The organism is Thermostichus sp. MS-CIW-37, from assembly GCF_054060065.1.
In genome coordinates this window covers 1-57,207 of record NZ_JBSSCV010000019.1, presented here as the reverse complement: position 1 = coordinate 57,207, position 57,207 = coordinate 1, and the positions used below count along the sequence as shown (strand labels likewise).

Sequence of the window (57,207 nt, the reverse complement as noted above, 5' to 3'; positions counted from 1 at the left end):
TTTTCATAAACCGTGAGCCAAGGCAACAGGGCATACCCTTGAAACACTACCATGCGCTCCGGGCCAGGAGCTGTAATCGGCTGCCCTTTCAGCTTCACCGAGCCACTGGTGGGCTGGGCAAATCCGGAAACCATATTCAGCAGGGTGGTTTTGCCACAGCCGGAATGCCCAACCAAGCAGACAAACTCTCCCTCGTTCACACTGAGGTTGATATCTCGCAAGACGGGATAATCCCCCTTGGGAGTTGAGTAGGTCTTGCTGACATTCTCAAGGCTTAGGTAGGGTTCTGCGGCTACGTTCGCTGGGGTAGAGGTTGTCAAGAGGGCAGTCATCGTAGGGTGCTCCAACTCATGATTTTCTCACAACGGGGAATGTGCTTTTGCAAGGGCGCCCAAGTGGGTATCTAGAGCAACACAGGACGACGATCTAAGGCAACCTCGGCTACATAAATATCGTGCTTAATCGCCAAACTGTTGAGGTAGGCCAGGGGATCCTCACCATTAAAGGGGATCCCATCGAACAACTGAATGGGCTGCCTTTGGTAGGAGACATCCAGTCCCAGCTCGCGGGCTGCCGTACTGAATACCCCCACCTGACATACCCGCTCCACGATCTCCACCCAGTTGCGGGGGAAGGGCAGATCCCCCCAGCGGGCCATTTGGGTCATCATCCACAGATGCTCGGTGCGGCTGGGACGGTTGCCGGCTCCCAGAAAGAAGCGGTGGTGGGCATATTCCCGCATCGGCCTGTCCAAGTCACAGATCAGACGCTGGGGATCCCCCAGATGAATGTAGGAGGGGTCGGTGCTCAGGTAGGCGCGGCGGCTGAGCAGCTCGCGAATCTCGTCGTGATGGGCCGGGTCTTCACAGTAGCGGCAGGCTTCCAACAGCGCTTTCACCAAGGCAATGTGGGTGTTGGGGTAGGCTCTGGCCCAATCTTCTCGCACCCCCAACACTTTGCCGGGATGGCCCAGCCAAATCTCCAGATCTGTAGCCACCGTAAAGCCACTGCCCTCTAAGGCTGCCCGCAAATTCCAGGGCTCTCCCACACAGTAGCCATCGATGTTGCCGGCTGTTAGGTTGGCCACCATCTGAGCCGGGGGCAGCGTTTTCAGCACCACATCGTGATCCGGGTGGATCCCGCCGGCTGCCAGCCAATAGCGCAACAGCAAATTGTGCATAGAGCTGGGATGCACCACCCCAAAGGTAAGCCGACGGCTGGGACTATCCAGAATGTAAGCCTTCAACTGGCTGAGGGTGTGGATCCCTTGCTCATAGAACCGCTTGTGCAAGGTGATAGCATTGCCGTTGCGGGTCAAGGTGAGGGCCGTAACCACCGGCTGAGGCGGGTTATCCCCTCCACCCAAGGACATCCACACCGGCATACCGGCGGGCATTTGGGCCGCATCCAGATAACCTCCCTGAATGCCGTCTTGGATCCCTCGCCAACTGGTTTCCCGCACCAAATTCACTTCTTCCAAGCCGTGTTTGGCAAAAAACCCTTTTTCTTTAGCTACAGCCAACGGAGCGCAGGCAGTGAGGGGCACAAAGCCGATCTCCAAGTTGATCTTTTCCAAGCCATGCCTGGCCACCACAGTGCTTCGGCGAGCACGCCATTGCTTGATGCGTTTTTGTTGGTTCAAAAAGTAGATGATCTCGCTGCGGTAGCTGTAGTAGCTGGGATGGTTGACCACATCCAGCCGACGGCGGGGCCGAGGAATGTCAATGGTCAAAATGTTCCCAATTCGGGATCCCGGCCCATTGGTGAGCATGACCACACGATCTGACAGAAGAACCGCTTCGTCCACATCGTGGGTGACCATGAGAGTGGTCATCTGATGTTCTTCACAGATGCGCATTAACTGCTCTTGCAAGTTCCCGCGCGTGAGCGCATCCAAAGCGCCAAATGGCTCATCCAACAACAACACTTTGGGCCGCAAAGCCAGGGCACGGGCAATGGCCACCCGCTGCTTCATACCCCCGGACAATTGGGCTGGGAGCTTATCTGCTGCGTGGCGCAAACCCACCAGATCGATGTGCTCTTCCACGATCTGCTGACGCTCGGCTGGAGAATGCTTTTTAAGAACGGCATTCACCGCCAGCGCAATGTTTTGCCGAACCGTTAGCCAAGGCAAAAGCGAGTAATGCTGAAACACCACCATGCGATCGGGGCCGGGAGCGGTGATGGTATGCCCATCCAAAGCCACGATCCCCCCCGTAGGCAAAGACAGCCCCGCCACCATGTTCAATAGGGTGGATTTGCCACAGCCGGAGTGGCCGATTAAGGAGACAAACTCCCCTCGATGGATTTGCAGATCGATCCCTTTCAGAGCAAGGTATTCCTGCCCTCCGGGCAGAGCAAAAGATTTTTCCACCTGCTCCACACTGACCAATACAGACACAGAAAACCTCCCAACCTATCACCCGTCTAGCCTCAAACCAACCACATACTGACAACACATCCAACACATCATTGGTTGGCTATCTTGTTTTGCAAAACAGACATCAGGCGATCCAAAAGCAATCCCACCGCTCCGATGTAGATGACGGCAACGATGATCTCCGTAACGTAGTTCTGCTGGTAGGCATCCCAGATGAAAAAGCCGATCCCCGGCACACCCGACATCACAATCTCTGCGGCAATAATGGCCAGCCAAGACAGGCCGATGCCGATGCGCAGACCTGTGAACATGTAGGGCAGGGCTGAGGGCAGCAACACCTTAAAAAAGAAGTCCACTTTGGAGAGCTTGAGCACTTTGGAGACGTTGATGTAGTCTTCCGGGATCTGTCTCACCCCTACAGCCGTGTTGATGAGAATGGGCCAAATTGAGGTAATAAAAATAACGAACAGGGCAGCCGGCTCATTGCGTTGCAAAGCAGCCAAAGATATGGGCACCCAAGCCAAGGGAGCTACCATGCGCAAAAATTGGAAAATGGGATCCAAAGCTCGGTTGATCCACACACTGCTTCCCACCAAAATGCCCAACGTGATGCCCACCAAAGCGGCACTGCAATAGCCGATGGCCACCCTTTGTAGGCTGGCCAAGGTTTGGCGCAGCAGCCCTTGGTCGAGGTCGCTGTTGCGATACAAAGGATGCAGGATCAGATATCGGCTGCGCTCGTCCATCCACACATCCCAAGGCCCCGGCAGCCGAATTAGGTTGGCACTGGCCAAGATCTGCCAGATGAGCAGAAATCCAACAATGCCCACCACAGGGGGGAGAATCTGATCTCGGTACTTCGCCAAATCGAACTTCGCCGTTGCAGATTTTGCCGGAGAAGAAAGTGTTGTCGTCATAGCTCCTGGAGAGGATAGGGTTTTACAAGGTTCTCTGGTGTTGCGCTTTTGGAACGCCCCGATCGAGGGGTTCTACACCGTGTTGGAGACAGAGCATGAGCTTGGATCGGCCTTGCCTTTTCGTTGGATGGGCAAACACAGGGATTGCAAACTCAACAAAACTCTCACGACAATCAGAAAACTCAGGATTCCTACGGCTATTGAAAGGATGAGCTTGTCCCAGCGGGGCTGGGCCGGCCTCTCAAAAGGAGGATCCCTGAAGAGTTCGCGCGGAACGTGAAGTAGAGCCAACATAGCCGATCCTCAACATAGCATTCAAAGTTATTCAAAAAGTGCGAGGCTCATAGCATCCATCAACTTTCCATCGTTTGGGCAGAAAGCTCGGCACAGCTTTTTTCGACCTCGTGGGATCCCACAGGTAGGCAGGATCCCTGTCGCGCGAGAGATTCGAACAAGGAAACGGTAAGCCATGGACTTCCTGCGAAAGAAGGTGAGGAACTTGGCCCAATCAAGCTATTCAGCTAGACCCTTTTGATTTTCAGGCTGTTCAGGTAAGCCTGCGGATCCTGTGGGTCAAACACCACACCGTCAAAGAAACGCTCTGTTCCCCGCGAGGTGTTGTTGGGGATGTTCTTCACCCCCAGTGCCTGGGCGGCCTCACGCCAGAGATCTTCACGGTTCACTTCATCCACCAGACGACGGGCAGTATCCAGATCGGGAAGGAAGCGAGCGTGGAAGCCCCAACGCAAGGATTCCGTCAGGAACCAAAGGTCATGGCTCTTATAGGGGTAAGAGACGCTGCCTCGGCCATCTTCCCAGTACAAGGGCCCGGCATTGAAATCTTGAACAGCTGGCTTGCCGTCTCCCAATTCGTAGTTGCCTTGAAAGGGAGGGGTGAGAACTTCAACCGGCACATTCAGGTAGGCACGCCCTGAGAGAATGCGTGTCAGTTCTTCTCGGTTGGCCGGATCGTCGCACCATTGCTGCGCTTCCATCACCGCCATCAAAACCGCTTGCGTGGCTCTGGGGTTTTGCTCCACCCAGTCGGCGCGAATGGCCAAGTATTCTTCGGGGTGAAAGGGCCAAATCTGTTGAGTAAGAGCCGCCATAAACCCGATCCCATCGGCCACAATCCGGTAGGGCCAGGGATCCCCGGTGCTAAAAGCATCCATGGTGCCATTGCGCATTCCCTGCACCGTTTCGGCAGAGGGAACCGCCAACAGGTCGATGTCTTGATCCGGATCTACCCCCCCAGCAGCAAACCAGTAACGGATCCAAAAATCTTGATTGACGTTGGGGAAGGTATGAGCGGCCTTGAATTTGCGTTTGTTGCTGGCGCTGAAGTTTTTGATGTAATCCGCGGCTCCCGAGATATCCAGCCCCAAACCCTTGCCAGCATGCATTCCGGCAATGGCAATCCCGTTCCCCTGGGTGATCAACTGACACAGAACTGCCATGCGCACCGGCTGATTGTTGGTGATGGCGCCAATGTGGATCATGTGAGGCATCGGCATCTGCCACTGGCCACCGTCGATTCCCCCACCCGCTGAGCCGATGACCACGTTGTCACGGGCTGCCGGCCAACTGGCCTGCTTTAACACCTCTACACCGGTCATGCCGTGCTTGTCGAAAAAGCCCTTTTCCTTGGCGATGATCAGGGGGGCAGACTCCACAATCGGTATAAAGCCTAACCTGAGATTGGGGGTTTCTGGGCCGCTGGCCTGGGCAACCCAGTAGCCTGTGCTGGCCCGTGCTAAGCTGCCACTCACGAGTCCACCCACGGTGGCCGCACCCGCAGACAGCAAAAAGTTACGACGTGACGTCATGCTCACCTCATCGAAAGGATATGTGAAGGCAAGATGGAAGCTTTCCGGTTCAAGTCGCCTGACCCACGGATTTCCTTCGTGAAATCTCAAGAAATCCTTAAATCTCAGCTTGGTTGATATCCTAAGGGCAAATAAATATAGAAACAATACAATTATTATTTTGGTAAGCATAGACTTCCGTTTATCATTGTTGCGATGGCTTAGGTCTCAATGGCGTTTCCTCCAACGGCGGCTTGCTCTGGGCAAAACAACTCAACAGATTGGGGATCCCTGCCCCATGCCGGCTATCACTGGGATGGCTGCACAGAGCGGTTTTTTGAGGGCTGGTACAGCCGCGTCACCTTGCCCGGGGATCCGCCCATTAGCTTTGCCTTCATGTACGCCATCGATCCCAAGCGCGGGGGCATGGCTCAGGTGTTGGGGCCGGAGGAGGAGCTGCATTGGCGCACCTTCCCCAATCCCCGCCGCTTTTGGGCCAGCTCAACCCATCTGGCCTTGGGGCACTCAGGGATCCCAGACCCTGGCTGTCGCGGCCTTCAGGATCCCTTCACCTTCTTCCAGCGCACCGCCAGTGGCTACCAATACACCGCCCACCTCAATCAGGGGATTTTGCCGGATCCCTTGGGCTCTGAGCCTATTCGCTGGCTCTACCGCATTCAGCCTCGTTTTGCCTATGGGATCCCACCCCGAGCCACCATGGGAGCCTGGTCTTATCTGCCCATCTTTGAGCCGGGCTGGCAGATCCTCATGAGCCATGGCTTGGCCACCGGCTGGGTGGAGTGGAGAGGCAGGCGCTATGCATTTCAGCAGGCTCCCGCCTACGCCGAAAAAAATTGGGGCCAAAACTTTCCGCGCCGCTGGTTTTGGATCCAGTGCAACGCCTTTCCCCAGCATCCCGGTCTCAGCCTCACCTGTGCCGGAGCTGAGCGGCAGGTGCTCACCCGCCCCGAAGAAGTGGCCCTGATCAGCTTGCATGGATGGGGATCCCAGCCCTTTTTGGAATGGCGGCCTGGGCAAGCTCATCTGACTTGGCAAGTGGATCCCTGGGGATCCTGGCGAATCCGGGGAGAGAGCGCCCTCTGGTGTATTCGGCTGGAAGGGCACACGCGGCGGCCTGGCCAAACTGTATTCGCCCCTGGCCCAGAAGGGATGCAGCGCAACTGTCGGGATACCCTGGCAGGGCATCTGCACCTACAGCTTTGGCAGCGCAACGGCCAAGTCTGGACGCCGGTGATCAAGGCCACCAGCTCCCAAGCCGGCCTCGAAGTGGGGGGAGAAGTCCGGCAACCTTGGCAAGGGCAATGTTAACGCTGGCGGATATCTACACCCCCGCTGGACTTTCCAAAGAACGCTCTTGTGCTAAAATGCCTAAGCCACATTGATAGATGTCCATCTCTGTCTCTGGATAGTACTGGATAGTATCTGAGTAACTATGGACAGATAGTATGGGCAGACAGTCAACCGTGGTTGGCCCGCCCCTTTTGCGCCTGTAGCTCAGTGGACTAGAGCACGTGGCTACGGACCACGGTGTCGGGAGTTCAAATCTCTCCAGGCGCGTTTTGGCCCCAGACAGCTTCCGTCTGGGGTATTTACCGTCCCTTGGTTTCGCCAGAACTTGTGCTAGGATTACCCCTATCAAGTCCGCCTTGATGCAGGCGTAGGGAGCCCGAGGATCATGTTTGAACGCTTTACAGAAAAAGCCATCAAGGTGATCATGCTGGCCCAAGAAGAAGCCAGACGGTTAGGTCACAATTTCGTTGGCACCGAGCAAATTTTGTTGGGGTTAATCGGCGAGGGCACTGGGGTCGCCGCCAAAGTTCTCAAGTCCATGGGAGTGAACTTGAAGGACGCCCGCATTGAAGTCGAGAAAATTATCGGTCGGGGATCCGGTTTTGTGGCCGTCGAGATCCCTTTCACTCCCCGCGCCAAGCGAGTGCTGGAACTCTCCCTAGAAGAGGCCCGCCAGCTCGGCCACAACTACATTGGCACTGAGCACCTGCTCCTGGGCCTGATCCGAGAAGGGGAGGGAGTAGCGGCCCGCGTCTTGGAAAACCTGGGGGTGGATCTGTCCAAGGTGCGCACCCAGGTGATCCGCATGTTGGGCGAGACTGCCGAAGTGACGGCAGGGGGGGGATCCTCCAGCCGCACCAAAACGCCCACCCTGGACGAATTCGGCTCCAACCTCACCCAACTGGCCCAGGAGGGCAAGCTGGATCCGGTGGTCGGTCGGACGCGGGAGATCGAGCGGGTGATCCAGATCCTGGGCCGCCGCACCAAGAACAACCCCGTCCTCATTGGCGAGCCAGGGGTGGGCAAAACTGCCATTGCCGAAGGCTTGGCCCAGCGCATTGTGCAGGGGGATGTGCCGGATATTTTGGCCGACAAGCGGGTGATCAGCCTGGATATTGGCTTGCTGGTGGCCGGCACCAAGTACCGCGGCGAGTTTGAAGAGCGCCTCAAGAAAATCATGGATGAGATCCGCAATGCCGGCAACATCATCCTGGTCATCGACGAGGTACATACCCTGATCGGGGCCGGGGCTGCGGAAGGGGCGATTGATGCCGCCAACATCCTCAAGCCTGCTTTGGCCCGCGGCGAGCTGCAGTGCATCGGCGCCACCACCCTGGATGAGTACCGCAAGCACATCGAACGGGATGCCGCCCTGGAGCGTCGCTTCCAGCCCATTATGGTAGGCGAGCCGACAGTCTCCGAGACCATCGAGATCCTGTTTGGCCTGCGGGAGCGCTACGAGCAGCACCACAAGCTGAAGATCTCCGATGCCGCCTTGGATGCAGCCGCCAAGCTGGCCGACCAGTACATCTCCGACCGCTTCTTGCCAGATAAGGCCATCGATTTGATCGACGAGGCTGCTTCGCGGGTGCGCCTGATCAACTCTCAACTGCCCCCGGCGGCCCGGGAGCTGGATCAAGAGTTGCGGCGAGTGCTCAAGGAGAAAGACGCTGCGGTGCGGGCCCAGAACTTCGACAAGGCTGGTGAGCTGCGGGATCGGGAGATGGAGATCAAGCAGCAGATCCGCGCCATTGCCGCTGCTAAGAAGGCGGAAGAAAGCAGCCGCAGCGAGATGCCCGAAGTAACCGAAGAGGACGTGGCCCAAGTGGTCAGCGCCTGGACGGGGGTGCCGGTGGCCAAGCTGACCGAGAGCGAGTCAGTGAAGCTGCTGAACATGGAAGAAACCCTGCACCAGCGCATCATCGGCCAAGACGAAGCGGTGCGGGCCATCTCCCGGGCCATCCGCCGCGCTCGGGTGGGGCTGAAAAATCCCAACCGCCCCATCGCCAGCTTCATCTTCTCCGGCCCAACAGGGGTGGGCAAAACCGAGCTGACCAAGGCTTTGGCAGCTTACTTCTTCGGCTCCGAGTCGGCCATGATCCGCCTCGACATGTCGGAATACATGGAGCGGCACACGGTCAGCAAGCTGATTGGATCCCCGCCGGGCTATGTGGGCTACAACGAGGGGGGTCAGCTCACAGAAGCGGTGCGGCGTCGCCCCTACACGGTGGTGCTTTTCGATGAGATCGAGAAGGCGCACCCGGATGTGTTTAACCTATTGCTGCAAATCCTGGAGGATGGCCGCCTGACCGATGCCAAAGGCCGCACGGTGGACTTCAAGAACACCCTGATCGTGATGACCTCTAACATCGGCTCGAAGGTGATCGAGAAGGGTGGTGGCAGCCTCGGCTTTGAGTTCAACACCAACGACGAGGATGCCAACTACAACCGCATCCGCAACCTGGTGAATGAGGAGCTGAAGCAGTACTTCCGTCCGGAGTTCCTCAACCGCGTGGACGAGATCATCGTCTTCCGGCAACTGACCAAGGATGAGGTGAAGCAGATTGCCGACATCCTGCTCAAGGAAGTGTTTGACCGCATGACGGAGAAGAAAATCCGCCTTACGGTCAGCGACCGCTTCAAAGACTTGGTGGTGGAGGAGGGGTATAACCCCAGCTACGGGGCACGCCCGCTGCGCCGCGCCATCCAACGCCTGCTGGAAGACATCCTGGCGGAAGAGATCCTGACTGGGCATGTCCGGGAGGGATCGGAGGTGCTCATCGATGTGGATGAGGAGCGCAAGCCCAAGGTGCTGGTCACGGAGCCGGAGCGGGTTCTCTTGCCTCAAGGGGCGGAGTAAAGCTGGCTTTGAGAGGTCCTCAGACTGCAAGGGATCCGTTGGGATGCTGCGGATCCCTTGTGGTCCTCAAGTGTTGTTTTTCAGTTGAACAGACCCAGGCGTAGGAGATCTCTGGCATGGTGCAATCGACCTACTACTACTATGGCGGCGCTCCGGTTCGTACCCCACCCCCAGATTTGGCTTCGCTGCTGCTGCAGGAGCGCATTGTCTACCTGGGCTTGCCCCTTGCAGAGGAGTCGAATGCCAACGTCACCAAGCTGATCATCGAGCAACTGCTGTATCTGCAGTACGAGGATCGGGAAAAGCCGATCAAGATGTACATCAACTCGACGGGCACCTATAACTACGACACAGCGGCCTTTGCCATTCTGGACACCATGAACTACATCAAGCCGCCTGTGCATACTATCTGCATCGGCAATGCCATTGGGATGGCGGCCATGTTATTGGCAGCAGGAGCCAAAGGATTTCGGGCCAGTCTGCCCAATGCCACGATCGTGCTCCACCAGCCCTATGGGGGCACCCGTGGACAGGCCAGCGACATCGAAATTCGCACCCGCGAGATTCTGACTTTGCGCAACATGATGCTGGAGCAACTGTCCCGCAGCACGGGCCAGCCTATGGAGCGCATCAAGAAGGACACGGAGCGGCTATTTTTCATGACACCAGAGGAAGCCAAAGCCTACGGCCTCATCGATCAGGTGCTGACCAGTTCCAAAGGCGTGCCGAAGTTGGCAGCAGCCAAAAACTGAAGCAGAGGGATCCGTCGATGGTTCAAGTTCCCGTACAGCCTTTGACGGTGGGGGAGTACCTACGCCTCACGGACGGGCTTTATGAAGGACGGGTTGAACCTGAAGACGGGTCCATTCGGGAAGCCGAGGAGCGTATGAACACCCTCATTGAGCTGTTTCTGGTTGCGGAATTGCCCAAGTTTTTGCCCATCCAACGCCTGAGCTTGGGCCAAGTTGAGGTCGAAGTGCCCGCAGCCAAGGCTCGGTTGCGCAATCCAGAGGTGATGGCTTTGCATCCCGCTATGTGAGCTTGCTGGGAAACGGTTGCGGAATCCTTGCCTGCACATGCCCCTGCCGCTGTTGGTGGTGGAAGTCGTTTCCCCCGGAGTAGACAATGAAAAACACGATTATCAAGACAAGCGCAAAGATTACGCTGCCCGTGGGATCCCGGAATACTGGATTGTGGATCCAGCCAAGCAGTCCGTTTCCGCGGTGCGCTGGGTTGGCGGAGAATACGAAGGCGAGGTCAAAACTGGATCTGGACGCATTGTTTCCTCGGTTTTGCCCCAGCTGGATTTGAGCGCGGAAGATATCTTACAAGCGCGTCGTTCTGTGTTTCATACTCTGCCAGGAGAAACTTATGCCGATTGGAGTGCCTCGGGTTCCCTACCGTTTGCCCGGCGAGCCCTATAGCCAGTGGATTAGCCTTGACGATCGCCTGTACCAAGAGCGGATTTTGTTTATCGGCGAGCCCATTGACGATAGCTTGGCCAATACCATCGTGGGGGTGATGCTCTACCTCAACTCGCAGGATCCGCAAAAGGACATTGTGATGTACATCAATTCTCCCGGTGGCTCTGTGACGGCGGGCATGGCCATCTACGACACCATGAACCACATCAAGCCAGATATCGTTACGGTTTGCGTGGGCCAAGCAGCTTCAATGGGAGCCTTTTTGTTGGCTGCCGGCACTAAGGGAAAACGGTTTGCCCTGCCCCACTCCCGTATCATGCTTCACCAACCTTCCCTGGGCACGATCCAAGGCCAAGCCAGCGACATTGAAATTCGCGCCCGCGAAACGCTGCGGGTCAAACGACGCATGAACGAGATCTTGGCGCAAACCACCGGCCAACCGCTGGAGAAAATCGAGCGGGATGTGGAGCGAGACTTTTACCTCTCGGCCACGGAAGCTCAGGCTTACGGCATCGTGGATCGGGTGATCCAAGAGCGCTCGGAAGCCATGGCCAGCTAAAGGGATCCCCCCCTTTCCCCCAGCAACAGGTCGAGGGGTTGGGAAAGGTTGGGAGGGATCCCTTCAAGGGGTGGAGTTCAGTGGACAACGCTAGGAGAACCGGTCGGATGGGCCAACGGCTCTGGAGTGCAGGACTGGGCTGCTGCGCGGGTCTGCTGCTGCTTTGGCCGGAAGCTTGGGCACTGCCCCCTGCCGATGAGATCCCGGAAGAGGTGCTGCGGGCGCAGCCAGATTTGCGGGCTCGCTCTCCGGTCGATAATCAGCCCCTCACCGCCGACGAAGCTCTAGAACTCCAGGAAGCCTTGGCAGCTCGGCCCAAAACCGGATCCGTCTCCCCCGAGGTGGAACGGCTGATCTTTTTGCTCAGGCTGCGCAAAGGATTTCGAGATCTGTTGCCTTTTTTGTTCCCCTGACTGTTTTCTGGCCCTCACCCCCTGTCCCTCTCTCCCCAAGGGCGAGGGGAAGAGGCCGGTGGGATCCCTTTTTGGTAGCGGTAGGGTCCGGCGCGGGATCCCCAGGTTTGTTGGCCAGTGGCGGCGTCAAAGCCCCGATCCCAGGTGATGAATTCGCTGGGGGTGAGGTCGAACTCGATGTGGATATAGGTGCTATCCCCGGGGTTCAGACGACATTCTCCGCCTGGCAGCATTTCGCCGTGGTAGCAGTCTGGGCGCTTTTCCACCAAAATGCGACAACCGGGCAAATGCTCCAGGTCGGCCAAGGAGAGCTGCGCCAAGCGCTGCGGATCCTGAGAGGCACCTGCCCAAGCTGCTTGATCCCGCAATTTGTAGTTCTCGATCCGCAAGGGATCCCCCAATACCTGGAGCACCCGGCTGCGATAAAACTGGCCCGGCGTGTGCTGGTTAAATTGCTCGGTAAAAAAGCCGATCCCCTCCGAGAACAGGTGGGGAAGGCGCACGTACCAAAGGCTGACCGGCACAAACCACACCGGCTCTGCCATCGCCTGGGTGCGGTTGCTGTAGTAGCCCTCCAGCCAGTTGGCCAGGGTGTGCAAGTCGGAAGCGGATTTTTCGTCTACCATAGGGAGCTATGACAAAACTTACCCCCAGCTCTAGCTATAGCATTGCCCTGCGCATTCGCCTGCTCAACCAGCCGGGAGCCCTAGCCCGCGTCACCCAGGCCATTGCGGAAGTGGGAGGCAGCCTCAGCCAGATCGATCTCATCCACCAATCCCCTGCGGAGACGGTACGGGAGATCGCGGTGGATGCCGTCAGCAGCGAGCATGCTCAGCAAATTTACGCCGCCGTTGCCTCCTTGGCCAATGTGAAGGTGGAGCGGGCGGTGGACCGCACCTTTGAGCTGCACCGCGGGGGAAAGCTGCAGGTGGTGGCCAAAAGCCCCCTGGAGAGCGCCGCCGATCTGGCCATGGCCTACACGCCGGGGGTGGGGCGGGTTTCCCTAGAAATTGCTGCCAACCCCGCCGCGGTCTATGAGTACACCATCAAGGGCAACAGTGTAGGCATTGTAACCGATGGCAGTGCGGTGCTGGGCTTGGGGAATGTCGGCCCGGAGGCAGCTTTGCCGGTGATGGAGGGGAAGGCGGCGCTGTTCAAGCGCTTTGCCGATATCGATGCCTTTCCTCTGTGCCTGGCCACTCAGGAGGTGGGGGAAATTGTAGAGACGGTGGTGCGCCTGGCGCCGGGATTTGGCGGCTTTAACCTGGAAGACATCAGCGCCCCTCGCTGCTTTGCCATCGAATCGCAGCTCAAAGCTCGCCTCAACCTGCCGGTGTTTCACGACGATCAGCACGGCACCGCCATTGTGGTGCTGGCGGCGCTGCTGAATGCCCTGAAAGTGGTGAAAAAGAGCCTAGACGAGGTGCGCATTGTCCTCAACGGGGCCGGGGCAGCCGGCATTGCCGTGACGCAACTGCTGCGGCGGGCCGGGGCAGCCCACATCCTGGTCTGCGACCGCCAAGGGATCCTCAGCCGCTCCCGTTCCGATCTCACCCCCGAGAAGGCGGCCATTGCCGTCGAGGAGAAGGGATCCCTGGCGGAAGCCTTGGTGGGAGCGGATGTGTTTATTGGGGTGAGCGTGGCCAATGCCCTGACAGTGGAGATGGTAGAAAAAATGGCACCGGATCCCATCGTCTTTGCCCTGGCCAACCCGGTGCCCGAGATCCAGCCGGAGCTGGTGGGCAATCGGGTGGCAGTGATGGCCACGGGCCGCAGCGACTACCCCAACCAAATCAACAACGTGCTGGCCTTTCCGGGCGTGTTTCGCGGCGCCCTCGACTGCCGCGCCAAGCAGATCAACACCGAGATGTGTGTGGCTGCCGCTCAAGCCATTGCTGCCTTGATCCCTGCCGAAGAGTTGGATCGCCACTGGATCATCCCCTCGGTCTTCGACGGGCGGGTGGTTCCCCAGGTGGCCGCGGCAGTGATCCAGGCTGCCCGCCAAACCGGCGTGGCCGGGATCCCCTGAGGGCTGCCTACGGCACCCGGTGACAAGCCACAAAATGCCCCGCGCTCACCTCGCGAAAGGCCGGGGGTGGATCTTGACGGCACGCCTCTGTTACCCAAGGGCAGCGGGTGTGGAAGTTGCATCCTTTGGGCGGGTTGACCGGGCTAGGCACATCGCCCTTGAGGATGATCCGCTTGCGCCTGGCTTCCACTTCCGGGTCGGGAATGGGAACTGCCGAGAGCAGTGCCTGGGTATAGGGATGGAGAGGATTTTGGTAAATCTCGTCGCGATCCGCCAGCTCCACCACCTTGCCCAAGTACATCACCGCCACCCGGTCGGAAATGTGGCGCACCACGCTCAGGTCATGGGCGATGAACAGATAGGTGAGGCCGAACTGCTCTTGCAAAGACTGCAGCAAGTTAATCACCTGGGCCTGAATCGACACGTCCAAAGCCGAGATCGGCTCATCACAGACAATAAAATCCGGCTTCAAAGCCAAGGCACGGGCAATGACAATCCGCTGCCGTTGCCCGCCCGAAAACTCGTGGGGATAGCGGTTGACAAAGTTGGCATTGAGGCCGACCACCTCCAGCAGCTCCCTGACCCGCTCCTGCTGCGCTTTGCCCCCGGCCACCCTAAAGACTGTCAGGGGCTCCCCCACAATTGCCCCCACCGTCTGGCGGGGATTCAGAGCGGCATAGGGATCCTGAAACACCATCTGCATGCGTTGCCGCATGCGGCGCAGCTCTTCCGGGCTGAGCTGGGTCAGATCGACACCCCCAAAATACACGTTCCCGGCGGTGGGCCGATATAACTGCAAAATGGCTCGCCCAAGGGTGCTCTTGCCACAGCCCGATTCTCCCACCAGCCCCAGGGTTTCTCCCCGCCGCACCGCAAAACTCACCCCATCCACCGCCTTGACGGATCCCACCTGTCGTTGCAGGATTAGCCCCCGCCGAATGGGAAAATGCACTTTTAGGTTTTCGACGCGCACCAAGGTGGCTTGGCCGGTCTCAGGTGGGCAAGCATCGACAGAGGCGCTGGCCGGGAAAGAAGGGGGGTCAACCATGGGCCGTCCTCTCCAGCGATTCACCGTCCCCGCCGACACCGACCACTGACCGCAGATGGGCTTTTCCTTCCGGCTTTACCCAGCAAGCCACCGCATGCTGGGATCCAACGGACTCCAGCTCTGGATTTTCGCTCCAGCAGCGGTCGATGACGAAGCGACAACGGGCCGCAAACGGACAACCCTTGGGATAGTTGACCAAATCCGGGGGCATGCCCTCAATGGGCTGCAGCTTTTCGCGGCGGCGCTCATCCAGGCGGGGGATGCTCTGCAGCAGGCCGATGGTGTAGGGATGACGGGGATTTTTGTAAAGCTGGTGCAACGGAGCTTCTTCCACAATCTGGCCGGCGTACATAACCAAGATCCGGTCGGCCAGGCCCGCCAAAAAGGCCAAATCATGGGTAATCCAGATAATCGCCATGCCGATCTCCTCGCGCAAGGCTTTGATCAACTCCACAATCTGGGCTTGGATCGTCACATCCAAGGCGGTGGTGGGCTCATCGGCAATCAACAGCTTTGGGCGGCAGGACAGGCCCATGGCAATCATCACCCGCTGCCGCATCCCCCCGGAGAATTGGTGGGGATAGTGATCCACCCGCTCGGCTGCTGCCGGGATCCCAACCATTTGTAACAGTTCAATAGTCCGCTGCCGTGCTTGGGCAGGAGTCATGCCCAGGTGCAACTGCAGAGCCTCGGCAATTTGTTGGCCCACTCGCAAGACAGGGTTCAAGGAGGTCATGGGGTCTTGAAAGATCATGGCGATCTGGTTGCCCCGGATGCGCCGCATTTCCGATTCTTTCAGCTTGAGCAGGTCTTGGCCGGCAAACAGCACCTCGCCCCCCACAATTTTGCCCGGCGGTGTTGGGATCAGCCGCATCACCGAGAGCATGGTGACACTTTTGCCGGATCCCGATTCCCCCACAATGCCCAGAGTTTCCCCCTCGTCCACGTGAAAGCTGGAACCGTTGACGGCCTTCACCACTCCATCCTGGGTATAGAACCGCGTTTCCAGCCGCCATACTTCTAACAATCGCGCCATGCTCCTGGGATCCTTGTCACCGCTACAGCAAAGGAAAAGGATTTCCCCTTATATGGCGAATTTTTCCAGAAAAATCCAGCATCCCTTAGAACCATTTAGACACAAACCAATTCAAGCTCAATCCCGACCGAGTTCAAGTCCAACCCTAAAGAGGAGCAGCACCTAAGGGTTGACGAAACCCTGCCACCATTCTTGCTCATCTCTACAGACATTTGCGTATCCATTTGCACCAAACGGGGGAACCCCATTCCCAGCAATCCAACCCTCTAGGGCTCTGCAAGCGGGATCTGGCAATACTGTGTAACGAATTACAGAAAAATCCCGTCCATCTGCTACCTTGCTGAAACCTAAACCTAAAAGAGGTCTTGATTGAGGCAAACCCTCATCCAACAAAGTTGACCTCAATCGGACCGCCGGGGGGGAACCTTACCCGGTTCTTGCCAGTCAAAGGCTGAAAATCTCTGGGATGACTTGGAGGCCATAGCGCCAGTCCCCTAGCTGAGTCTGTTTACAAGAGGTAAGTGTAAATGTCTTTTCATCCTTTCCAACGTCTGAGACTGCGGTTGGTCAAGCTGCGGCTGTGGTTGATTCCCCTGTTTGTGGTGGGAGGGTTGCTGGTTCACCAGCATTGGATACCCGTCCAGGCCCAAGCCGACGACACCCTGCGGTTGCTGTACTGGCAAGCGCCAACTCTGCTTAACCCTCACCTCTCCACAGGAACCAAAGACTTTGAAGCCAGCCGCTTGGTCTATGAGCCTCTGGCCAGCTTTGATGCCCGTGGTGAAATGGTGCCTTTTTTGGCAGCAGAAATCCCCAGCATTGAAAACGGCGGCGTTGCCAAAGATCTGACCTCTGTCACCTGGAAGTTGAAGAGCGGGGTCACTTGGGCGGATGGAGAACCCTTCACCGCTGAAGATGTGGTCTTCACCTACGAGTACGTTTCCAACCCAGAAGTGGGGGCGATTACCTCCGAATACTATGCCGATGTTGCCTCGGTGGAAGCTGTGGATCCGACCACGGTGAAAATCACCTTCAAAAAGCCGACGGTGGCTTGGTTTGTGCCCTTTGTCGGCAGCAACGGCATGATCATTCCCAAACATATCTTCAAAGACTACAACGGCCCTAACTCCCGCGAGGCCCCTGCCAACCTGGCCCCCATTGGCACTGGCCCCTACATTACCGAAGAGGTGAGGCCAGGGGATGTGATCGTCTATGTGGCCAACAAGAACTTTCGGGAAGAGGGCAAGCCCTTCTTCAAGCGCGTGGAATTGAAGGGAGGTGGAGATGCCACCTCTGCGGCACGGGCGGTGCTGCAAACCGGCGATGCCGACTATGCCTGGAACACCCAGGTAGAAGCTGCAGTGCTCGCTCAGCTAGAGGCTACAGGCATTGGTCGGGTCATTCCCAAGCCTGGCCCGAGCATGGAGCGGATCGTTATCAATTTCTCCGACCCCAACGTAGAGAAAGACGGGCAACGCTCCCACAAGGATGTGCCCCATCCGTTCCTGACGGACTTGAACGTGCGCAAAGCCCTGAGCCTGGCTGTGGATCGGCAAACCATCGCCGATCAGATCTACGGCGTGGCCGGTACCCCCACCAATGACTACGTGTTATCTCCCGAAAACCTGCGGGCCAACGCTCCCTGGGAATTCAACCTGGAGAAAGCTGCAGCGCTGCTGGATGAAGCCGGTTGGGTAGATAGCAACAACAACGGCATTCGGGACAAAGGTGGTGTAGAGATGCGCATGGTTTTCCAAACCTCTGTTAACCCGGTGCGCCAGAAAACTCAGGAGATCATCAAGCAAGACTTCAGCAAGATCGGCATCGACCTGGAGCTGAAGAGCATCGATGCCAGCATCTTCTTCGACAGCGAACCCAACAACCCCGACAACCTGGGCCACTTCTACGCTGACCTACAGATGTACACCACTGGCAACGATAACCCGGATCCGACGAGTTACCTGCGCCGTTACCTTTGCGAGGAGATTGCCCAGAAAGAAAACAACTGGGCCAAGTCCAACGACTCCCGCTATTGCAACCCCACCTACGACGCCATGTTTGCCGAGCTGGTGGCGATGACCGATGCCAAAGAACGGGAGGAGCAGATCAAGAAAATGAACAACTTCCTGACAGTAGAAGATGTGGCGGTGATTCCTTTGATCGACCGCTCCAGCCCGGCGGCAGCGGCCAACAGCCTGGAAGGGATCGATCTCACCCCCTGGGATCTGGAACCTTGGAACATCAAAGATTGGACTCGCAAGTCCTAGGGGATCCTGTCGGGGAGGGGCGGGGGTGAGGGAGGGATCCCTTGCCTCTTTTTTTCCTCTCTGGGCAAGAAAGGCTTTCCCCTAACATTTTGCTGCCAACATCTCTACCATGATGGCATTGCTTTCATTTTTGTCTCTTTGTTTTTATGACGCGCTACTTGATTAATCGCCTGTTGATCTCCATTCCCACCTTGCTGGCCATCAGCATCGTGGTGTTTGCCATCTTGGCTTTGGCACCTGGGGATCCCATGGCAGAATTTGCCACCAATCCTGCCATCACTGCGGAAGTACGGGAGAACATTCGCCGTTCTTTGGGGCTAGATCAGCCGATTTACATCCGCTATGTGAAGTGGCTGTGGGCTTTTATGCAGGGGGATATGGGCTTTTCTTTTACCAGCCGCAGCCCCGTGTTGAACTTGATTTTGCAACGGTTGCCCACCACTCTTTGGATAGTTGGCACTGCATATATTATTGGCGCATTGCTGGCGGTGCCTTTGGGCGTGATCTCTGCCCTGAAGCGCTACACCCTCTTCGACCAAGTGGTGACGACGCTGGCTTTTGTTGGCTTTTCCTTGCCCACCTTTTTTACGGGTATTTTGTTCATCATCATTTTCAGTGTGCAACTGCGCTGGTTCCCCTTCATCTACAACAGCACGCTGCGGGTAACCGATTGGGCAAGTTTTGTGGCCCAGGTGCGCCAATCGATCATGCCTGTGACAGTCTTGGTGTTGTTCCAGGCAGCGGTGCTGATGCGCTTTGTGCGAGCCTCAATGCTGGAGCAAATGAACCGGGATTACGTGCGGACGGCCAGGGCCAAAGGCTTGCAAGAATGGGTGGTGGTGAATCGGCACATTTTGCGCAATGCCTTGATCCCGGTGGTAACCCTGGTGGCCCTGGATATTCCATCCGTGTTTACCGGAGCGCTGGTTACAGAGCAGATTTTTCGCGTACCTGGGATCGGCGCTTTGTTGGTGGATTCCATCTTCCGGGGCGATACGCCGGTGGTGATGGCCATCACCTTTATCTACGCCATCTTGATCGTGATTTTCAATTTGGTGGCGGATATTCTCTACAGCATTTTGGATCCGCGGGTGCAGTATACCCGCTAGGGATCCGGCTCTTCAACAATCTTTCACCCTCAAACTTCTAGAGGTGTCCGATGTCTGCTTCGATCCCTGCTCCCCCTCAAGCCAACGTTCAGGAACGCCCCCCGCGTACCCTGTGGGGGGATGCCTGGCGGCGCTTTCGTCGGGATAGGCTGGCCCTGTTTGGGACGGCCACCTTGCTGCTCATCATCTTGGGATGTGTGGTGGGCCCGCTGATCTACACAGCTTCCCCCAGCCAGATCGACTTTTCTCGTTCTCAACTGCCCCCCAGTTGGGCCCATCCCTTTGGCACCAACGACCTGGGACAAGATGTCTTGGCGCGGGTGTTGCGCGGCGGGCGAGTATCGCTTTCAGTGGGCATTACCTCAATGCTGGTGGCCATTACGATGGGCACCTTGATCGGGGCGATATCGGGGTTTTATGGGGGTTGGATCGATGTGGCCCTGATGCGGTTTACGGATTTGTTTCTCTCCTTGCCGCAATTGCCGCTGTTGTTGTTGGTGATCTTTCTGTTTCGAGAGAGCTTGCGACGCTTGGCAGGGCCAGAAACGGGGATTTTTATCCTGGTGGTGCTGGTGATCGGCAGCTTGAATTGGATGTCGGTGGCGCGGCTGGTACGGGCCAGCTTCTTGAGCGTGCGGGAAATGGATTTTGTCTTGGCGGCTCGCGCCATTGGGGCTCCGGCCCGTCGGCTGATCTGGGTGCATATTTTCCCCAATGTGCTCAGCCCTGTGATTGTGGCGGCGACGCTATCAGTAGGGACGGCGATCATCACCGAGTCAACGCTGAGCTTCTTGGGGCTGGGGTTCCCGCCGGATGTGCCCACTTGGGGCAGATTGCTCTTCGATGCCCGCAATTACCTGGAGCAAGCGCCCCACATGGCCTTCTTCCCCGGACTGATGATTTTTTTGACCGTGCTGAGCATCAATTTTGTCGGGGATGGATTGCGAGATGCCTTGGATCCGCAAATGCGGCAACGGTGAAGTTCGTTGTTTTTCCTTCTGATTTTTTGAAACTTAACAAAGCTCCAAAGGACTCCTCCTCAAAATATTATACTATATAGAATTTTTGTATTTCTTTCACGGTTCTGGCATCAGCGGTTATCCTTAGTTCCAACTCCTTCTCGCCCAACGCTCTCTGTTGTCATGGCTAAGCCCTTTAACGTCCACATCGTTACTGCTCTCGCGGCTGCCGCCATTGCCTCTCTGCCTCAGCCAGCTTTTAGGAGAGCTCTCACGGTGGCTCTTGTAGCAGGAGCTGGCAGTGTAGCGGCTCAGAAAGTAGAGCGTAACAAATCACTGGCAGGATCCCAGGCTCAAAGAGGTCAGGTTGTCTTAGAGCTGCCTCGTCCTTCCTTTGAGCAATTTCAGGAAACGGAGGATCAGCTTCTACAGAAGGATGAGGAAACCCAGAGACAGGCACCAGAGCAGCTACGAAGCGCTCAGGCAGAGAACCTGGAACCGGGGAATCAAGCTGCACAAAAAGAGGAAGAGATCCAAAGACTGTTAGTGGATCTGCAAAAATGGCGGCAGTCCGCTACAAATTTGTCTCAGCAAGTTCAGGAAAAAGAGCATCTGCTGCGTAGTAAGCAAGACGAACTTGCACAGCTACAAGCTCGGCTTCAGCAGAGCAATGAGCAAATCCAGGCTCTGAAAGCGCAACTGGCTCAGCAGGCTCATTCGATTGAAAAGCTTCAGCTCCAGGAGCAGAGAATCAGGGATCTCTCTCAGCAAATAGAAGAAAGGAAGCAGCAACTACGCAATTACGAAAGCCAGCTCTCTGAACTACAAGCTCAGCTCCAGCGGAAGAACGAGCAAGTCACAAGCCTGGAAGCTCGGGTAGCTGAGCAAAACTGCCTGATTGAGAAGCTCCAACTCCAAGAGCAAAGAGCCAGGGATCTCTTTCAGCAAATTGAGGAGAAAGAACAGTGGCGGCAAAGTTACGAAAGGCAGCTTTCAGATCTGCGACGCCAGCTTCAACAGAAAGATGAAAAACTACAAGAATTAGAGATAGAACTAGAAGACCGGAACCAAAAGATCAAGAGTCTTGAAGAGGAGAGAGATTTTCTTAATTTAAGTGTAGAAGGTTTTCAAAAGACTCTGTCTGTGCAGTACCAATGCAAATGGGATAAACGTTACAGAGAGCAGATCTTATCAGAATGTGATATAGTATTAAGGCTAGAAAATGAGAGAGACTTTTACCCACAAGAGGCTAAGAGCTTTATCCTGGAAATTCTACGCAGGGCAATTAACCAAGTGCACCAAGAAAGTCGAGTTCAGCATATCCTTAAAGACTTAATCCAGAGTAACGATGCATGTGAGGGCGACAGTTGCCGCCAAAGCATTAGAGAATTTGTAGACCACTGGTTTTGTGACTACCGAAAATGGAGTAATCGTGCCGAAAAAGAGCTTCAGAATTTTGGTTTTGAGCTTGTTTCAGAATCCCCTCACATCAAGATTTGCTTTTATGGGGATCGACGTTATTTGATTACCCTGTCTAAGACTGCTGGAGATTGGCGTGCCGGTCTTGAAATCGCTCATGATATTCGCAACAAAATCTTCGGCCTATAGACTGAGTAAAGCCGATTGCAGACTTATTTCTCATTCAAAGGATAGAGATCCCACTGATTACAGACCTTGCCCGAAAAAATCACACTCAGTCTTGATAGGCTGGAGCTGACACCCGAGCGCCAGGGATCCCTGCCATGTTCTACCTGCCGGTCTCGCTGCTGTTGTTTTTCATGCTGGTGTTGCTGCTGCCTTTCCTCTGGCTGGGGCTGGCAGTAGATGTGGTGGCGCTGGCGGTGGGAAAGCTGGGGTTCTCGCGGGAGGGAGCGCTGTTACTGCTGCTGGCCATCCTGGTGGGCAGCTCGGTCAATATTCCCCTCTATCGGGTGAAATGCGAGGTGACGCTGGTGGAGGACTTAGCCAGCCTGTGGATGCGGCAATTCTGGGGGATCCCTTTGGCGAAAATCCCTCAGGAGACGGTAATTGCCTTGAACGTGGGCGGGGGGTTGATCCCGGTGCTCTTGGCCCTATATCAATTTGGGCGGGCCGACAGCGTGCTGATCCTGGCGGTGACGGCGCTGGTAACCTTGGTCAGCTACTATGCTTCCCACGTGGTGCCGGGGATCGGCATTCAAATGAACCCCTTGATTGCCCCGGCTACGGCAGCCTTAGCCGCTCTGTTTTGGGCAGGGGACCAGGCACCGGCAGTGGCCTTTGCTGGTGGAGTTTTGGGCACGGTGATCGGGGCAGATCTCCTGCATCTGCCAGAAGTCCTGCGGCGCAACTGCTCTGGCATTCTCAGCATTGGTGGGGCCGGGGTTTTTGATGGCATTGCCCTCTGCGGCCTGTTTGCCCTGCTGCTGAGCTAAACCAGCAAATAGGTAAGGGAAAGGGTGATGGATTGGGCGGGATCCAGCCAACGCAAGTCGGGATCCCCTTCGGAGGCACGCTGAGTCAACTCCTCGAGGAGCGTTTGCGTCCATTCCAGCGGCCCATTGAGCAACATCGGCGAACGGGCTACCCCCAGTTTGCGGGCCATAGCCTTGAGGGCTTCCAAGCTGGCGGACAGGGGGCGGGTGCTGGCCACAAACAACAGCTCCGTCAGCCCTTGGTCATGACAGGTGAGCAAGTCAGAGCTCACAGCAGAGCGCAGCTCGCCATCGACCTCCGGCAAGGGTGGCAAAGTTAAACTGCTCTTGGCTTCCAAGCGAAGAGGTGTGGTGAAGTTGTCCTGAGGCAGGGGGGCCAGCAGGTGCAGTTGTCCGGTCGGGTCAATCAGCAACAGGTAGCCGAACAGATGCTGATCGCTGTTGTTGCAAAGGGTGAGATGCAAGGGATCCCCCCGCATAAACCGTTGCATACCCACCTCAGCAGGAGCGGAAGTTGCGGACTGGACAAGGCGTGCTGCCAACGGGGGAGCTAAGGACTCCGTCCCGCTGGCGCGATTGGCAGCTTTACCTTTGACGGCCAACTCCGCCACCACTGCCAAGGAAGAGGAAACAGCATTGAGAGTGGTGCGCAAACGTTTGGCAGCCAGCAGATGGGCAAGACGGGGAGCTAACCGCTGGACGGCCATTGCTGCAGCCTCTCCTGCTGGGCCACAGGAATTCAGGAGCAATTCTCGCCCCGGCCAGAACAGGCTGTAGCTGTTCACTTCCAGGGGTTTGAGCAGGGTATCCGACCGTTCGCGCCAGCGGGACGGAGTCCTAAAAGCAGCGGCCATTTCCGGGGTGATGCGGCCCAACAAACAGTCCACCTGTCGCTCGCGGGGGTTGGCCGTTTCCATCCAGCTATAGCCGGCAATGGCATTGGTCAGATCCACCTTTTCGATGCGGCCCAGGTTCTCTTCTAGGCCAACCAAAAGCTTGAGCGTGCTGGAGAGGCCGCGCAGCTGCTCCCGCAAAGGTGTGCCCACAGGGGGAAGCTGCCCTTCCGGGCTGGCCACCTGAACCTGAGCCAACAGCCCACTGCGAGAACGCATGAGCAGCGGCGTCGGCGAAGAGGCGGAAGGATCGGCGGGAATGGGAGCCAAGAGAGTACCTGGCTGCAAACCACACAGGGCCGCCGACGGGATCCCGCCTAACCACACCTGAGCCCGATTTCCCTTCACTTCTTGAACTACCCCGCTGACCCCTGCCGGTGTGGGCATGAGAAAATAGGGGTGGATGTGTCGAGCAGTGTCTTTGCCTTCCAAGGTGGGGCGTTGGCAGGCGAATAGGCCCAGCTCTCGCCGGCTGACCACCTGGTTAAAGGCCACCAGTAGACGGGTGGCAGGCGTGGTTTCCCACAGGTACTGCGTCAGCAGATAGGTGAGTACCCCGGCATAGAATCCCGGCCAAGCAGCTTCTGCTGCCAAGTCCTGGGGAGTGGTGGCCGAAATCAGCAAGCCCTTGGGCGGAGACGGCCAAACCCGCTGGGGTTCCGAGGAGTCTGGGATGGCGGCTGGGGGACGGGAACGCAGTTGCAAGTTGCCTCGCACCGACGGCGAGACATAGGTAAAGCCACAGTCCAGAAGGGTGGTGATCTGGGCAGTGCCCAAGCCTTCCAAAAGCCGGAAAAAGCTGTCTAGCTCCATTGCTGCCACTCCCTCAGAGCCAGACAACAGCAGCACCGGCTGCCAACAGTTGGGCGCGGATCCCAGCCGCCACTGGCCATAGCCGCTAAACTGCACCACTACCGTTTCAGCCGTGTGACCTTGACCCCCCAAGTGCTCTGCAAAGGCCGATTGGATCCCAGCCGGCGTGGCTGCCCCATCGGTAAGGGTGAGAATGTCTGCCGGGTCAAAACCAAAGCGATAGAGGAGTAGCTCCCGCTGCAACTCCACATCTGTCAAACACCCTTGTAGCGCGGATCCCTCGCCAAGGTAGCGGTTAATACCGATGAGAACAGCCAGCTTGCGGGAGCCAGCCGCCAAAGCTTGCCCATATCGCTCAGCCCGGCCCCTCAACCAGCCAGGGGATAGGCCAAGACCGGCAGCAACCAGGAGGAGTTTTTGCAGAAAAGACCGCCTTTCCATGTTGACCCTCTGGGCTGACCCCCGGCCCAACGACTACCCCATCGGCCAGCGAGCCACAGCTAAACTTTGCACTGGAATCTGTTGCTGCCTATTTCAGGATATCCCCATCCACACAGCTTTTTCGCGAGATCGGGTGACAGTTTTTGGCGTTTTCTTTGCATTCCTTAGCAAACCCCCGCTACTTCCCAGGGGGGATCCCACGGCAGCGCTCTTCTATCAGACAACGGGGAAAGTGGGAGCAGAAGCCCGGTGAAGTCAGTACTCAGCGGTTTAGAAAATAGGGCAAGTGAGCCCCACGCTCCGGCCAATGGAAGCGGACGAAGGGAACCAAAATGAGCCCAGCCATCGCCAGACAGCACAGGCCAAAGTAGAGGTGAAAGACCCCAATCGGAGCGGCTGGTTCTGGGCTTCCTCCTGCCAGGGATCCCAGCGCTAAGGCCAAGAGATTGTTCAAGGCATGAGCCAAGACAGGCAAGGTCAGGGAGCGAGTCTGCAAGTAGAACAGGCCCATCACCAAGCCGAACACCGTCAACCCGACTGGGTTGGGGTGCAGCAGGCCGAACACCACAGAAGAAGCCAGTAGCCCTCTGGAGAGGCCCCACTTGAGGCCCCAGCGGTGTAGCAAGATGCCGCGAAACAGCCACTCCTCCGTTATGGGGGCCACCACCCCAATCGAGAGCCAGCGCAACCCCTGATACACCTGCGGCCAGGCCATTTCTCCATCCTCTTCCCCCAGTGAGTGCAGCATCGACTCCGCCAGCTCCGGCGCAGGCAGGGATACCAGGTAGAGCATCAACAAAGTTGTGCCCAGGGAGAGCACCAGCAAAGCCGGCACCACCCGCAGCAGGGATCCCCAGGGAATAGCAGCCCGCCAGTTGCCCCACAGCCGCCTCATCTGCAGATGGGCTTGCTGCCCCCGCCGCCAGCTCCAAATACAGGTGAGGACAAAAGTGGAGCAATAGACCAGGTAGGCCAGCAGTGGATCATCCGGTGGGAGATGCAACATCTGGGCCAAAGCCACGGCTCCCAAACCCACGCCCAGGTTGATCACCAAGAAGGCCAACAGCAGGTGGCGCGCCTTAAGGGCTGCAAATCCGGTCGAACTCGGCTCGGCAGGCGGCAGAGGGGGGGATCTAGACACAAAGGCAGAGATCGCGGTTTTCCCATTTTAGGTTTGGCGGGGATCCCCGTAGGTGGGCTGCTGTCACCTTCTCCGGGAGAGGATGAAGATCCTTTTCTGAAGGTTTGGCCGGCCTTTTCAAGCCCAATCGAGCAGGCCGGTGGCCGCCTCCAAGAGTCGCCAGGCTGAGCCAGCAAGTTAAGATGTGTTACGGAATCCGTTGGGGCATCTATGGGCGCAACACCGTCAACACCGGTAGTGACAACAGCAGCGAGGCAGCATAACTTGGGTTCCGCAGCGGCGGACTCTCCGGTTATGACCATCCCGCCAGCAAATCTGGGAGTGGCACCGGAGTTGAGCCTGCGTTATGACCCAGAACAGTTGGCCAAGCAATATCGAGGGCGCTGGGATCTGGTGGTGCGGCGCCTGTTTCAGTTGATCACCCCTTTTTTGGGCTTGTTGGCCTGGGTGTTTTGGGATCGCTGGCGGGGAGTAGAGCTGAAGAATCGCCCCAAACACGCGGCCCGGCTGCGGGAGATCCTCACGGAATTGGGGCCGACGGCCATCAAAATCGGCCAAGCCCTCTCCACCCGTCCCGATCTGGTTTCGCCCCTGTTTCTGGAGGAACTGGCCAAACTGCAGGATGAGCTGCCCCCCTTTGACAATGCCATCGCTTTTGCCCTCATCGAGTCGGAAATCGGCAAACCCGTAGACAAAATCTTTCGAGAAATCAGCCCCGAGCCGATTGCCGCCGCCAGCTTGGGGCAAGTGTACCAGGCCTACTTGCACAGCGGGGAGAAAGTCGCCGTCAAGGTGCAGCGGCCCGACTTGATTGGGCGCATCTCTCTCGACATGTATATTGTCCGCAGCCTGGCCGCCTGGGCCAAACGCACTTTCCGCCGCATCCGCAGCGACCTGGTGGGCATCGTCGATGAGTTTGCCGGGCGCCTCTACGAAGAAATGGACTACACGCAGGAGGGCCGCAATGCCGAGCGGTTCCTGGCGCTGTACCGTCACCCCTCCATCTATGCCCCCAGAATTTACTGGGAGTACACCCGCACCAAGGTGCTGACGATGGAGTGGATTGATGGCATCAAGCTGACTCAGGTTGACAAAATCGCTGCTGCGGGGCTGGATGGACGGCACTTGATCGAGATCGGTGTCAATTGCTCCCTCAAGCAGCTTTTGGAAAATGGCTTTTTCCACGCCGATCCCCACCCGGGCAACCTCTTGGCCATGTACGACGGGCGGCTGGCCTATATCGATTTCGGCATGATGAGCACCATCGCGCCCCATCAGCGCTACGGCCTGATCAAGGCGATTGTGCATTTGGTAAACCGAGACTTTGCCGGGCTGGCCCAAGACTACGTGGACTTGGAGTTCCTGGATCCAGATACCGACCTGACTCCCATCATCCCTGCTCTGGAAGCTGTCTTCGCCGAAGCGATGGGCAAATCGGTCTCCGAACTGAATTTCAAGAGCATCACCGATCGGCTCTCGGGGGTGATGTACGACTTTCCCTTTCGAGTTCCCGCCTACTACGCCTTGATCATCCGCTCTTTGCTCACCCTGGAAGGGATCGCCATCGGCCTGGATCCCAACTTTAAGGTGTTGAGCGTGGCCTATCCCTACGTGGCTCAGCGCCTGCTCACCGACCCGGCCCCGGAGCTGCGCGTATCTCTGCGGGAGCTGCTGTTTAACCAGGGGCAATTTCGCTGGAACCGCCTGGAGAACCTGCTGCGCAACGCCGTCAACAGCGAGGATTTTGACCTGCAGGGATCCCTGGAAAAGGCCGTTGATTTTATCTTTTCTGAGCGGGGCGCTTTCCTGCGGGAGCGCCTAGTGGATGTGCTCTTTTCCAGCTCGGGATCCCAGGGTGGCTCAGATGGCTTGGCTCATTTGCAGCGTCTGTGGGAACTCCTCAGCAGCAACCCGAGCTTTCAGCCGCTGCAGCTTCTGCCGATTGTTGCCAAGGTGGCTGCCAAACCGGAAGCTCAACAACTGGGCCGTCAATTGGCCTCCCGCTGGTTGCAACGCTCGGCAGCTCGCCTCATCCGCGACCTGCTATTGCCGGATACAGAAAAGCCCAGTTCACCCTCTTCCCTCAACGGGCGTGGCGGGATCCCTGGGCCAGCAACCTCTGCTTCTACCGCTCAACTTCCCCTTCCGGCCTAGCTCAGGTGCTCTTGGGGGGCAGTATCGCTGTTGGGGTTAACAGAGGCCAGAGCCAGCGTAATCCACTCGGAAAATTCATCGCGGCGGAAAACCTGGGGGCGGGAGCGGGGGCCAAAACGCAGCAGGCTGGGCATGCCGTGCTCCTTGAGTCGAGACTGTAGCCAGGTGCCCACACCGGTTTTGCCATCGTTGGGCATTTCGGTTTGGAAGTCACTGTACATCAACAACAACTGGCTGCGAGATTGGAGCACCGCATTCTCTTGAATTAACTTCGGCAAGGAGAGGTTGGTGGCTGGAACTGCCCCTTTGCTCCCTTTGGCCGATTCACGACGACGGTCGCGCGGGCGCGGGTTAGTGCTTTCACGGCTCTTGCGGGTTTTGGGTTCACTAGGCATAGAATCTCCTAAACGACAGAGTGCTCCCCAACGGGGGTTAAAGCGGGAACTCGCAGGCCAAAAGCCGAGCCCGCTGTGAAAGTGGCTCAATGGGTACAGTTCTGGAGCAATCGCTGAGAAGAGTGACACGTGGTCTTGAGTAAGCGAAGAAGAACTGCGCTGAGCCGGCACGAAAGGCTGGGATCCCTTCGGCGCAACAGCAGTCCACAGCGGGCCGAGCTCCTGCCAATACATCCAAGGCCTGCCCTTGTTTTTCCTGTCGGAGGCCAGTTTGGCTACCACGAATCCGCAGGGCAAGCAAGCCCGGATGTTACCCCTATATTGACTTAAAAATGGACAAGTGGACAGTCCCTGGCCGAGAATTTAGCTGCTGCGGCGGGAGCTTCGGAAGGAACTAGGCTTGCCCGCCGGTGGCGAGTATCGCTGAGCTACGGGAGCAGCCTCCTACTACACCTGGAAGCGGTTGTTGGTGGTGTCCAAAAAGGAGTTTCACTGGCTTACTGAGATACTATGCGCATTGCCATTGTCGGGTTGGGGTTGATTGGCGGATCCCTGGCCCTCAAACTGACCGAAAAGGGATATCCCGTCTGGGGGATAAGCCGCAACCCGGCCACCTGCAAACAGGCTCTGGAACGGGGTGCTGTCCAAGGCTGTGGAACCGAGTTGGCCCAGTTGGCTCGCTTTGATCCGCAAATGGTGCTGATCTGTACCCCTCTGGAGCAGGTGTTGGCCACGCTAGCCGCCCTGTTGCCTTATTTGTCGGCAGAAACCGTGGTGAGCGATGTCGGCTCGGTTAAGCAGCCCATCGTTGCTCCGGCAACCGAATTGTGGCCCTGGTTTGTGGGGGGGCACCCCATGGCCGGCAAAAGCCTGCAAGGGATCCAAGCGGCAGAAGCTGACTTGTTTCGGGGGCGGCCCTACGTGCTCACTCCCATCGCCGAGACCCAACCTCAGGCTCTCGATGCGGTGAAAGAACTGATTGCTGCTGTTGGCGCAGAAGCTGTCCTCACGGATCCCGCACGCCATGACCGAGCGGTGGCCTGGATCAGCCATTTGCCAGTTATGGTCAGCGCCAGTTTGATCGCAGCGGTTAGCCAAGAAGGGGATCCCGCGATTCTGGAATTGGCCCGCACTTTGGCCAGCAGCGGATTCCGCGATACCAGCCGTGTTGGCGGAGGGATCCCGCAATTGGGTTTGGAGATGGCCCGCCACAACCGGCAGGCGCTGCTGACTGCCCTGCACAGCTACCAAGCCCAGTTACGACAGATAGAGCGGTTGATCGATGGCGAAAAGTGGGACGAATTGCTCCGGGTGCTGCAACGAACTCAACAAGAATGGCAGCAGTTCCCCGTCAACCATCCTCGCGAAATTCTCCACAACCTGGGCGGTGGGAATGGATAGTAGACGTACTCCCCCAAGACTGGGGATCCCAGGGGGGCGGGGGAGTTCATGCTACCTTGGGCTTATGTTGACAGATTGAGCTTATGTTGAATGCGGCTCAGCTCTGGCTTTACCACCTAGAACAATGGGCAACTGAGCTGGTGCAGTTTCAACTGCAGCACCTTTCTCCCGTTAGTCTGTTGGTGGTGGGTCTGGCGGGCTTGCTCACCAGTCTTTCCCCCTGCACGTTGTCTATGCTGCCGGTGACCATCGGCTACATCGGCGGCTACACCCCCGCTTCTGAGGAAACGGCTGGGGAAGGGCGGCGGCAAGTTTGGGCTCAATCTTTGGGTTTTGCGGCTGGGGTGGCTTTTACCCTGACCCTGCTGGGTTTGTCGGCAGCTTTGCTGGGTCGCGTTTACGGACAAACCGGATCCTTCGGGCCTGTTGTGGTGGGGGGAATTGCTATTTTGATGGGTCTGAACTTGTTAGAGGTGATCCCCCTGCGTTTTCCCGATTGGTTTAACCGCCTCGAGATTCCCGGAGAATGGCCCAGGCTGGGTCGGGCAGTGTTGCTGGGGTTAACTTTTGGCCTGGTGGCCTCTCCCTGCAGTACGCCGGTTTTGGTGGCTTTGCTGGCCTGGGTTTCCACCACAGGGCAACCCTGGGTAGGAGGCGGGCTGCTGCTGGCTTACGGGCTGGGATTGGCCTTTCCTCTGCTCCTGGCGGGGGTGTTTACCGGAGCGGTGAAGCAACTGTTGGCCTTGCGGCGCTGGTCGGGCTGGCTCACCTACGCCAGTGGGGTGATGTTGGTGGGGTTCGGCAGCGTAACGATCCTGTCGGCTTGGGCCTAAGGGATCCCTGCTGCTGCAGGCTAAGATGGGGCTACACCTACAGCACCCTGTTGGGGACTGCACCTTGCCTGGCAAGAGCAGCGGTCTGAATCTTAAGCCGACAAACTTCTCATGGTCATATACTCTCTCCCGCTTGCCCGCTGGGCTTCCTCGCTGCGGCGGTATTTTCGACATGAGCTGCTGCCGCTGCTGGCGGATCTGCGCCTGGCCATCGGCCTTTTGTTGGCGATTGCGGTTTTGAGCGCCACCGGCACGGTAATTGAGCAAGAGGAAACAGCGGCTTTTTATCAAGCCCACTATCCGGAGCATCCGGCCCTGTTTGGCTTTCTCACGTGGCGGGTGATCCTGAACTTGGGATTGGATCACGTCTACCGCACCCCTTGGTTTCTGGCTATTTTAATCCTGTTCGGCAGCAGCCTTGCCGCCTGTTCCCTGACGCGCCAATGGCCGATGTTGAAGGGGGCCCGCCGTTGGAGCTATCTCACCCGTCCGCAGTCTTTTCAGCGCCTGCCCTTTTGGACTTATCTGCCCCAACAATCCTTACAAGGGCTGCCGGAGCGGTTGCGCCGACAGGGCTACCTGGTGTTTCAGGAGGGCCATCACCTCTACGCCCGCAAAGGGTTGATCGGCAGGATCGGCCCCATCTTGGTGCATGTCAGTATGCTGCTGATCTTGCTGGGGGCCATTTGGGGCAGCATTGGCGGCTTCAAGGCCCAAGAACTCATTCCCAGCGGCAGCGTGGCTTCCATTCAACACTTGACCGGAGCGGGAGATCTGGCTCGTGCTCACTTGCCCACCTGGCAAATTCGGGCCAATCGCTTCTGGATTGACTACGCTCCCGATGGCCGTGTCAAGCAGTTTTATTCCGACCTCTCGATCTTGGATCAGGGTCAGGAGGTCAAACGTCAGACCATTTCCGTCAACCATCCTCTCTCCTACCGGGGTGTGACCCTCTACCAAGCCGATTGGAGCATCGACAGCATCCGCATCCGCATCAACAACAGCCCCACTTTTCAAATCCCAGTGGTGCCGGTGCGTACCGAGGCAGGCAACAAACTCTGGGGCGCTTTTGTGCCCACCCAGCCGGACATGAGCCAGGGACTCACGCTGCTGCTGCCGGATTTGCAGGGGACAGCCCTGCTCTACGACACTGAAGGGCAATGGATGGGATCCCTGCGCCAAGGCATGAGCTTGGCCCTCGACGAGGTCGCTCCCCAACGCTTCCCCAACCCCCTCACTCTGTATCTGGATGAGGTGATCGGCGCTACCGGACTGCAAATTAAATCGGATCCGGGGATCCCTGCGGTGTATCTCGGATTTGGGCTGTTGATGGTGGGGGTGGTGATGAGCTACTTCAGCTACAGCCAAGTCTGGGCCTTGCAAACGGAGACGGGGCTCTACTTGGGGGGCAAAACCAACCGGGCCTTGGTCACCTTCGAGCGAGAATTCGACCGCTTGGTGGAGCATGACTCTAGTCAATAATAAGCTCAACTATACTGAAAATAATAATAATGTATAATATGTTCAGTACGGATTACTACCAGTTGATCTTTCTGTTTACTTTCGAGTCTGCCAACATGGTAGCCAAAGCAAAGCAGAAAATTGGTAGTAAGACGACACGGAAACTGCGCTTTGGGTATTCTACTCAAAGCTTTGCGGGATACCGCCATTCTGGTTGGAAACAAACAGAATGCTATCGCTGCATAGTTGAACAGTGATGTTCAGCAGTGTTCAGCGTAAATGTATCAGCAACAAAAGGTCGCCTTCTCTCTTTCCCAGATCCCGGTGGAAGCTGAGATTGGCTAGACGCAGCTTTTTCCGGCGAAACCAGCCTCCTGCCCAATAGGGATCCCATCTATACAACCCAGGGATCCAGTGAGCGGCGCTGTTGGCTCCAGAGGGATCCCATTGGTTGAGACGGGCTTTCTCTGGGTTGACTTTGAGGGGATGTTCTGGGGCTTCCCAACATGAAGATGACCCTGAGGAAAATACAAACTACTGTTTCAGTTTCCACACACTTCTCCACATCCGGAAAGCTTGCTTAGAGATTGAGTTAGAGTGTTTCCAGTCGGTTCCTGCAGTATGCTGCCTTTTCAGGAGGGCAAGACATGAAAGTTGGAGATCGGGTGCGGGTGCGTACCAGCGTGATTGTCTATCACCACCCGGAACATCGCAATCAACCTTTTGACCTCAAAGGTATGGAAGGGGAACTGAAGGCCGTGCTTCGAGATTGGAATGGCCGCCCGATCAGCGCCAACTTTCCCTTTCAGGTGCAGTTTGACAACAAGTTCCGTGCGCATCTCCAAGCTGATGAGCTAGAGGTGGTTGAGCCGGCCAACTCTGAAGAGCCCGCCGGGACGGCGGCCTAGTTAAGGCCCAACAGCGTGCGGTTGGTTTCCAGAGTCGGCCTGATCAACTTGGTTTCTTCGGGGGTGAGGTAATTGGCTATCACCTCTTGTAGAAAGCGATAGGTGGCCTCGCAACTGCGTTGGGTGCGGAAGGCTCGCATCAGTGTTTGGAACCAGTAGAGAAATCGATCTTTGTAGCGCTGCTCATCATCCAAGAGCATGGCTAAGGCCGAAAGGCGCAGAACCCGAACGGTGTCAGCCTTCCACTTGTTGCTGAAGTCTTCCACCCCTCGCATGAGCAAGTAGGGATCCAGCGCGCGCATTTTCATCTCCACATCCCGGATGATCTGGGCTTCCGCCGCCTGGATCTTGCGATAGGCGCTCAGGCGAAGGTCAAAGGAGGCTAGGTAGGTCTCCATGAACTGCAGCTCCTCATCCCTGAGATACCGTCCGTCGGCAGCGATGCTCAGTTCGCGCAGTTGAGTCAGCATAGGGATCCCTGGGCAAGCTGGAATGAGAATGGAAAAAACACCACCTATCCTGGCTGACGGCACAGCCTTGGTCCCTCAATCCTATCCCCAAACTCCCGGCCAGAAGAGGGGAATTGCAGGGATCCCCGGCAACCCTCTCAGTCAGGTTAATATTAATTAACAGTCTGTTGCTGCAAGAACCCACCCGACCCCAGATTGTTACCCATAGGTCACCATCTGCGAGTTCGATTCAAAAACACCCTTTGGGAGGAAACACTTCCGTGAGTCAGAAAGGTAAAAACAAGAAATGGAGAAGCGCGGGGTTATATGCGCTACTGGCCATCGTCTTGATCTCTTTAGCCACCACCTTCTTGGGTACTCGCCCGCCTGAGCGTTTGGAGATCAGCTACTCCGACCTGATCAGCCGCGTCGAACGGGGCGAGGTCAGCAAAGTTTTGGTGGAGACGGCCCCGGATGGTCGCCAGGTTGCCATCGCCGAGGCAGAAATCAACAACCGCGCCACCCAAGTGCAGGTGAATCTGCCCCCCCTTACCCCCGAGTTTGAGAACACCCTGGTTGCCAACGGGGTGGAGCTGGCCGTGCGTCCTGTCCAAGAGGAGGGGCTACTCGGGCGCATTCTCAGCACCTTCTTCCTGCCGGTTTTGCTCTTGCTGGGGCTCTTTTTCCTGCTGCGGCGGGCTCAAAATGGCCCAGGCAGCCAAGCTCTCAACTTCGGCAAATCCAGGGCACGGGTGCAGATGGAGCCGAAAACCCAAATTACCTTCAACGATGTGGCCGGCATCGATCAGGCCAAGCTGGAGCTGGCAGAAGTGGTGGATTTCCTGAAAAATTCAGAGCGCTTCACCGCTTTGGGAGCCAAGATCCCCCGCGGGGTATTGCTGGTGGGCCCGCCCGGCACAGGTAAGACCCTGTTGGCCCGCGCCGTAGCCGGAGAGGCGGGTGTGCCCTTTTTCTCCATCTCTGGCTCTGAGTTTGTGGAGATGTTTGTCGGGGTCGGCGCTTCTCGCGTGCGGGATCTGTTCGAGCAGGCCAAGCAAAATGCTCCCTGCATCGTCTTCATCGATGAAATTGATGCAGTCGGTCGCCAGCGGGGAGCTGGCTTGGGAGGTGGCAACGACGAACGGGAGCAGACCCTGAACCAGTTGCTCACCGAGATGGACGGTTTTGAGGGCAACTCCGGCATCATCGTCATTGCGGCCACCAACCGACCGGATGTGCTGGATGCAGCGCTGCTACGGCCTGGCCGGTTCGATCGCCAAGTTACGGTGGATCGCCCCGATTTTCAGGGCCGGCTAGAAATCCTCAAGGTGCATGCCCGTGGCAAAACCCTGTCTGCCGATGTGGATCTGGAGAAATTGGCCCGCCGTACCCCTGGGTTTACCGGCGCCGACTTGGCCAACCTCCTGAACGAAGCAGCCATTCTGGCAGCCCGCCGCAACCTCACCGAGATCTCCATGGACGAGATCAACGACGCGGTGGATCGGGTGTTGGCGGGCCCAGAGAAGAAGGATCGGCTGATGAGCGAGCGGCGCAAGGAATTGGTGGCCTACCACGAGGCGGGCCATGCCCTGGTGGGATCCCTCTTGCCCAACTACGATCCCATCCAAAAAGTGACGATCATCCCCCGGGGACAAGCAGGTGGCCTCACCTGGTTCATGCCCAGCGATGACGACATGGGACTAACCACCCGTGCCCATCTGAAGAACATGATGACCGTTGCCTTGGGTGGGCGCGTGGCCGAAGAAGTAGTCTACGGAGAGTCGGAGATCACCACGGGGGCAGCCAGCGACCTGCAACAGGTGGCCCGCATCGCCCGCAACATGGTGACCCGCTTCGGTATGAGCGATCGCCTGGGAAATGTAGCCCTAGGTCGCCAGTACACCAACATTTTCCTGGGCCGGGAAATCGCCGCAGAACGGGATTTCTCGGAGGAAACAGCGGCCCTCATTGACGAAGAGGTGCGGCGGCTGGTGAACGAGGCCTACCAACGGGCCACCTACTTGATTCGGGAAAACCGTGCCCTCTTGGATCGGATCGCCCGTCGTTTGGTGGAGGCCGAAACCATCGATGGGGAAGAGCTGCAGGCCATCATCGACAACTCTGAGGTGGTGATGTTGCCCCCCGAAGAGGAGCCAGAACCGCTGACGCTTCCTATGGCCGTCAACGCTGGCGCCTAGTCTCTTGTCCCCAAGCTCAAACTTGGGATCCCTGCTTTTCCTCTTGAGGAGAGAGGGATCCCAATGTTTTGTATGATTTGCGCTGGGAGAGGGGGAGTCCACCCTAGCCGGCAACAGCCGAACCCAACAAAGTCCGGCTCGCCTCTGCTTCCAGGGGCTGAGGCTCGTAGATTTTCAGCACGTACTCCGCTACCATGCGGTCGGTGTTGAAAACGGGGTTGAGGGTGCGGATCGCCTCCTTCATGCGGGCAATCCAACGACGTGGGATCCCTTTCTCATCCCGGTCGTAGAACATGGGGATTACTTCATACTCCAACAAGTCGTAGAGGGAGTTGGCGTCCAAGTCGTCTTGGGCAGCGGGATCCAGACCTTCGATTTCTTGGCCAATAGCCCAGCCATTGCGACCGTTGTAACCCTCCGGCCACCAGCCATCCAGTACCGACAAGTTCAATCCCCCACTGAAGCCCACCTTTTGCCCTGAGGTGCCAGAGGCTTCCAGAGGGCGTCGCGGGTTGTTCAGCCACACATCGACCCCCTGCACCAAATTGCGACCGACATAGGCATCGTAGTTTTCGATGAAGGCGACCCGGTTGGCCACCTCAGGCCGGTTGGACCATTCCACCACCCGCTGGATCAGGCGCTTGCCCCCTTCATCCCGGGGATGGGCCTTGCCGGCGAAGATAATTTGCACAGGGTACTCTTTGTTGGTGAAGATGCGGGTAATTCGCTCCAGATTTCGCAGGATCAAATCTCCTCGCTTGTAGGTGCTGAAGCGGCGGGCAAACCCAATCGTCAAGACCTTGGGATCCAACAACTGGTTGACCGCTTGGATGCGTTCGTTGCTTTCGCCGCGATTGCGCCGGGCCCGCAACACTCGGTGACGGGTGAAAGACACCAGCCGCTCCCGCAGAGCCTCTTTGCGCCGCCACAGTTCTTCATCTGGGATCTCTTCCACCTTGGCCCACAGTTCCGGGTCTGACACCCGCTCCGGCCAATCGGGGCCCAAGTACTGGTCGTAGAGATTCCAGAAGAGGGGGGAAACCCAGGTACGGGCGTGAACCCCATTGGTAATGGAGCTGATGGGCACCTCATCCACCGATCGCTCAGGGTAGAGCACATGCCACATTTCGCGAGAAACCCGTCCGTGGAGCTTGCTTACGCCATTGGCTGCCCGCGCGTACCGCAAAGCCAGCACCGTCATGTTAAAGCGCTCCCAGGGATCCCCAGTGCGCCGAGCTCCCAAGGCCAAAAATTGTTCCCGCGTCAGGCCCAGTTGAGGCCAGAAGGAGGCAAAGAACGCATCCATCTCATTGGGGCTAAAGGCATCGTGGCCAGCCGGCACCGGTGTATGGGTAGTAAACACACATTTTTCCCGCACCTTGGCCTCCGCCGTCTCGAAGGGGGTGCCCCGCGCCACTTCCTCCCGCAGCAACTCCAGCGTTAGGAAAGCAGCGTGCCCTTCATTCATGTGATAAACCATGGGATCCAAACCCAACTGGCGCAGCAGGCGCACCCCACCGATACCCAGGATGCACTCTTGGGCAATGCGAGTATCGGTGCTGCCCCCGTAGAGGTGGGCGGTAATCCAGCGATCGATGGGGTCGTTCTCCGGCAGGTCGGTGTCCAGCAGAAAAAGAGGTACCCGGCCCACGTCCGCCCGCCAGGCCCGCGCCTTCACCAACCGCTGCCGCATCGCCACTTCCACCAACAGAGGGCTGCCATCCGGCTGGCGCACCAGAGTCAACGGCAGAGACTCAAACTCAGAGTCTTCGTAAAGCTCCCCCTGCCAGCCATTGTTGTCCAGGCGCTGCTGGAAATAGCCCTGACGGTAGAGCAACCCGATGGCCACCAGGGGCACTCCCAAATCCGAGGCCGACTTGAGGTGATCGGCAGCCAACATACCCAGCCCGCCAGAGTAGGTGGGCAAAGACTCGTGCAAGCCGTATTCGGCACAGAAATAGGCGATGGGACGCTGCCAGTCGTAGGTTTTCATGGTGCGCTTGGCCCAGGTATCCTCAGCCGTCATGTACTGCCGATAGGACTGCACCATCCGGTTCAACGTGTTGAGGTAGTTCACATCGGTGGCCAAGGCTGCCAACCGCAAGTAGGAAACCTCCTCCAGCATGCGCACCGGGTTGTGGGAGGTTTTTTCCCACAGGGCGGGATCCATTTCCCGGAAAATGGTGAGGTGATCCGGGTTCCAAGTCCACCAATAGTTACGGGCGATCTCGCACAGGGGCGTGAGCGCTTCCGGCAGCACCGGACAACGTTCGGGAAAAGCAGGAGCTAAGGTGGCAATGGACATAGGACAGATACCTGGGGTTAAAGTTATGGGCTCGAAAAAGAAGAGGTAGAGGTCGATGCTGGTAAACGTATCTCAATTATTATTGAGCCGATCCTGAGGATCCCGAGAGGGGAATTCAAGATCTCTACAAAATCTTCACAAAATCTTCAGGGATGTAACCCAAATTTGCCCAGGCTTCTCTCGATCTTGTCATAGCAGCGCGGAGCCTTCAAAAGCAGCGCTCACAGGCAGCCCAGCTTTCGATTCCGGCAGAAGCTGCCCGTCTATCTTCAGAGATGGTGCAACGTTAGAGTTAACTCAAAGTTAACAAAATCTACAGAACCCCAACGAACCCTTGGGGAACCCCTCCGGTTCAATTAAAATGCTGCTTCTCATAAGCTCTTAAAAACTGCAGCTACTTTTGCTACCAATCGGTTATTTTGTTGGCTTCTCCCTGAAGTTGAGCCTTAGCGTCCTTCCACCACTGCCAAGCTGGTGTTGCGGTAGTAGTGGCTGAGGATCTGTTGGTAAGAGTAGTTTTGGCTGGCCAGGGCGGCAGCTCCCCACTGGCTCATGCCCACCCCGTGCCCGTAGCCCCGCCCATGAATCTCAAAGAAAGCTGGGAATGTCCCTGCCACAGGAGCCAAGCTGGCTGTAGTGGCGGCCTCTCCGCGTGGACTAATGGCAATCTTTGTGCTGCGCAACCCTAGAGCCCGACGAAAATCGCCAGCACTGAGATCTTTGATTCCTTGGGATCCCGTCAGGCGCACCGTGATCGCCCGTCCCCACGGGGAGCTGCGCAGTACCTCCACAGAACGAATAGCCCCGATCCCGGCAGCCAACTGCTGAATCTGCTGGGCAGGAACGGTGGCCGTCCAGCTAAACACGGGTGAGTGGTGATCGAAATCCGGCACCCCCTGCAAGTAGGGCCGCGATTCTAACCAGACGTTGCCTGCATCATCTGTATGTCCCCCCGCAGAGGAGTGGAAAACCGCATTGATCAACTGCCCCTGGTGGATGAGAACCTGCCCGGCGGTCTCACGGGCAGCCGCTTGGGTACGGCTGGATTCGGCAGCTACCCCCTTGTAAACCTGCCAATCGATCCCATTTCCTAAGTCAAAAGGCTGCTGGGAACGGCGACTGCGGTGGTAGAGGGCATAGGTGCGGGAGGCCACGGCTTGGGCTTTGAGAGCCTCCATGGGAAAACGGTGTCCCATCTCGCTGCCCACTACGCTGGAAACGTAGTCTTCCAAGCCAACTTGGTTGATGGCAATCACCCCACGCTCGCCGGGGATCAACTCCACCAAGCCACGGTACCAATTCTGGTCGATAAACACTAACCCATCGGAGGTGGTGGGCTGTAGGTAAAGACGTTCTCCCTGTTGGCCGGCCAAACTGACTGCTGAACCCGAACGGCTGGCCTGCAGCGGTTGCATGGCCTGCACCTCTGCCAGCGGCTGTCCCTGGGCATTCAACAGGCGGGCTCCGGTAGAGCTGCCGACGGTGACCTGGGGCTTGTTGACGGCAATACCTACCCGCAGCAGCACCCGTGCCTGCACCGGAAAAGTTAAGCACAGCCAAGCCCAAACCAGGAGGGCAATACCTCTAATCGAGGCTGATGGCGGAGGAGAGAAGGAGAGGGTAATAGTCACACACCAATCCTCTGGGAAAGAGTATCACAGCCGGCGAGGGATCCCGGACAAGTCGGGTTCTCAGAATCTGGACATAACCAACCTCAACACCTCAGGCAGCCACCGCCCCTCGGACAGCCTTTTTTGGGGCTGGTGCAGGACGCGAGTGAGGACCAGCCGAACCCGATATGACAGTATCAAAAACCTCTGGCGGATGCACGACCCCAGCCCGTTCTTTTTGCCCCCAATTTCTTCCTCAGGTTGTGCGCGGGATCCCGCGCCGGCGGCAAAACCACTGCTGCAATAGGCGGCGACACTCGGCCTCGCAGACTCCGCCGATGACCTCCGGGCAATGGAAGCTGGCGGCAGAAGCTGGCAAATTGAGCACGCTGCGCAGTGCTCCGGCCTTGGGATCATCGGCGCCGTAGATTACCTGGGCCAGCCGCGATTGGCTGATTGCCCCCGCACACATGGGGCAGGGCTCCAGGGTCACATACAGCCGACAGCCCTGCAGCTGCCAATCGCCCAAGCGCTGCCCTGCCTGCCGTAGGGCCAGAATCTCCGCATGGGCCGTGGGATCCCGATCCCGTTCCCGCCGGTTGCTGCTCAAAGCCAGCAACTTTTCCCCTGGCCCCACCACCAGAGCGGCCACCGGCACCTCTCCAGCTTCTCCTGCTTGCTTAGCTTCTCGCAAGGCCAACTGCATCCAGGCGCGGTGGCGCTGCCACGGATCCCGCCCTTGTGGCTCGGAGGAATGGAGCTCGCTCGGATCCCCGATCATTTTGGGCGTTTCGAGCACTGCCTCTGTCCGCAAGATTTGCTAGGGTAAGCACACATACCCCGAACATCCAAAAGTAAAGAGTAGGAATAGATAGAATAGACCAGGAGTGAACTGGGTCTTGATGGCGTAAGTCGGGGGAGCGGGTTCACGCCTTTTGAGTCTTGGCGATACGGCTTAGCTTTGGGAGGGAGCATGGCGCGGATTCTACGGCATACACTTTTGGCGATGGCTCTGTTTGGTGGAGGCGTCGCAGGTGGGGTCTGGCTATCGTCTCGAGCGGGGCAGGAGTGGTTACAGCAAACTCCCCTGGTCACTTGGACGCGACGGGCCAGTGAGGGAGTGGGATCCCTTTTGCCCTGGTCTGAGCCCCGCCCTGAGGCTGCGAATTCTGCCCCTCCCGCCGATGCCGTCCGGCCTTCTAATTTTATTGCCGCCGTTGCCCAAAAGGTCGGCCCAGCGGTGGTGCGCATCGATGCCACCCGCACCGTGTCGAGGGGGGTCAACCCAGAACTGTTCAACCAGCCCCTGTTTCGCCGCTTCTTTGGGGATCAACTACCGCAGTTGCCGCAGGAGTTTCGGCAAGAAGGCACCGGATCGGGGTTTATCATCGACGCCAGTGGCCTGATCCTCACCAACGCCCATGTGGTGGAAGGCAGCGAGCGAGTCAGGGTTCATCTGCTGGATGGGCGCACCTTTGAAGGGGAGGTGAAGGGCTCAGACCCGGTTACCGATATCGCGGTGATCAAGATTGAGGGGGAGAATCTGCCCACGGTTACTTTGGGCAACTCTGACTTGGTGCGACCGGGGGATTGGGCCATCGCCATTGGCAACCCGCTGGGCCTGGACAATACCGTGACTGCCGGGATCATCAGCGCCGTCGGGCGCTCCTCCGGGCAAATTGGGGCTGTTAACAAGCGGGTGACTTTCCTGCAAACGGATGCGGCCATTAACCCCGGCAACTCGGGTGGCCCGTTGCTGGATGCGGAAGGGCGTGTGATTGGAGTGAATACGGCCATCTTCCAGCGGGCCCAGAGTGTGGGCTTTGCCATCCCCATCAACCGCGCCATGGAAATTGCCGAGCAATTGATCCGGAATGGTCGGGTAGAGCACGCTTTCTTGGGCATTCGCATGATCACCCTCAACCCCGACATTGTGGCCCGCCTCAACCGCGACCCCGCTCGCCCCACCACGCTGACGGTGGAAGAAGGGGTCTTGATCGGGCAGGTGATTCCGGGATCCCCGGCTGAGGAGATTGGCTTGCGGGAGGGGGATGTGATCACTGAAATCAATGGGCAGGCCATCCGCGATGCCGAGCAGGTGCAGCAGTTGGTGGAAGCCGCCGGGGTGGGCAATACACTGACGCTGCGGGTCATCCGAAATGGACAGGCACGCACCTTCCAGGTGAAGACGGGAGTGCTGCCCTCGGACTTCTAGGGGGCTCCATAGGCCAGCAACTCTCTGATCCCTGTGACAGAATGGCAGTAGGGGCAGGGATCCAGATATGGCTTGGGCAGTTGGTGAACAATTGCAAGGGGGACGCTACCGCATCGAGGCCGTTTTGGGGGAGGGGGGCTTCGGCATTACCTACCAGGCCTGGGATAGCGTTCGTGCCGACCAGGTGGTTATCAAAGTTTTGAACGACAGCCTTCGTGAGGATCCCGACTATCCCCACTTCCAGCAGAACTTCATGAATGAGGCGCTGCAACTGGCCCGCTGCCACCATCCCCATGTGGTGAAGGTGGAAGAAGTGATCTGGGAGCAGGAGCGCTGGTGTATTGTGATGGAGTACATCCGCGGCCAGACTCTGCACCAGCTTCTGCGGCAAAAAGGGCCGTTGCCCCTGCCGGAAGCCCTGCGCCTGACGCGGGAGGTGGGATCCGCCCTGATGGCCCTGCACGAACAGGGGATCCTGCATCGGGATGTGAAGCCATCCAACATCATGGTGCGGGAGGGATCCCAGCAGGCGGTGTTGATCGACTTCGGCCTAGCTCGCGGCTACACCCAAGGTCTGATCCAACGCCACACCTCCTACGGCACCGATGGCTATGCTCCTCTAGAGCAATACGACAGCTTGCGCCGCCGCGGCGCCTTCACCGATGTCTACGCCTTGGCAGCAACCCTCTACACGGCGCTGACGGGGATGGTGCCTATGTGTGCGCCAGTGCGGGCCACAGGCCGCCAGTTGGATACCCCTCGCAGCCTTAACCCCAACATTCCCGAGGTTGTGGAGGCTGCCATTCTCAAAGGGATGGCTCTCCACCCAGAAGAGCGCCCGCAAACCATGGCCGAGTGGCTGGCACTGTTACCGGCAGAAGCCTCTCAACAAGGGAGGAAGCCGGTTGCTTTTGAGCCAGCCATCCGCACCCAAGAGCTGAGGGAGCTGGAGCAGATCTTGGCCCAGCCTCCAGAACCCCAAGACGAGCTGGAACAGCTCCTGTCCCGGCACTCGGCGGAAGAGCTAGAGCAACTGGTGGCACCTCCCACCCCTGCCACTGCCAAAAAAGCTGGAAGAGAAGAGGGATCCGGATCCCTGATTTTTCCTGACGTCTGTCCAGAGGAGAGAGGGAAGGGGGGATCCCTGCCCGGAACTCTCTCTTGGCCAGAGTGGGTGGGGGAAGCAGCCCCTGCCTTGCAAGGTCTGTGGGATCGGCTGCGAGCGGGGCAGTGGGGGGAGGCGGATCGCTGGACGACAGCCCTGATGCTGAAGCTTGCTGGGCGCTCGCAAGTGGGCTTTTTTGATCCCAAGGATGTTCAGGCCTTCCCCTGCCCCATGCTGCGGCTGATTGACCAACTGTGGGTGCGGGCCAGCCAAGGGCGCTTTGGCTTTAGCGTTCAAAAGCAACTGTGGCAAGGATGCGACCCCGGAGGAACCTCAATAGGCAGATCGCGATCCTTCTCCGCCTTGCCCCGCGAAGAGTGTATGGGGGAAGCCGTGGGTTGGCGGATCCAAGGTCGCTGGCTGGGGTACGGCGAGCTCAAAACCAGCCTGGATGCACCGCCAGGACATCTGCCTGTCGGCTTTTTTTGGGGCTACTCGGGTGGCTTGCGCTCGGCGCTGCTGACGCTGGATCGAGTGGTGCTGAAAAAGCTAAAAGCCTGTTTCTAAAAAACCTGGCTTGAAATGACTAAAATGGGTAGCCATCAATTCTTGAAAGGGGAGATGCTCTTTTCTTGTGGGTTTTCGCGAATAGCTAGACCCAAGTGAATCAATGCCGTCTCAACGGTATTGACCTGCTCTGCTAAAGTTTTCCACCCTCTTGCCTTTAAGCCATAACATTTGCCAAAGTAAGCTCGAGCTGCTGCAAAGGAAGCAAAGGTTTTTTTAAGAGTCGCTACGGTCCAGGGCTTGGCATTCAGCCGCAGCCAATTTCGTTGACCTTGCTGCTGTTGCTCGGTGATGAGTTGGTCTGTCAAGCTAACAAGCTCAGCATAGTTGCGCCGCGAGGTCGCGATTGCCGTTTCAAGACTCTCGATGAGACCCATGGTTGTTCTCCTGAGGCAACTTCCCTTGATGAGACTCCTGTTCTTTCTCCTGAAGCAACTTTCTAGAACCGGCAGAGAGCAAGTTGGTTTCAAAAACAGACTTGATGTTGTTCAGGTAACTTTGCAATAAGCTCTTAACCCATAGGATGGGAATTTGGTTTACCGCATTCTGAAGCTGGTCGAAGAGATGCTTGAGCTGCTTCAGAGCTACGATAGCATGACCGAGAACTTCTTGCGCTTGAAGCTGCTCTTCCACAAGCTCTCTCATTCTGTTGGCTAGCCGCTGATTCTCAAGTTCTTTCTCGGTGAGCAAACTAAGAGCTGCTTCCTCAGTCTCGACTATTTTAAATTCAAGTTTTTGGTTCTGCTCTTCCAGAAACTCAATCTGCTTAGTTAGTAAATCCGCCTCAACCCTAAAGCTAATACCTCTATTCGCTGGAAAGCTAATAAGTAGGTCGCTGTACTCTTGCTCTTGAAGCTGCAGCTCTCTGAGTACAGGCTCTGCTAGTTCGGATAAGACTTTGTGAGCTAATCCTACTTTCAAAGTATCTCCGCCGCCGTGTCCGGGAATAGGAATTCTTAAATCACCCCGAACAGCCTGCGTGCTATGTCTGGCACGTCGCTGAACAATTTCCCAGCCCCACTCTTTTGCTTGACGCAAAATATCCCGTTTTCGCCAATTCCTTGGAGCCTGAATAATGGCTTGGATATTTCTCTGCTGCTCTATAATTTCATTTCGCCTCTTGATGAGATACCCTAGCTCTTCTTCGTCGGACATATGATAACATCCTTAGATGAGACTTTCACACTTAGCCTATTCGGTCTTTACGGAGACTAGGGGAAAGTTATGCGGCAAAGCCTTACATCTCAAAAAACATTGATACTAAGAAATATTTTGTAGCTTTGTCCGCGATCTTCCTCAGTAATTCCCAGGACAATCTAGAGGCAGTCAGACTTGGTTCTGCTTGCGAAAAAGGGTGAGTGGCTGGGGTTGGGGAGCTTACAGCCGGCTTGGAAGGGCCAAAAATCACCTGCCGGTGGGCTGTTCCGCGAATACTCAGGCGGCCTGCGCACGGCGCTGCCGATGCTGAAAAGGCTAAAAGCCTGCCTCTAAAAAAACTCCCCTCTCCCAGAGGAGAGGGGTCAGGGGCGAGGGATCCAAGAGCCTTAGTAGCGATGCACCAACTTGTTGATGGGCTTCAAGATGTCCGCCTCAAACTTTTTGCCCTTGAGCATGCGGTTCCAGTAGAGCCAGGGCAGGACGTGCACCTTCGCCAGATACATCGAGTAGCGCTCCCGCGTCGGATCCAGCGGGAAGGAGGGAGCCAGTTTCCCCCCGTAGGCAAACTCCGCCATGATTAGGGAGTTATAGCCTGTGATCAGGGGACAACAGGTGTAGCCATCATACTGGGCCACCGGGGGCTTGGACTGCATGGCAGCCAAGAGATTTTCGGCCAGTACCGGCGCTTGCTTGCGAGCGGCAGCCGCTGTCTTGGACGTTGGCAGAGAGGAGGCATCCCCTAAGGAAAACACGTTGGGGTAGCGGGTGTGCCGCAGCGTTGCTTTATCCACGTCCACCCATCCTCCAGGGCCAGCCAGGGGGCTGCGCTTGACAAAGTCCGGGGCGCTCATGGGCGGAGCCACGTGGATCATGTCGTAGTGCAGGCTCACCTCTTCTTTGCCATTGTCGGTGGTGACTTCAAAGATGGCTTCCTGAGTCTCAGGCCGGATGGCTTTGAGGTTGTGCTTGAATTTCACCTGGATCCCTCGCCGCTCTACCACCTTCTCCAGGGCAGCACTGTACTCCGGCACGGCAAAGAGAGTGGGAGTGGCTGTGCAAAAGAGAACCTTGGTGTTGACGCCAACCCCACTTTTGCTCTTGAAAACGTCGTCGGCCAGGTACATGATTTTTTGAGGGGCGCCGCCGCACTTGATTGGCGTAGCCGGGTACGTGAAGATGGCTGTTCCCCCCTTGAAGTTGCGGATGGTCTCCCAAGTGTAGGGGGCGTAGTCCTTGGAGTAGTTGCTGGTTACTCCTCCTTTGCCCAGCGCCTCCGGCAAGCCCTCGATCAAGTGCCAGTCGATTTGGATCCCTGGGGCAACGATGAGGTAATCATATTCGATGATCTGCCCGCTCTCCGTGATCACGCGGTTGTGATCTGGATCCAGCTCTGCCACTCGCGCTTGAATCCAGGTGGCTCCCTTGGGGATCACTGTTTTTTCGTCCCGGATAAACTTGGCCAGGGGGGCAATACCTCCCCCCACCAATGTCCAGCCGGGCTGGTAGTAGTGCTTGTCGGATGGCTCGATGATCGCGATGTCGAGGTTACGCTTGCGCTCCAGCAACTGGGCCGCTGCGCTGATGCCGGCAGCCCCTCCTCCCACTACAACAATTTGATGGTGAATGACAGGTTGCGAAGTTCTGGAGGTGGATCCCTCCACGCCAGGGCGCCCGTTCGTTTGGGTGGAGGCGGGTGGGGATTGGGTTTTGAGTTCCATTGGCTTAGTAATCGTTGACACAGCAGTTTCCTCAAACAGAACTGAACTTGAGCTTAAGAAGCTGTTTAGTTTAACGCGGAAGAACCTGTTAAATGACAGCCAACAACCCCGAACTGGCAATCCGTAGAAGACTCTGCAGATTGCCAGCCTTCAGGAGCTGCAGCTGGGAAACAAGCGTAATCATAACACCCGATAAAAATATAGCCATTTTTTCAAGCTGTCGAGAATTTGAGGCAAATCTTAGCCTGGGACTTAGGCTTTGTTGACGCTGGTGGCAGCAGTGGCATCTCGGAGGATGAGCAGCATCCGCTAGGCTGTGGACTGTACGAAGGATTTGCCGCTGGGTTCACGGCTGGCCTTCAAGTTCTGTTGCGATTCAACTGGAGACCTTCATCACGATGGCAAAATCCATCCCTGCTGGCTCATTGCCGGTTGCTCCCTGGCACGCTCTGCCCGAAGAGGATGTTGCCCGCCAAATTGTTGCAGTGGATCTGCCTCTGGCGGCGCTTCTGGAACGGGGTCTGTCTCAAGCTGAGGTGATCCAGCGGCAGAAGCAATATGGCCCCAACGAGCTAAAGGCCAAGGCGGCTACCCCGGCCTGGGTGAAGTTTCTGCAGCAGTTCAACCAATCCTTGCTCTACATCTTGATGGTTGCCGGGGCGGTCAAGGCGTTTTTGGGATCCTGGCGCAATGCCATCGTGATCTGGGCGGTGGTGGTGATCAACGCCCTCATCGGCTACATCCAGGAGTCCAAAGCGGAGGAAGCGATCGCCGCCCTGGCCCGGTCGGTGGTGACGGAGGTTACTGTCATCCGGGAGGGGCAAAAACTGCGGGTGCCCTCGCGGGAGCTGGTGCCGGGGGATGTGGTGCTCTTGAGCTCGGGAGATAAGGTGCCCGCCGACCTGCGCTTGCTGAGCGTGCGCAACTTGCAGGTGGATGAATCGGCCCTGACCGGAGAGTCGGTGCCGGTGGAAAAACGGCTGGGATCCCTGGCGGAAGACACACCCCTAGCCGACCGCCAGAACATGGCCTATGCCGGCAGCTTTGTTACCTTCGGCCAAGGAGCAGGGGTGGTGGTGGCCATTGGCAAGCAGACTCAAACAGGCCGTATCTCGGAGTTGGTCGAAAAGGGGGGATCCCTGCAAACTCCCCTAACACGCAAGTTCGAGGAGTTCAGCCTCATGCTGCTCAGGATCATCCTCAGCTTGGCCGGGCTCACCTTTTTGGTGGGATTGGCTCAGGGACAGGGGGCGGCCAGTGTCTTTGAGGCGGCAGTGGCGCTGGCGGTGAGTGCTATCCCCGAAGGCTTGCCGGCGGTAGTCACTGTAACCTTGGCGATTGGGGTTTCCCGCATGGCAAAACGCCACGCCATTATCCGCAAGCTGCCGGCGGTGGAGACCCTGGGCAGCGCTACGGTAATTTGCTCTGACAAAACCGGCACCCTCACGGAAAACCAGATGACGGTGCAGGCCATCTACGCCGGATCCCAGCTCTACCGAGTCACAGGCAGTGGCTACAGTCCTCAGGGACAAATCCTGGCCCAGGAGGGGGGTGATCCAGTGGAAGTGGAGCGGCTGCTGGCGTTACAGGCTTGTCTCTTGGCCGGCTGCCTCTGCAACGACACCCGTCTCAAACTCAAAGACAACGGCCAGTGGGAGGTGGTAGGGGATCCCACCGAAGCTGCCCTCATTGTGGCGGGCCAAAAGGCGGGTTTGGATATGGACGATCTGCAGCGCCGCCGCCCTCGCCTGGACAGCATTCCCTTTGAATCTGAGTTTCAGTACATGGCCACCTTGCACCGCCTGGGGCCAGAAGAGCACTGCATCTATGTCAAGGGATCGGTGGAAGCCCTGCTGCCCCGCTGCCGCAGCCAGATGGGATCCCAGGGGGAGATCCAGTCTCTAGAAGAGGAGCGGATTCGCCAGCAGGTGGAGGCCTTGGCACGGCAGGGGCTGCGAGTTCTGGCCTTTGCCCAAAAAACCGTCCCCAGCAGCCAAACTCGGGTGGATCACCCCGATCTGGAAGGGGATCTGGTTTTCTTGGGATTGCAAGGAATGATCGACCCGCCGCGGCCAGAGGCCATTGCGGCAGTGCATTCCTGCCAAACGGCTGGGATCCAGGTGAAGATGATCACCGGCGACCACGTGCTCACGGCTCAAGCCATTGCCGAGCAGATGGGCCTGGGGGGTGGAAAACCTGTGCAAGCCTACAGCGGTCGAGATCTGGAGCAGCTCAGCCCGGAGGAATTTGTGGAAGCTGCCAATCGGGGATCCGTCTTCGCGCGGGTGGTGCCAGAGCAAAAACTGCGCCTGGTGGAAGCTCTGCAAGCGCGGGGGCAGATCGTGGCCATGACCGGCGATGGCGTCAACGACGCTCCGGCCCTAAAGCAAGCAGATGTGGGGATTGCCATGGGGCGAGGCGGCACCGAAGTGGCCAAAGCTGCTGCCGACATGATCCTGACCGATGACAACTTCGCCTCCATTGAGGCAGCCGTTGAGGAGGGGCGCACGGTTTACAACAACCTGCTCAAAGCCATTGCCTTCATCCTGCCGGTGAACGGGGGGGAATCGATGACGATTCTCCTCAGCGTGCTGCTCAACCGCGAGCTCCCCATTCTGGCCATTCAAGTGCTGTGGCTAAACATGATCAACTCCATCACCATGACGGTGCCTCTTGCCTTTGAGCCGAGCACAGGCCGAGAGATGACTCGCCCACCGCGGGATCCGGAGGCCAACTTGCTCTCTCCTAGGCTGCTGCAGCGCATCCTGCTGGTGTCCGTGTTCAACTGGATCTTGATCTTCGGGGTTTTTGAATACATCGAACAAACCACCGGCAACCTTAACCTGGCCCGCACCATGGCCATCCAAGCGTTGGTGATCGGGCGCATCTTCTACTTGCTCAGCCTCAGCCAGGCCATTCCTACCCTGTTGGGCCGTGGACGTGCCAGCCAATTGGAGCGCCATGAGCGCCTCATGGATACAGCGGCCATTGCCATCGGCATTGGGGCAGCCATCCTGCTGCAGATCCTCTTCAGCCAGTGGAGCCTGTTCAACATTATCTTCGACACAGCACCCCTGTCTTGGGAGCAATGGGGCTTTTGTTTGCTGGTGAGCTTGCCACTCATCGTTGTCTCAGCGGTGGCCAATCGAGTGGATCCTGAATAAATAACTTGCTTTGGGCAACTCGCGCTCACTGCGCTCCCATCTGAAGAAGTGCCGAAGAGGGGATCCCTCAGCCACTACTCAGATGTGACCGGCCTTTGCCAAGAGGGGAAAGTGACCGCCGGGCCAGGTGTGATGGCATCCAGCTTCACACCCGCTCTGGCTATCTTTTCGACCCATTTCCGCAAGGCAATGGCAATCGCCGTGCCCGTCTCTATGGCGGTTTTTGGGAAGATCGAGCCCGTTTTCTGGCGGAAGTTGCAGAAGACGTGATCAGAGTTCGGGGCACCTGACGAGTGAGGATGAGGTTGTCTCCAAGCAATGCCTATCCCCTGCGCGCCTTCGGCCATGGGGTGAAGTCTCAATTGCTTTCCCCTCTCAAAGGCGGTCAATTGCATCTGCGCCACGGCACCACCCCTATTCCAACGGCAATCTTTTGTCAGCTCCCTCCACAAAAGCCCCAGCACTCTTCAGGGCTTGAGTTCTTTTTGCCCCCATCACCTTTTGGCAAGAGCGGGAACATCTCTTGAGTGAGAAGAGGCTTTTCCTTCCGAGCTGCCGGCTCAAGGAACAGGAGAAAAACCTGTCTTCAAAAAAGCCTCCGACTTTCGGTTGCAGGGGTACACCATAAGGCTATGATCTTAGGGGAAGGATGTAGGACATTAAAAAATGTCAGATATACCACCACAACCTTTAACCGGGAAGGCTCTGCTGCAGAAGGTCGAAGCTTTGGGGCATCTTCCACGCCGAGAAACGGCAAAGCGATGTGGCTATGTAACCATGACCAAGACCAACAAGCCTCGCGTCAACTTGAATGAGTTCTATGACGCGGTGCTGGCGGCAAAAGGTCTAAGTCTCAGCCCAAGTTCCAGCCGGGACAAGCGCGGTCGTGAGCCAACCTTTCGGGTCAGCGTTCACAAAAATGGGCAGTTGATCATTGGGTCGGCCTACACCGAAAAAATGAATCTCAAACCCGGGGATGAGTTTGAGATTCAGCTGGGTTACAAGCACATTCACCTCAAGCAAGTGCTAAACGGCCAGGTGGTGGAGGAGTCAACCCCAAGCAAAGAAGCTTCCCCCAAAGCGACTCGCGGTCGCCGGAAAAAAACTGCTGGGGCTTGAGCCGCTGCCGGGCCGGGAGTGAGGAGAAGGGATCCAGTTGACGAACTGTCACTGTGTGGCTTTCTTCTTGCCTTGCCCTCTTTAAGATGGGATCCAAAGCCTAGGTTCACCGATCTTGCTGACCCTAGATAAGGATCCCTATGCAACAGAAGGTTCAGCCACCCCTCAAGTTTTTGCCGCCGCGATTGACGCCTTGGGTCGTTCATTTCGCTCAAGCAGGCTTGCCCCTTTGGTTGCGATGGACCAAAGGGATTCCTCGCGTTGAAGTGGAGGGGGGAGAGCGTTTGGCTCAGCTTTATCAGCAGTTTGAGGCGGGCAAGATTCGCCTGTTGGTGGCGTTTCGACACCCGACCCTGGATGATCCCCCCTGCTTGATGTACTTGTTCGCCCATCTCCTGCCGCAGGTGGCCCAACGCCAGGGGATCCGCTTTCGGGGCCGGCCCCACGTTTTGTTTGTCTACGACCGCGGCCTACCTCTGTGGCTGGGATCCGTTGCCCGTTGGGGCTTGCCGCGCTTGGGCGGGATCCCGATTTTGCGAGGCCGTCTGGATCGGGCAGGGCTAAAAAGTTCTCGTGAGCAGTTTGTATCGGGCCAATATCCGCTGGCGGTAGCTCCAGAAGGGACGATCAACGGCATGAGCAGTCTTCTCAACCCGTTGGAGCCGGGGGTAGCCCAGATGAGCTTTTGGGCGGTGGAGGATCTGCACAAGGCGGGACGGCCAGAGCAGGTGCTGATCTTGCCGGTGGGCCTTCGCTATTCTTACCTGAGGGATCCCAGTGCCGCTCTGAATAGATTGCTCAGCCGCATGGAGGCCGATTGCAAGCTGCCGCCCACGCGCTCGGCTCACGCCGGTCAAGCCTTTTTGCTGGCCCGTATCCTTCGCTTGGGAGAACACCTGCTCCAGGTCATGCAGACCTTCTATGAGCGCTTTTATGCCCCTGCCCTTCCTGCTGCAGATAGAGCCCAAGTTAAAGAGGGGGATCTGTTGGCGCGTCTTCAAAGCTTGTCAGATCTGGCCCTGCGGGTGGCCGAGCAACATTTCGGCCTAGAGCCTCAAGGAGACTTCATCGAGCGGCGGCACCGCATCGAACAGGCGGGCTGGGCCTGGATCTACCGCGAAGATATTGCCGATATTGCTGCTCTCTCGGCTTTGGAAAGGGGGCTGGCCAATCGAGTGGCTGCTGAGGCCAGTTTTCACCTCTGGCACATGCGCTTGGCGGAAACCTTGATGGTGTTTGCGGTGCGCCCCATGCCCGAGCAGCCCAGTCTAAGTCTAGACGAGTTGGCGGAAACCGCCCTGCGCCTCTGGAGTCTGCTGGCTTGGATCAAAGGAGAAAATCCCGTCGGAACTGCTCCCCCCCGCTTGGGCCCCCGCCTGGCGCGTTTCAGCATTGGGGATCCCCTCTCGGTTTCCGAACGCTGGCCCGCCTACCAGGCCAACCGCCGACAAGCCGTACAAGCCCTCACCCAAGATTTACAAGCAGAAATGGAGCGGCTTATCAAAGGGATCCCGTGCTCTCCTGTGGCTCTTCCTGCTGCCTAACATGCCTGGTCGGCTCAGGGGCAAAAAGTATAACAATTCCTAAGACATTTTGTGAGATATTTCGTGAGAGTAAGACGAACTTTTGCATTATCTGACAAGCAGGTGAAGGAAAAGGGAAATTTTTGGCTCTTGGGGTAGAAAGGGGGCAGAAAGGAAGTGAGGCTCGTTGACTTGGTCTATGTCTGATGAGCTGCTCCGCGCCATCCGCAGACGCGACCTAGAGGCCGCCACTTCAGCCGTGCAGCACTTGCGTTCTCGCCATTTAAGTGAAGCTGTAATCACCTCGATGGTGATGGTGGCCGTGGAGCGGTTGGCGTGGGATGAAGGCGACCGGGCCGCCGCCAGTTGGTTACTGCGTCGCTGCTCCAGACGACGGCGCTGAAGGGATCCCCCCTGGCCCAGAGGTCATTGCGATACTTCCCCTTTCCCTGGATCCGAGGGGCTTCCCGTGTCAACCTGCCCACAAAGCCCTATCCGCAGAGGGATTAGCTTTCTTCCTTGCCCTTGATCATCTTCTCAATTTGCTCTTTGATCATCTTCTCAATTTGCTCTTTGCGGAACTCGCGACTGGCATTCTCTTGCCCATCGGTTACCACAACCATCACAACCTTGGCCGGGCGATCTGCCTCGCTGAGTTCGCTGAGGCTCTTTTCTAGGTCGATGATGCCGCGCCCCATGGCATCCAGCAAGGGAGTAGAAGCTCGCGGCACGTAGGTCTCGCGGGTCAGCTCAGGGACCTCGGCAATTGGCTTGAAGTGGTGAATGACTTCATAGGGATCCTGGGAGTCGAACTGAACCAAGGTAAGGGTGGCACTTCCCGGTTCTGCTCCTGTAGAAAATCTAACTCTGGCTCAGGTGCAGTGATCTGTTTGTGAAGGTTTGCTTGCAATCTGTTACAAAGGGTATGAATGCTTATGAACGCTTTTTGAGTTCGCCTTGGTAGCTGGGAGCGCCAGAGCATTGTCTCGAATATTCAGCTCGACTACGAGTTAGCATTTTCTCTTAATTTTTAAGTGCTTCATATCCTAAGTACTAACAATGGTTCGTAAACTAACACACTAAAAGAAAGGTTTGCCCTTAATCCCTTTGCATTTCTGAGCTAAGCTTCTAGGCATTGGCCCCGTAAAGATTTTGGAAAAACTAGGGAGTGGCTATGTCTTTTCGCGCAGATTTACAGCGTTTTGCCTTCGCTGTGCTAACAGCGCTGCTTGTCCAGGCGGGGCCAGCTCGGGCCGATCTGCCAGGGACAGCGGATCCCCCAGGGCTTAAGCGCTTCGCAGGATCCAGCATTGTGTTTCAATCGCGGGCCGATTACGACCGCTTTAAGTTGGCCCTTGAAAAAATCGTCTTCAGTGGCGCGATGGGAGCTGTGCAGCCGTACCGGTCTCAAACTGTCGAAGGGCGTCGCATCACGACCTATTACCGACTGCCGGAGCGGGTTGCCCCTCTTGAGGCGCTGCTCAACTACGAAACCGAACTGAAAGAGTCCGGCTTTGAGATCCTCTTCTCCGGGTTGGGGGAGGAGATTGAGACCCTCGGCTACAACAACCAGATTGCTGACGAGATCCTGGATATGAAGGGCACCTACAGCACGCCGGAAGAACGGGCCCAGTGGCCGTTTCAGAACGCCAGAGAAAACACTGCTGCCTATTTAGCCGCACGTGGCAAGTCCCCCGAAGGCGATGAGCGATTCGTGAGCGCCTACTTTGTGGTCAATACCGATGACTGGGAGGTCACCCGCGGCAGTGGACCGATCCCGACCGGGATTACTCTGGGGCGAGTGGATGTCGTCGATGTCAAGCCCCGCCAGCAACGCCTGGAGCTGGTTGAAAGCATCACAAGCGGCGAGATCAATCAAGCCATCAGCCGCGATGGCCGGATCGCCCTCTACGGCATTCTCTTTGCCTATGACTCGGATCAGATTGAAGCGGCTGCCGAGCCCACCCTTGCCGAGATCGCCAAGCTGATGCGCGAGCGCACCGACCTCAGCATCCTCGTGGTCGGTCATACCGATGCAACCGGTAGCTTCGACTACAACCTAGGTCTCTCGCGGCGCCGGGCTGAAGCTGTGGTCAACCGCTTGGTTCAGCTTGGCATCGAGCAGCGCCGCCTTTATCCGGTTGGCGTGGGGTTTTCGGCTCCCGTTGCCAGCAACGCCACCGAGGAGGGCCGAGCAAAAAATCGCCGCGTGGAGTTGGTGGATCTGGCCGGTGGCAGAATCCCCTAGGGGAGAGTTTCTGAGTTTTGGCTCAGGGCAAGCATCGCCGAAACTCTGGACACTGCGGCTGCGGCGAACTAGTTTAGAGGCAACTCTTCATTTCTAGGCTATTTCAAGGGGTGGGATCCATGCTTAGGCCCAGTCTTCTGTTCTCCGGCTCGGCTTTGTTGGGTTTGCTGTCCTTGCCGTTTTTGATCGGCGAATGTGGCTGGTTGGCCTCATCTCGTAAGAGCCAGAGTCCTGTCACTGAGGTTTCTCTACAAGCTTGGGAGCACTCCCTGCCCTCATCCCAGACCTTGTTTGAAGATGAAGCAGGTTCTGGATCTTGGCTCAGGCGGCAAGCCCAACTGCAAGAACGGGTACAACAGCTTGAGCAGCGCTCTCTCGCTCACCAGCAGCAGGTCTATCAATGGCTTGCGCAACAGGCAGCTCCCCAGCCCGCCGGGGTTGTTGGCCGTTCCAACCCAAGCCCTGCCCTGTCGGCACGGCCTCGGCGTCAGGATCCCACTCTCTCTCAATCCTCTGCTCCGGCGGATGTTCCCAATGAGCTGGCGCGGCTAACCCAATTCATCCAGCAGGAGCCGGGAAATGCGCAACTTTATCTGCAACGGGCGCAATACTTCTGGCGGGAGTCTCAAGAAGATCCTGCTGCTTTACCGCAGCCTGAGCATGCTTCTGCCATTGCTCGCTTGATGCGCTCCGCTCTGCGGGATCTGGATATTGCCATTGCTTTGGATCCCTACCTGGCTGAAGCCTATTTGCTCAAGGCCAAAATCCAACACGAGCGTTTGCAAGAACCTGAGCAGGCTCTGGCAACCTTGTCTCCTCTGGATCGGATTGCCTATCACAACCCGCAACTGCACTTGATCCGCTCCCGCATCTGGGCCGAACAAGGCCATCTGGAATCGGCGTTTGATGTGTCGCATCTGGCGATTGAGCTGGCCAAGCAAAATCAAAGTGCTGCCGATCTTTTCGAGGCCTATGTCCATCGCGGCCTGATGTGGGCCAGCATCTGCGACTTCAATTTGGCCGTTCAAGATTTCAGCCGAGCTCTTGAGTTGCAGCCTTACCAAGGTGATGTGTACTACTACCGGGGTATGGCGCGCGCTTACCAGGGAGAGGATAGGGCTGGTGCCGCTTCCGATTTGGGTAGCGCTTTGATGTTGTGGCAGGTTTCGGGCGGGGGATCCCCGGAGCTGCTGGAATATGCAGAAGCGGTACGGATGGAACTGCTACGGTAGCTGCAATTCTGGCTGGGTTTTTGCTGCGGATCTTTGGTCTGGCCGACTGGGCAGGGAAGTTCTGGGTCTAGGGTCTTTGCCCAAGAGCGTTTGGCAAGTTCGTCCAAGCCAGGCCAGGATGGTAGAGCCATCTGTTACCTAGCCCCCTGAAGAGAACCCAGCCAGATGATGAGCCGAAGACAATTGACCATCTCCGTATCCTCCGTAGCCCTGGTGGTGGCCACAGGGATGCTGTTGTTGCTGCTGTGGCAACTGCGCAGCTTGGTGCTGACGGTGATGATCGCGGTGGTGGTGGCGGCAGCGCTGGCTCCCCTGGTGGATCTGGCCGAGCGATTACGCATCCCCCGCTGGCTGGGGGTTGTGCTGGTGTATTTGAGTTTAATTGCCGGGATTGCCGGCTTGGCTCTGCTTATTGGCCCGACGGTGGCGACTCAGACCCAGCGGTTGCTGACGAGGCTGCCTTTCTATCTGGAGCAGTTGCAACTGTTGGTGGATACCTGGATTGCCGATCTGGCGGGGGTGGATCCGGCGGCGCTGGACTACCTAAACCAGTTGCTCGACCCTCAGTCGTTGATGAGCTGGGCGGTTCGCTCGGGACAACGGGTGCTGGTGCAGTCTTTCGACTTCACCCGCGGTTTGCTGGGTGGTCTGCTGACCATGGTGCTGACCCTCTTCATTTCCGGCTACATGCTGGTGAGCGGCTCTGACTTGGTGCGGGGCTTGGTGGAGTTGTTTCCTTATCCCTGGAATGAGCGGCTTGCTGAGCAGGTACACCCGATGGCTCAGCGCATGGGGGGCTACATCCAGGGGCGGGTGCTGGTCTCTGCCATTTTGGGCGTGATGATCACCGTCTCGCTTCGCTTTCTGGGCCTGTCGGAGTTTGCTCTGGCGCTGGGGGTGATCGCCGGGTTTACCAACTTGATTCCCTTTATCGGGCCGGTACTGGGATCCCTGCCCGCCTTGGTGGTGGCGATTGTGCAGGGGGGCTGGACTTTTTTGTGGGTGCTGATCCTATACGTTGCCGTTCAAAACCTGGAAACTTATGTGTTGGATCCTCTGTTGGTGGGATCCTCGGTGCGGGTGAAGCCCTTGTATCAGTTGCTGGCGGTGCTGGGGGGCACCCAGTTGTTGGGTATTGTTGGGGCGGTGATCGTCCCCCCGTGGGTGGCGGGTATGGCGGTGCTGCTGGAGAACCTCTATCTGAAGCCCAAGCAGGAGGCAGAGGTTCGAGCCAGGCTGTATGCTCGGGCCACCGAGGCTGCTGGTTCTTTGGCTTTGCCGGGGATGGATTCTGCCGACGCGAGCAACCCAGAGCCATCTTTTTCCTCTGGTCCGAATGGCTCTTCAAATGAGCCGGAAGAGTTGCCACAGGAAGAAAGTCTGATACATTTACGCTGAACACTGCTGATCATTATCGCTCAACGGTGCAGCGATAGCATCCTGCCCACTGCTGAACAGGATGGCGGTATCCCGCAAAGCCCTGAGCATAACACCCAAGGCGCCTTGCCAATCCCGTGGTAGCCTGTGGTTGCACTTTGGGCATCTAAACACCTTTGCGCCACCCAACTTAGTGTGGATGTGCCCGCACTTGGTACAGGTTTTGCTGGTGTACGCTTCCGATACTT

The 57,207-nt window shown here is 57.4% G+C and carries 48 protein-coding genes, 1 tRNA gene and 1 pseudogene (1 of these 50 only partly in view); 31 read left to right on the top strand and 19 right to left on the bottom strand.

Annotated features, from left to right (window positions below; translation table 11 throughout):
* The 4 genes from ACVWYZ_RS09770 to ACVWYZ_RS09755 all read right to left on the bottom strand — a co-directional run.
* A protein-coding gene (locus tag ACVWYZ_RS09770) for a nitrate ABC transporter ATP-binding protein (RefSeq protein ID WP_414374223.1) crosses the window boundary here: on the bottom strand, positions 1-332 show its 5' end (the start). Its footprint begins 508 nt before the window's first position; 332 of the gene's 840 nt are visible here — the first part of the coding sequence; the start codon lies at positions 330-332; its stop codon lies off the left edge, out of view.
* A gap of 71 nt (positions 333-403) precedes the next feature.
* The gene (locus tag ACVWYZ_RS09765; RefSeq protein WP_457466923.1) at positions 404-2,401 is read right to left on the bottom strand and encodes a nitrate ABC transporter ATP-binding protein; all 1,998 of its coding nucleotides are present in this window, start codon (positions 2,399-2,401) and stop codon (positions 404-406) included.
* A 68-nt stretch (positions 2,402-2,469) separates the two neighbouring features.
* A complete protein-coding gene (gene ntrB / locus ACVWYZ_RS09760; protein WP_011432252.1) occupies positions 2,470-3,297 on the bottom strand; it encodes a nitrate ABC transporter permease in 828 nt (275 codons plus the stop codon).
* Between the two features lie 521 nt (positions 3,298-3,818).
* Positions 3,819-5,129 carry a CmpA/NrtA family ABC transporter substrate-binding protein gene (locus tag ACVWYZ_RS09755; RefSeq protein WP_457439599.1) on the bottom strand — a complete coding sequence of 437 codons (1,311 nt, stop codon included), beginning with the start codon at positions 5,127-5,129 and terminating at the stop codon, positions 3,819-3,821.
* A gap of 204 nt (positions 5,130-5,333) precedes the next feature.
* Between ACVWYZ_RS09755 and ACVWYZ_RS09750 the strand changes: the two genes are divergently transcribed.
* The 8 genes from ACVWYZ_RS09750 to ACVWYZ_RS09715 all read left to right on the top strand — a co-directional run bounded on the left by ACVWYZ_RS09750 (position 5,334) and on the right by ACVWYZ_RS09715 (position 11,669).
* Positions 5,334-6,431, top strand: coding sequence for a tocopherol cyclase family protein (locus ACVWYZ_RS09750; RefSeq protein ID WP_457439597.1), 1,098 nt, complete (start codon positions 5,334-5,336; stop codon positions 6,429-6,431).
* 175 nt (positions 6,432-6,606) lie between these two features.
* A tRNA-Arg gene (locus tag ACVWYZ_RS09745) sits at positions 6,607-6,680 on the top strand.
* A gap of 118 nt (positions 6,681-6,798) precedes the next feature.
* Positions 6,799-9,273 (top strand): ATP-dependent Clp protease ATP-binding subunit, encoded by a 2,475-nt coding sequence (locus tag ACVWYZ_RS09740; protein ID WP_011432255.1) that lies wholly within the window; start codon positions 6,799-6,801, stop codon positions 9,271-9,273.
* 116 nt (positions 9,274-9,389) lie between these two features.
* A complete protein-coding gene (locus ACVWYZ_RS09735) occupies positions 9,390-10,025 on the top strand; it encodes an ATP-dependent Clp protease proteolytic subunit (protein ID WP_011432256.1) in 636 nt (211 codons plus the stop codon).
* A 17-nt stretch (positions 10,026-10,042) separates the two neighbouring features.
* Complete coding sequence (locus ACVWYZ_RS09730) at positions 10,043-10,312, top strand: hypothetical protein (RefSeq protein WP_414349572.1); 270 nt, start codon at positions 10,043-10,045, stop codon at positions 10,310-10,312.
* Between the two features lie 16 nt (positions 10,313-10,328).
* Positions 10,329-10,697 (top strand): Uma2 family endonuclease, encoded by a 369-nt coding sequence (locus ACVWYZ_RS09725; protein ID WP_414418422.1) that lies wholly within the window; start codon positions 10,329-10,331, stop codon positions 10,695-10,697.
* Positions 10,645-11,256: an ATP-dependent Clp protease proteolytic subunit gene (locus ACVWYZ_RS09720; RefSeq protein WP_011432257.1), complete on the top strand. Its 612-nt coding sequence runs from the start codon at positions 10,645-10,647 to the stop codon at positions 11,254-11,256. Before ACVWYZ_RS09725 ends, ACVWYZ_RS09720 begins: the two co-directional genes overlap by 53 nt.
* A 107-nt stretch (positions 11,257-11,363) precedes the next feature.
* Positions 11,364-11,669, top strand: a complete 306-nt coding sequence (locus ACVWYZ_RS09715; protein WP_457466922.1) for a hypothetical protein — start codon at positions 11,364-11,366, stop codon at positions 11,667-11,669.
* A 14-nt stretch (positions 11,670-11,683) separates the two neighbouring features.
* Here the strand turns inward: ACVWYZ_RS09715 and ACVWYZ_RS09710 are convergent, their stop codons facing one another.
* Positions 11,684-12,295, bottom strand: coding sequence for a chromophore lyase CpcT/CpeT (locus ACVWYZ_RS09710; protein ID WP_414400142.1), 612 nt, complete (start codon positions 12,293-12,295; stop codon positions 11,684-11,686).
* 8 nt (positions 12,296-12,303) lie between these two features.
* Here ACVWYZ_RS09710 and ACVWYZ_RS09705 point away from each other — a divergent pair, with 8 nt between their 5' ends.
* On the top strand, positions 12,304-13,698 hold the full coding sequence (locus ACVWYZ_RS09705) for a malic enzyme-like NAD(P)-binding protein (protein WP_457466921.1): 1,395 nt from the start codon (positions 12,304-12,306) through the stop codon (positions 13,696-13,698).
* Positions 13,699-13,705: 7 nt separating this feature from the next.
* Here the strand turns inward: ACVWYZ_RS09705 and ACVWYZ_RS09700 are convergent, their stop codons facing one another.
* Positions 13,706-14,746: an ABC transporter ATP-binding protein gene (locus ACVWYZ_RS09700; protein WP_457466920.1), complete on the bottom strand. Its 1,041-nt coding sequence runs from the start codon at positions 14,744-14,746 to the stop codon at positions 13,706-13,708.
* Positions 14,739-15,782: an ABC transporter ATP-binding protein gene (locus ACVWYZ_RS09695; protein WP_457466919.1), complete on the bottom strand. Its 1,044-nt coding sequence runs from the start codon at positions 15,780-15,782 to the stop codon at positions 14,739-14,741. The genes ACVWYZ_RS09700 and ACVWYZ_RS09695 overlap by 8 nt, the downstream gene beginning before the upstream one ends.
* Positions 15,783-16,309: 527 nt before the next feature.
* Here ACVWYZ_RS09695 and ACVWYZ_RS09690 point away from each other — a divergent pair.
* From ACVWYZ_RS09690 to ACVWYZ_RS09670, 5 genes are all read left to right on the top strand, one after another.
* A complete protein-coding gene (locus tag ACVWYZ_RS09690; protein WP_457466918.1) occupies positions 16,310-18,049 on the top strand; it encodes a peptide ABC transporter substrate-binding protein in 1,740 nt (579 codons plus the stop codon).
* A gap of 146 nt (positions 18,050-18,195) precedes the next feature.
* Positions 18,196-19,158 (top strand): ABC transporter permease, encoded by a 963-nt coding sequence (locus ACVWYZ_RS09685; RefSeq protein ID WP_414358333.1) that lies wholly within the window; start codon positions 18,196-18,198, stop codon positions 19,156-19,158.
* Between the two features lie 50 nt (positions 19,159-19,208).
* Positions 19,209-20,138: an ABC transporter permease gene (locus ACVWYZ_RS09680; protein ID WP_414358445.1), complete on the top strand. Its 930-nt coding sequence runs from the start codon at positions 19,209-19,211 to the stop codon at positions 20,136-20,138.
* 162 nt (positions 20,139-20,300) lie between these two features.
* Positions 20,301-21,725, top strand: coding sequence for a hypothetical protein (locus tag ACVWYZ_RS09675; protein WP_457466917.1), 1,425 nt, complete (start codon positions 20,301-20,303; stop codon positions 21,723-21,725).
* 134 nt (positions 21,726-21,859) lie between these two features.
* Positions 21,860-22,531 carry a DUF1614 domain-containing protein gene (locus ACVWYZ_RS09670; protein WP_414417603.1) on the top strand — a complete coding sequence of 224 codons (672 nt, stop codon included), beginning with the start codon at positions 21,860-21,862 and terminating at the stop codon, positions 22,529-22,531.
* Here ACVWYZ_RS09670 and ACVWYZ_RS09665 read toward each other — a convergent pair.
* Together ACVWYZ_RS09665 and ACVWYZ_RS09660 are read right to left on the bottom strand one after the other, a co-directional pair.
* On the bottom strand, positions 22,528-24,678 hold the full coding sequence (locus tag ACVWYZ_RS09665) for a caspase family protein (RefSeq protein WP_457466916.1): 2,151 nt from the start codon (positions 24,676-24,678) through the stop codon (positions 22,528-22,530). The two genes, ACVWYZ_RS09670 and ACVWYZ_RS09665, sit on opposite strands and share 4 nt — an antisense overlap.
* 262 nt (positions 24,679-24,940) lie before the next feature.
* On the bottom strand, positions 24,941-25,819 hold the full coding sequence (locus ACVWYZ_RS09660; protein WP_457466915.1) for a CPBP family intramembrane glutamic endopeptidase: 879 nt from the start codon (positions 25,817-25,819) through the stop codon (positions 24,941-24,943).
* Positions 25,820-26,113: 294 nt separating this feature from the next.
* Between ACVWYZ_RS09660 and ACVWYZ_RS09655 the strand changes: the two genes are divergently transcribed.
* Positions 26,114-27,973, top strand: coding sequence for an ABC1 kinase family protein (locus ACVWYZ_RS09655; protein ID WP_457466914.1), 1,860 nt, complete (start codon positions 26,114-26,116; stop codon positions 27,971-27,973).
* Here the strand turns inward: ACVWYZ_RS09655 and ACVWYZ_RS09650 are convergent.
* Positions 27,970-28,368, bottom strand: coding sequence for a hypothetical protein (locus ACVWYZ_RS09650; RefSeq protein WP_414357461.1), 399 nt, complete (start codon positions 28,366-28,368; stop codon positions 27,970-27,972). The genes ACVWYZ_RS09655 and ACVWYZ_RS09650 overlap by 4 nt on opposite strands.
* A gap of 510 nt (positions 28,369-28,878) precedes the next feature.
* On the opposite strand from ACVWYZ_RS09650, the gene ACVWYZ_RS09645 reads away from it, so the two are divergent.
* From ACVWYZ_RS09645 to ACVWYZ_RS09625, 5 genes and pseudogenes are all read left to right on the top strand, one after another.
* On the top strand, positions 28,879-29,769 hold the full coding sequence (locus tag ACVWYZ_RS09645; protein WP_457466913.1) for a prephenate/arogenate dehydrogenase: 891 nt from the start codon (positions 28,879-28,881) through the stop codon (positions 29,767-29,769).
* A gap of 83 nt (positions 29,770-29,852) precedes the next feature.
* Positions 29,853-30,602 carry a cytochrome c biogenesis protein CcdA gene (locus ACVWYZ_RS09640; RefSeq protein WP_457466912.1) on the top strand — a complete coding sequence of 250 codons (750 nt, stop codon included), beginning with the start codon at positions 29,853-29,855 and terminating at the stop codon, positions 30,600-30,602.
* 111 nt (positions 30,603-30,713) lie between these two features.
* Positions 30,714-32,084, top strand: a complete 1,371-nt coding sequence (locus ACVWYZ_RS09635) for a cytochrome c biogenesis protein (protein ID WP_457466911.1) — start codon at positions 30,714-30,716, stop codon at positions 32,082-32,084.
* A gap of 41 nt (positions 32,085-32,125) precedes the next feature.
* Positions 32,126-32,309, top strand: a pseudogene (locus tag ACVWYZ_RS09630) (hypothetical protein); the annotation flags it as partial.
* A gap of 401 nt (positions 32,310-32,710) precedes the next feature.
* Positions 32,711-32,971, top strand: a complete 261-nt coding sequence (locus tag ACVWYZ_RS09625; protein WP_414332109.1) for a ferredoxin-thioredoxin reductase variable chain — start codon at positions 32,711-32,713, stop codon at positions 32,969-32,971.
* Here the strand turns inward: ACVWYZ_RS09625 and ACVWYZ_RS09620 are convergent.
* On the bottom strand, positions 32,968-33,441 hold the full coding sequence (locus ACVWYZ_RS09620; RefSeq protein ID WP_457466910.1) for a phycobilisome protein: 474 nt from the start codon (positions 33,439-33,441) through the stop codon (positions 32,968-32,970). The genes ACVWYZ_RS09625 and ACVWYZ_RS09620 overlap by 4 nt on opposite strands.
* A 260-nt stretch (positions 33,442-33,701) precedes the next feature.
* On the opposite strand from ACVWYZ_RS09620, the gene ftsH reads away from it, so the two are divergent.
* Positions 33,702-35,618 carry an ATP-dependent zinc metalloprotease FtsH gene (gene ftsH, locus ACVWYZ_RS09615; protein ID WP_414343378.1) on the top strand — a complete coding sequence of 639 codons (1,917 nt, stop codon included), beginning with the start codon at positions 33,702-33,704 and terminating at the stop codon, positions 35,616-35,618.
* Positions 35,619-35,721: 103 nt separating this feature from the next.
* On the opposite strand, the gene glgP is transcribed toward ftsH, so the two are convergent.
* The 3 genes from glgP to ACVWYZ_RS09600 form a co-directional block, all read right to left on the bottom strand.
* Complete coding sequence (glgP, locus tag ACVWYZ_RS09610) at positions 35,722-37,923, bottom strand: alpha-glucan family phosphorylase (RefSeq protein WP_041436239.1); 2,202 nt, start codon at positions 37,921-37,923, stop codon at positions 35,722-35,724.
* 446 nt (positions 37,924-38,369) lie between these two features.
* Positions 38,370-39,554: a SpoIID/LytB domain-containing protein gene (locus ACVWYZ_RS09605; protein ID WP_457466909.1), complete on the bottom strand. Its 1,185-nt coding sequence runs from the start codon at positions 39,552-39,554 to the stop codon at positions 38,370-38,372.
* Positions 39,555-39,789: 235 nt separating this feature from the next.
* Complete coding sequence (locus tag ACVWYZ_RS09600; protein WP_457466927.1) at positions 39,790-40,314, bottom strand: nucleoside deaminase; 525 nt, start codon at positions 40,312-40,314, stop codon at positions 39,790-39,792.
* Positions 40,315-40,506: 192 nt separating this feature from the next.
* Between ACVWYZ_RS09600 and ACVWYZ_RS09595 the strand changes: the two genes are divergently transcribed.
* Both ACVWYZ_RS09595 and ACVWYZ_RS09590 read left to right on the top strand, forming a co-directional pair.
* Positions 40,507-41,748 (top strand): HhoA/HhoB/HtrA family serine endopeptidase, encoded by a 1,242-nt coding sequence (locus tag ACVWYZ_RS09595; protein WP_457440889.1) that lies wholly within the window; start codon positions 40,507-40,509, stop codon positions 41,746-41,748.
* A gap of 67 nt (positions 41,749-41,815) precedes the next feature.
* Positions 41,816-43,420 (top strand): protein kinase domain-containing protein, encoded by a 1,605-nt coding sequence (locus ACVWYZ_RS09590; RefSeq protein ID WP_457440887.1) that lies wholly within the window; start codon positions 41,816-41,818, stop codon positions 43,418-43,420.
* A 35-nt stretch (positions 43,421-43,455) separates the two neighbouring features.
* On the opposite strand, the gene ACVWYZ_RS09585 is transcribed toward ACVWYZ_RS09590, so the two are convergent.
* The 3 genes from ACVWYZ_RS09585 to ACVWYZ_RS09575 form a co-directional block, all read right to left on the bottom strand.
* Entirely contained in the window at positions 43,456-43,797 is a 342-nt protein-coding gene (locus ACVWYZ_RS09585) for a hypothetical protein (protein ID WP_414331053.1), read from the bottom strand.
* Complete coding sequence (locus ACVWYZ_RS09580; protein ID WP_457440885.1) at positions 43,775-44,575, bottom strand: hypothetical protein; 801 nt, start codon at positions 44,573-44,575, stop codon at positions 43,775-43,777. Before ACVWYZ_RS09580 ends, ACVWYZ_RS09585 begins: the two co-directional genes overlap by 23 nt.
* Positions 44,576-44,964: 389 nt before the next feature.
* The gene (locus ACVWYZ_RS09575; RefSeq protein WP_457466926.1) at positions 44,965-46,296 is read right to left on the bottom strand and encodes an NAD(P)/FAD-dependent oxidoreductase; all 1,332 of its coding nucleotides are present in this window, start codon (positions 46,294-46,296) and stop codon (positions 44,965-44,967) included.
* Between the two features lie 398 nt (positions 46,297-46,694).
* Between ACVWYZ_RS09575 and ACVWYZ_RS09570 the strand changes: the two genes are divergently transcribed.
* From ACVWYZ_RS09570 to ACVWYZ_RS09550, 5 genes are all read left to right on the top strand, one after another.
* A complete protein-coding gene (locus ACVWYZ_RS09570; protein WP_457466908.1) occupies positions 46,695-49,460 on the top strand; it encodes a cation-translocating P-type ATPase in 2,766 nt (921 codons plus the stop codon).
* 95 nt (positions 49,461-49,555) lie between these two features.
* On the top strand, positions 49,556-49,750 hold the full coding sequence (locus ACVWYZ_RS09565) for an oxidoreductase (protein ID WP_414343797.1): 195 nt from the start codon (positions 49,556-49,558) through the stop codon (positions 49,748-49,750).
* A 376-nt stretch (positions 49,751-50,126) separates the two neighbouring features.
* Positions 50,127-50,579: an AbrB family transcriptional regulator gene (locus ACVWYZ_RS09560; RefSeq protein WP_011432404.1), complete on the top strand. Its 453-nt coding sequence runs from the start codon at positions 50,127-50,129 to the stop codon at positions 50,577-50,579.
* A 140-nt stretch (positions 50,580-50,719) separates the two neighbouring features.
* Positions 50,720-52,123 (top strand): 1-acyl-sn-glycerol-3-phosphate acyltransferase, encoded by a 1,404-nt coding sequence (locus ACVWYZ_RS09555; RefSeq protein ID WP_457466907.1) that lies wholly within the window; start codon positions 50,720-50,722, stop codon positions 52,121-52,123.
* Positions 52,124-52,301: 178 nt separating this feature from the next.
* Complete coding sequence (locus ACVWYZ_RS09550) at positions 52,302-52,505, top strand: hypothetical protein (RefSeq protein ID WP_041436260.1); 204 nt, start codon at positions 52,302-52,304, stop codon at positions 52,503-52,505.
* A 103-nt stretch (positions 52,506-52,608) separates the two neighbouring features.
* On the opposite strand, the gene ACVWYZ_RS09545 is transcribed toward ACVWYZ_RS09550, so the two are convergent.
* On the bottom strand, positions 52,609-52,923 hold the full coding sequence (locus ACVWYZ_RS09545; protein ID WP_457466906.1) for a hypothetical protein: 315 nt from the start codon (positions 52,921-52,923) through the stop codon (positions 52,609-52,611).
* 353 nt (positions 52,924-53,276) lie between these two features.
* On the opposite strand from ACVWYZ_RS09545, the gene ACVWYZ_RS09540 reads away from it, so the two are divergent.
* From ACVWYZ_RS09540 to ACVWYZ_RS09530, 3 genes are all read left to right on the top strand, one after another.
* Positions 53,277-54,350, top strand: coding sequence for an OmpA family protein (locus tag ACVWYZ_RS09540; protein WP_457466905.1), 1,074 nt, complete (start codon positions 53,277-53,279; stop codon positions 54,348-54,350).
* A gap of 119 nt (positions 54,351-54,469) precedes the next feature.
* The gene (locus ACVWYZ_RS09535; RefSeq protein ID WP_457466904.1) at positions 54,470-55,582 is read left to right on the top strand and encodes a hypothetical protein; all 1,113 of its coding nucleotides are present in this window, start codon (positions 54,470-54,472) and stop codon (positions 55,580-55,582) included.
* Positions 55,583-55,750: 168 nt separating this feature from the next.
* Positions 55,751-56,980, top strand: coding sequence for an AI-2E family transporter (locus tag ACVWYZ_RS09530; RefSeq protein ID WP_457466925.1), 1,230 nt, complete (start codon positions 55,751-55,753; stop codon positions 56,978-56,980).
* Here ACVWYZ_RS09530 and ACVWYZ_RS09525 read toward each other — a convergent pair.
* The coding region (locus ACVWYZ_RS09525; RefSeq protein WP_457466903.1) for a zinc ribbon domain-containing protein at positions 56,972-57,207 on the bottom strand (236 nt) is incomplete at its 5' end. The two genes, ACVWYZ_RS09530 and ACVWYZ_RS09525, sit on opposite strands and share 9 nt — an antisense overlap.

Excerpts from the sequence above, each read along its gene's own strand:
- ACVWYZ_RS09635 (WP_457466911.1), top strand. The coding sequence starts at position 30,714 with ATGGTCATATACTCTCTCCCGCTTGCCCGCTGGGCTTCCTCGCTGCGG.
- ACVWYZ_RS09620 (WP_457466910.1), bottom strand. The coding sequence starts at position 33,441 with ATGCTGACTCAACTGCGCGAACTGAGCATCGCTGCCGACGGACGGTAT.
- ACVWYZ_RS09575 (WP_457466926.1), bottom strand. The coding sequence starts at position 46,296 with ATGGAACTCAAAACCCAATCCCCACCCGCCTCCACCCAAACGAACGGG.
- ACVWYZ_RS09655 (WP_457466914.1), top strand. The coding sequence starts at position 26,114 with ATGACCATCCCGCCAGCAAATCTGGGAGTGGCACCGGAGTTGAGCCTG.
- ACVWYZ_RS09675 (WP_457466917.1), top strand. The coding sequence starts at position 20,301 with ATGGCTAAGCCCTTTAACGTCCACATCGTTACTGCTCTCGCGGCTGCC.
- ACVWYZ_RS09730 (WP_414349572.1), top strand. The coding sequence starts at position 10,043 with ATGGTTCAAGTTCCCGTACAGCCTTTGACGGTGGGGGAGTACCTACGC.
- ACVWYZ_RS09670 (WP_414417603.1), top strand. The coding sequence starts at position 21,860 with ATGTTCTACCTGCCGGTCTCGCTGCTGTTGTTTTTCATGCTGGTGTTG.
- ACVWYZ_RS09720 (WP_011432257.1), top strand. The coding sequence starts at position 10,645 with ATGCCGATTGGAGTGCCTCGGGTTCCCTACCGTTTGCCCGGCGAGCCC.
- ACVWYZ_RS09580 (WP_457440885.1), bottom strand. The coding sequence starts at position 44,575 with ATGTCCGACGAAGAAGAGCTAGGGTATCTCATCAAGAGGCGAAATGAA.
- ACVWYZ_RS09570 (WP_457466908.1), top strand. The coding sequence starts at position 46,695 with ATGGCAAAATCCATCCCTGCTGGCTCATTGCCGGTTGCTCCCTGGCAC.
- glgP (WP_041436239.1), bottom strand. The coding sequence starts at position 37,923 with ATGTCCATTGCCACCTTAGCTCCTGCTTTTCCCGAACGTTGTCCGGTG.
- ACVWYZ_RS09530 (WP_457466925.1), top strand. The coding sequence starts at position 55,751 with ATGAGCCGAAGACAATTGACCATCTCCGTATCCTCCGTAGCCCTGGTG.
- ACVWYZ_RS09595 (WP_457440889.1), top strand. The coding sequence starts at position 40,507 with ATGGCGCGGATTCTACGGCATACACTTTTGGCGATGGCTCTGTTTGGT.
- ACVWYZ_RS09550 (WP_041436260.1), top strand. The coding sequence starts at position 52,302 with ATGTCTGATGAGCTGCTCCGCGCCATCCGCAGACGCGACCTAGAGGCC.
- ACVWYZ_RS09735 (WP_011432256.1), top strand. The coding sequence starts at position 9,390 with ATGGTGCAATCGACCTACTACTACTATGGCGGCGCTCCGGTTCGTACC.
- ntrB (WP_011432252.1), bottom strand. The coding sequence starts at position 3,297 with ATGACGACAACACTTTCTTCTCCGGCAAAATCTGCAACGGCGAAGTTC.
- ACVWYZ_RS09640 (WP_457466912.1), top strand. The coding sequence starts at position 29,853 with ATGTTGAATGCGGCTCAGCTCTGGCTTTACCACCTAGAACAATGGGCA.
- ACVWYZ_RS09695 (WP_457466919.1), bottom strand. The coding sequence starts at position 15,782 with ATGGCGCGATTGTTAGAAGTATGGCGGCTGGAAACGCGGTTCTATACC.
- ACVWYZ_RS09540 (WP_457466905.1), top strand. The coding sequence starts at position 53,277 with ATGTCTTTTCGCGCAGATTTACAGCGTTTTGCCTTCGCTGTGCTAACA.
- ACVWYZ_RS09710 (WP_414400142.1), bottom strand. The coding sequence starts at position 12,295 with ATGGTAGACGAAAAATCCGCTTCCGACTTGCACACCCTGGCCAACTGG.
- ACVWYZ_RS09560 (WP_011432404.1), top strand. The coding sequence starts at position 50,127 with ATGTCAGATATACCACCACAACCTTTAACCGGGAAGGCTCTGCTGCAG.
- ACVWYZ_RS09680 (WP_414358445.1), top strand. The coding sequence starts at position 19,209 with ATGTCTGCTTCGATCCCTGCTCCCCCTCAAGCCAACGTTCAGGAACGC.
- ACVWYZ_RS09705 (WP_457466921.1), top strand. The coding sequence starts at position 12,304 with ATGACAAAACTTACCCCCAGCTCTAGCTATAGCATTGCCCTGCGCATT.
- ACVWYZ_RS09555 (WP_457466907.1), top strand. The coding sequence starts at position 50,720 with ATGCAACAGAAGGTTCAGCCACCCCTCAAGTTTTTGCCGCCGCGATTG.
- ACVWYZ_RS09685 (WP_414358333.1), top strand. The coding sequence starts at position 18,196 with ATGACGCGCTACTTGATTAATCGCCTGTTGATCTCCATTCCCACCTTG.
- ACVWYZ_RS09590 (WP_457440887.1), top strand. The coding sequence starts at position 41,816 with ATGGCTTGGGCAGTTGGTGAACAATTGCAAGGGGGACGCTACCGCATC.
- ACVWYZ_RS09715 (WP_457466922.1), top strand. The coding sequence starts at position 11,364 with ATGGGCCAACGGCTCTGGAGTGCAGGACTGGGCTGCTGCGCGGGTCTG.
- ACVWYZ_RS09585 (WP_414331053.1), bottom strand. The coding sequence starts at position 43,797 with ATGGGTCTCATCGAGAGTCTTGAAACGGCAATCGCGACCTCGCGGCGC.
- ACVWYZ_RS09665 (WP_457466916.1), bottom strand. The coding sequence starts at position 24,678 with ATGGAAAGGCGGTCTTTTCTGCAAAAACTCCTCCTGGTTGCTGCCGGT.
- ACVWYZ_RS09700 (WP_457466920.1), bottom strand. The coding sequence starts at position 14,746 with ATGGTTGACCCCCCTTCTTTCCCGGCCAGCGCCTCTGTCGATGCTTGC.
- ACVWYZ_RS09750 (WP_457439597.1), top strand. The coding sequence starts at position 5,334 with ATGGCGTTTCCTCCAACGGCGGCTTGCTCTGGGCAAAACAACTCAACA.
- ACVWYZ_RS09690 (WP_457466918.1), top strand. The coding sequence starts at position 16,310 with ATGTCTTTTCATCCTTTCCAACGTCTGAGACTGCGGTTGGTCAAGCTG.
- ACVWYZ_RS09600 (WP_457466927.1), bottom strand. The coding sequence starts at position 40,314 with ATGATCGGGGATCCGAGCGAGCTCCATTCCTCCGAGCCACAAGGGCGG.
- ACVWYZ_RS09740 (WP_011432255.1), top strand. The coding sequence starts at position 6,799 with ATGTTTGAACGCTTTACAGAAAAAGCCATCAAGGTGATCATGCTGGCC.
- ACVWYZ_RS09625 (WP_414332109.1), top strand. The coding sequence starts at position 32,711 with ATGAAAGTTGGAGATCGGGTGCGGGTGCGTACCAGCGTGATTGTCTAT.
- ACVWYZ_RS09650 (WP_414357461.1), bottom strand. The coding sequence starts at position 28,368 with ATGCCTAGTGAACCCAAAACCCGCAAGAGCCGTGAAAGCACTAACCCG.
- ACVWYZ_RS09645 (WP_457466913.1), top strand. The coding sequence starts at position 28,879 with ATGCGCATTGCCATTGTCGGGTTGGGGTTGATTGGCGGATCCCTGGCC.
- ACVWYZ_RS09535 (WP_457466904.1), top strand. The coding sequence starts at position 54,470 with ATGCTTAGGCCCAGTCTTCTGTTCTCCGGCTCGGCTTTGTTGGGTTTG.